General features: G+C 62.1%; 53 protein-coding genes (1 of these 53 running past the window's edge). 24 read left to right on the top strand and 29 right to left on the bottom strand.

Annotated features, from left to right (window positions below):
• From RCH09_RS12015 to RCH09_RS11975, 9 genes are all read left to right on the top strand, one after another.
• Positions 1–1336, top strand: the 3' portion of a protein-coding gene (locus RCH09_RS12015) for a sensor histidine kinase (RefSeq protein ID WP_326941335.1). Its footprint begins 206 nt before the window's first position; 1336 of the gene's 1542 nt are visible here — the last part of the coding sequence; its start codon lies off the left edge, out of view; its stop codon occupies positions 1334–1336.
• Positions 1336–1605 (top strand): DUF4212 domain-containing protein, encoded by a 270-nt coding sequence (locus tag RCH09_RS12010; RefSeq protein ID WP_326941334.1) that lies wholly within the window; start codon positions 1336–1338, stop codon positions 1603–1605. Before RCH09_RS12015 ends, RCH09_RS12010 begins: the two co-directional genes overlap by 1 nt.
• Complete coding sequence (locus tag RCH09_RS12005; protein WP_326941333.1) at positions 1595–3634, top strand: sodium:solute symporter family protein; 2040 nt, start codon at positions 1595–1597, stop codon at positions 3632–3634. Before RCH09_RS12010 ends, RCH09_RS12005 begins: the two co-directional genes overlap by 11 nt.
• A gap of 89 nt (positions 3635–3723) precedes the next feature.
• Complete coding sequence (locus RCH09_RS12000) at positions 3724–5139, top strand: circularly permuted type 2 ATP-grasp protein (protein ID WP_326941332.1); 1416 nt, start codon at positions 3724–3726, stop codon at positions 5137–5139.
• Between the two features lies 1 nt (position 5140).
• A complete protein-coding gene (locus RCH09_RS11995) occupies positions 5141–6091 on the top strand; it encodes an alpha-E domain-containing protein (protein ID WP_326941331.1) in 951 nt (316 codons plus the stop codon).
• A 2-nt stretch (positions 6092–6093) separates the two neighbouring features.
• Positions 6094–6897, top strand: a complete 804-nt coding sequence (locus RCH09_RS11990; RefSeq protein WP_326941330.1) for a transglutaminase family protein — start codon at positions 6094–6096, stop codon at positions 6895–6897.
• A gap of 89 nt (positions 6898–6986) precedes the next feature.
• Positions 6987–7865, top strand: coding sequence for a proteasome-type protease (locus RCH09_RS11985; RefSeq protein ID WP_326941329.1), 879 nt, complete (start codon positions 6987–6989; stop codon positions 7863–7865).
• 175 nt (positions 7866–8040) lie between these two features.
• Entirely contained in the window at positions 8041–9282 is a 1242-nt protein-coding gene (locus RCH09_RS11980; RefSeq protein WP_326941328.1) for a glutamate carboxypeptidase, read from the top strand.
• 5 nt (positions 9283–9287) lie between these two features.
• Positions 9288–9470, top strand: coding sequence for a hypothetical protein (locus tag RCH09_RS11975; RefSeq protein WP_326941327.1), 183 nt, complete (start codon positions 9288–9290; stop codon positions 9468–9470).
• Positions 9471–9614: 144 nt separating this feature from the next.
• Here the strand turns inward: RCH09_RS11975 and RCH09_RS11970 are convergent, their stop codons facing one another.
• From RCH09_RS11970 to RCH09_RS11940, 7 genes are all read right to left on the bottom strand, one after another.
• The gene (locus RCH09_RS11970) at positions 9615–10181 is read right to left on the bottom strand and encodes a GNAT family N-acetyltransferase (protein WP_326941326.1); all 567 of its coding nucleotides are present in this window, start codon (positions 10179–10181) and stop codon (positions 9615–9617) included.
• A 181-nt stretch (positions 10182–10362) separates the two neighbouring features.
• Positions 10363–10737, bottom strand: coding sequence for a hypothetical protein (locus tag RCH09_RS11965; RefSeq protein WP_326941325.1), 375 nt, complete (start codon positions 10735–10737; stop codon positions 10363–10365).
• Positions 10724–11386, bottom strand: a complete 663-nt coding sequence (locus RCH09_RS11960; protein WP_326941324.1) for a nucleotidyltransferase domain-containing protein — start codon at positions 11384–11386, stop codon at positions 10724–10726. The genes RCH09_RS11965 and RCH09_RS11960 overlap by 14 nt, the downstream gene beginning before the upstream one ends.
• 302 nt (positions 11387–11688) lie before the next feature.
• Positions 11689–13137, bottom strand: coding sequence for an NAD(P)(+) transhydrogenase (Re/Si-specific) subunit beta (locus tag RCH09_RS11955; RefSeq protein ID WP_326941323.1), 1449 nt, complete (start codon positions 13135–13137; stop codon positions 11689–11691).
• A complete protein-coding gene (locus RCH09_RS11950; RefSeq protein WP_326941322.1) occupies positions 13134–13460 on the bottom strand; it encodes an NAD(P) transhydrogenase subunit alpha in 327 nt (108 codons plus the stop codon). Before RCH09_RS11950 ends, RCH09_RS11955 begins: the two co-directional genes overlap by 4 nt.
• A gap of 16 nt (positions 13461–13476) precedes the next feature.
• Positions 13477–13839 (bottom strand): aspartate 1-decarboxylase, encoded by a 363-nt coding sequence (gene panD, locus RCH09_RS11945; RefSeq protein ID WP_326941321.1) that lies wholly within the window; start codon positions 13837–13839, stop codon positions 13477–13479.
• 2 nt (positions 13840–13841) lie between these two features.
• Positions 13842–14963 carry a Re/Si-specific NAD(P)(+) transhydrogenase subunit alpha gene (locus RCH09_RS11940; protein WP_326941320.1) on the bottom strand — a complete coding sequence of 374 codons (1122 nt, stop codon included), beginning with the start codon at positions 14961–14963 and terminating at the stop codon, positions 13842–13844.
• A 331-nt stretch (positions 14964–15294) separates the two neighbouring features.
• Between RCH09_RS11940 and RCH09_RS11935 the strand changes: the two genes are divergently transcribed.
• Together RCH09_RS11935 and mnmA are read left to right on the top strand one after the other, a co-directional pair.
• Positions 15295–15780 (top strand): NUDIX hydrolase, encoded by a 486-nt coding sequence (locus RCH09_RS11935; protein ID WP_326941319.1) that lies wholly within the window; start codon positions 15295–15297, stop codon positions 15778–15780.
• Positions 15773–16939 carry a tRNA 2-thiouridine(34) synthase MnmA gene (gene mnmA / locus RCH09_RS11930; RefSeq protein ID WP_326941318.1) on the top strand — a complete coding sequence of 389 codons (1167 nt, stop codon included), beginning with the start codon at positions 15773–15775 and terminating at the stop codon, positions 16937–16939. The genes RCH09_RS11935 and mnmA overlap by 8 nt, the downstream gene beginning before the upstream one ends.
• Here the strand turns inward: mnmA and RCH09_RS11925 are convergent.
• A complete protein-coding gene (locus RCH09_RS11925; protein WP_326941317.1) occupies positions 16917–17525 on the bottom strand; it encodes a glutathione S-transferase N-terminal domain-containing protein in 609 nt (202 codons plus the stop codon). The genes mnmA and RCH09_RS11925 overlap by 23 nt on opposite strands.
• A gap of 177 nt (positions 17526–17702) precedes the next feature.
• Between RCH09_RS11925 and purB the strand changes: the two genes are divergently transcribed.
• Entirely contained in the window at positions 17703–19070 is a 1368-nt protein-coding gene (purB, locus tag RCH09_RS11920; protein ID WP_326941316.1) for an adenylosuccinate lyase, read from the top strand.
• A gap of 16 nt (positions 19071–19086) precedes the next feature.
• Here the strand turns inward: purB and RCH09_RS11915 are convergent, their stop codons facing one another.
• From RCH09_RS11915 to queA, 6 genes are all read right to left on the bottom strand, one after another.
• The gene (locus RCH09_RS11915) at positions 19087–20409 is read right to left on the bottom strand and encodes an HD-GYP domain-containing protein (RefSeq protein WP_326941315.1); all 1323 of its coding nucleotides are present in this window, start codon (positions 20407–20409) and stop codon (positions 19087–19089) included.
• Positions 20410–20681: 272 nt separating this feature from the next.
• Entirely contained in the window at positions 20682–21620 is a 939-nt protein-coding gene (gene secF / locus RCH09_RS11910; protein ID WP_326941314.1) for a protein translocase subunit SecF, read from the bottom strand.
• Complete coding sequence (gene secD, locus RCH09_RS11905) at positions 21620–23518, bottom strand: protein translocase subunit SecD (RefSeq protein WP_326941313.1); 1899 nt, start codon at positions 23516–23518, stop codon at positions 21620–21622. The genes secF and secD overlap by 1 nt, the downstream gene beginning before the upstream one ends.
• Positions 23519–23581: 63 nt before the next feature.
• The gene (gene yajC, locus RCH09_RS11900; RefSeq protein WP_326941312.1) at positions 23582–23911 is read right to left on the bottom strand and encodes a preprotein translocase subunit YajC; all 330 of its coding nucleotides are present in this window, start codon (positions 23909–23911) and stop codon (positions 23582–23584) included.
• A gap of 69 nt (positions 23912–23980) precedes the next feature.
• Positions 23981–25108 carry a tRNA guanosine(34) transglycosylase Tgt gene (tgt, locus tag RCH09_RS11895; protein ID WP_326941311.1) on the bottom strand — a complete coding sequence of 376 codons (1128 nt, stop codon included), beginning with the start codon at positions 25106–25108 and terminating at the stop codon, positions 23981–23983.
• Positions 25101–26126 carry a tRNA preQ1(34) S-adenosylmethionine ribosyltransferase-isomerase QueA gene (gene queA, locus RCH09_RS11890; protein ID WP_326941310.1) on the bottom strand — a complete coding sequence of 342 codons (1026 nt, stop codon included), beginning with the start codon at positions 26124–26126 and terminating at the stop codon, positions 25101–25103. The genes tgt and queA overlap by 8 nt, the downstream gene beginning before the upstream one ends.
• 109 nt (positions 26127–26235) lie before the next feature.
• On the opposite strand from queA, the gene recG reads away from it, so the two are divergent.
• Genes recG through ubiA form a run of 3 tightly spaced genes read left to right on the top strand, consistent with a single transcriptional unit; the run spans position 26236 to position 30171 of the window.
• Positions 26236–28335, top strand: coding sequence for an ATP-dependent DNA helicase RecG (gene recG, locus RCH09_RS11885; RefSeq protein WP_326941309.1), 2100 nt, complete (start codon positions 26236–26238; stop codon positions 28333–28335).
• Positions 28336–28363: 28 nt separating this feature from the next.
• On the top strand, positions 28364–29311 hold the full coding sequence (locus RCH09_RS11880; protein WP_326941308.1) for a LysR substrate-binding domain-containing protein: 948 nt from the start codon (positions 28364–28366) through the stop codon (positions 29309–29311).
• A gap of 5 nt (positions 29312–29316) precedes the next feature.
• The gene (gene ubiA, locus RCH09_RS11875) at positions 29317–30171 is read left to right on the top strand and encodes a 4-hydroxybenzoate octaprenyltransferase (protein WP_326941307.1); all 855 of its coding nucleotides are present in this window, start codon (positions 29317–29319) and stop codon (positions 30169–30171) included.
• A 9-nt stretch (positions 30172–30180) separates the two neighbouring features.
• Here ubiA and proC read toward each other — a convergent pair whose 3' ends face one another.
• Together proC and RCH09_RS11865 are read right to left on the bottom strand one after the other, a co-directional pair.
• A complete protein-coding gene (gene proC / locus RCH09_RS11870) occupies positions 30181–31005 on the bottom strand; it encodes a pyrroline-5-carboxylate reductase (protein ID WP_326941306.1) in 825 nt (274 codons plus the stop codon).
• On the bottom strand, positions 30995–31699 hold the full coding sequence (locus tag RCH09_RS11865) for a YggS family pyridoxal phosphate-dependent enzyme (protein WP_326941305.1): 705 nt from the start codon (positions 31697–31699) through the stop codon (positions 30995–30997). The genes proC and RCH09_RS11865 overlap by 11 nt, the downstream gene beginning before the upstream one ends.
• 124 nt (positions 31700–31823) lie before the next feature.
• Between RCH09_RS11865 and RCH09_RS11860 the strand changes: the two genes are divergently transcribed.
• Together RCH09_RS11860 and RCH09_RS11855 are read left to right on the top strand one after the other, a co-directional pair.
• Positions 31824–32867, top strand: coding sequence for a type IV pilus twitching motility protein PilT (locus RCH09_RS11860; protein ID WP_326941304.1), 1044 nt, complete (start codon positions 31824–31826; stop codon positions 32865–32867).
• A 59-nt stretch (positions 32868–32926) separates the two neighbouring features.
• Entirely contained in the window at positions 32927–34063 is a 1137-nt protein-coding gene (locus tag RCH09_RS11855) for a PilT/PilU family type 4a pilus ATPase (protein ID WP_326941303.1), read from the top strand.
• 702 nt (positions 34064–34765) lie between these two features.
• On the opposite strand, the gene glcF is transcribed toward RCH09_RS11855, so the two are convergent.
• The 5 genes from glcF to RCH09_RS11830 form a co-directional block, all read right to left on the bottom strand.
• Complete coding sequence (gene glcF, locus RCH09_RS11850) at positions 34766–35998, bottom strand: glycolate oxidase subunit GlcF (RefSeq protein WP_326941302.1); 1233 nt, start codon at positions 35996–35998, stop codon at positions 34766–34768.
• Positions 35999–36001: 3 nt separating this feature from the next.
• Positions 36002–37063, bottom strand: coding sequence for a glycolate oxidase subunit GlcE (gene glcE, locus RCH09_RS11845; protein ID WP_326941301.1), 1062 nt, complete (start codon positions 37061–37063; stop codon positions 36002–36004).
• Between the two features lie 8 nt (positions 37064–37071).
• The gene (locus tag RCH09_RS11840; protein ID WP_326941300.1) at positions 37072–38562 is read right to left on the bottom strand and encodes an FAD-linked oxidase C-terminal domain-containing protein; all 1491 of its coding nucleotides are present in this window, start codon (positions 38560–38562) and stop codon (positions 37072–37074) included.
• A gap of 90 nt (positions 38563–38652) precedes the next feature.
• Positions 38653–39573: a LysR substrate-binding domain-containing protein gene (locus RCH09_RS11835; RefSeq protein WP_326941299.1), complete on the bottom strand. Its 921-nt coding sequence runs from the start codon at positions 39571–39573 to the stop codon at positions 38653–38655.
• Positions 39574–39606: 33 nt separating this feature from the next.
• Positions 39607–41016 (bottom strand): FAD-binding oxidoreductase, encoded by a 1410-nt coding sequence (locus tag RCH09_RS11830; RefSeq protein ID WP_326941298.1) that lies wholly within the window; start codon positions 41014–41016, stop codon positions 39607–39609.
• 100 nt (positions 41017–41116) lie between these two features.
• Here RCH09_RS11830 and RCH09_RS11825 point away from each other — a divergent pair, with 100 nt between their 5' ends.
• Positions 41117–41692, top strand: coding sequence for a cob(I)yrinic acid a,c-diamide adenosyltransferase (locus RCH09_RS11825; RefSeq protein ID WP_326941297.1), 576 nt, complete (start codon positions 41117–41119; stop codon positions 41690–41692).
• 31 nt (positions 41693–41723) lie between these two features.
• Here RCH09_RS11825 and dxs read toward each other — a convergent pair whose 3' ends face one another.
• Genes dxs through RCH09_RS11810 form a run of 3 tightly spaced genes read right to left on the bottom strand, consistent with a single transcriptional unit; the run spans position 41724 to position 44738 of the window.
• Entirely contained in the window at positions 41724–43592 is a 1869-nt protein-coding gene (gene dxs / locus RCH09_RS11820) for a 1-deoxy-D-xylulose-5-phosphate synthase (RefSeq protein WP_326941295.1), read from the bottom strand.
• A gap of 1 nt (position 43593) precedes the next feature.
• A complete protein-coding gene (locus RCH09_RS11815) occupies positions 43594–44487 on the bottom strand; it encodes a polyprenyl synthetase family protein (protein ID WP_326941293.1) in 894 nt (297 codons plus the stop codon).
• Complete coding sequence (locus RCH09_RS11810) at positions 44484–44738, bottom strand: exodeoxyribonuclease VII small subunit (RefSeq protein WP_326941291.1); 255 nt, start codon at positions 44736–44738, stop codon at positions 44484–44486. Before RCH09_RS11810 ends, RCH09_RS11815 begins: the two co-directional genes overlap by 4 nt.
• 248 nt (positions 44739–44986) lie before the next feature.
• Between RCH09_RS11810 and RCH09_RS11805 the strand changes: the two genes are divergently transcribed.
• Genes RCH09_RS11805 through RCH09_RS11795 form a run of 3 tightly spaced genes read left to right on the top strand, consistent with a single transcriptional unit; the run spans position 44987 to position 47887 of the window.
• On the top strand, positions 44987–46087 hold the full coding sequence (locus tag RCH09_RS11805; protein WP_326941290.1) for an aromatic ring-hydroxylating oxygenase subunit alpha: 1101 nt from the start codon (positions 44987–44989) through the stop codon (positions 46085–46087).
• 6 nt (positions 46088–46093) lie between these two features.
• On the top strand, positions 46094–47023 hold the full coding sequence (locus tag RCH09_RS11800; protein WP_326941289.1) for a DMT family transporter: 930 nt from the start codon (positions 46094–46096) through the stop codon (positions 47021–47023).
• Between the two features lie 9 nt (positions 47024–47032).
• A complete protein-coding gene (locus RCH09_RS11795; protein ID WP_326941288.1) occupies positions 47033–47887 on the top strand; it encodes a sulfurtransferase in 855 nt (284 codons plus the stop codon).
• Here RCH09_RS11795 and RCH09_RS11790 read toward each other — a convergent pair.
• The 3 genes from RCH09_RS11790 to polA all read right to left on the bottom strand — a co-directional run bounded on the left by RCH09_RS11790 (position 47884) and on the right by polA (position 52473).
• Positions 47884–48630, bottom strand: a complete 747-nt coding sequence (locus tag RCH09_RS11790; protein WP_326941287.1) for a ZIP family metal transporter — start codon at positions 48628–48630, stop codon at positions 47884–47886. The genes RCH09_RS11795 and RCH09_RS11790 overlap by 4 nt on opposite strands.
• Positions 48631–48756: 126 nt before the next feature.
• Entirely contained in the window at positions 48757–49641 is an 885-nt protein-coding gene (locus RCH09_RS11785; RefSeq protein WP_326941286.1) for a dienelactone hydrolase family protein, read from the bottom strand.
• Between the two features lie 87 nt (positions 49642–49728).
• Entirely contained in the window at positions 49729–52473 is a 2745-nt protein-coding gene (gene polA, locus RCH09_RS11780; protein ID WP_326941285.1) for a DNA polymerase I, read from the bottom strand.
• A gap of 133 nt (positions 52474–52606) precedes the next feature.
• On the opposite strand from polA, the gene RCH09_RS11775 reads away from it, so the two are divergent.
• From RCH09_RS11775 to RCH09_RS11765, 3 genes are all read left to right on the top strand, one after another.
• Entirely contained in the window at positions 52607–53056 is a 450-nt protein-coding gene (locus tag RCH09_RS11775; protein ID WP_326941284.1) for a DUF2782 domain-containing protein, read from the top strand.
• A gap of 71 nt (positions 53057–53127) precedes the next feature.
• Positions 53128–54090 (top strand): homoserine kinase, encoded by a 963-nt coding sequence (locus RCH09_RS11770; protein ID WP_326941283.1) that lies wholly within the window; start codon positions 53128–53130, stop codon positions 54088–54090.
• Positions 54087–54875 (top strand): BPSS1780 family membrane protein, encoded by a 789-nt coding sequence (locus RCH09_RS11765; protein ID WP_326941282.1) that lies wholly within the window; start codon positions 54087–54089, stop codon positions 54873–54875. The genes RCH09_RS11770 and RCH09_RS11765 overlap by 4 nt, the downstream gene beginning before the upstream one ends.
• 4 nt (positions 54876–54879) lie before the next feature.
• Here the strand turns inward: RCH09_RS11765 and RCH09_RS11760 are convergent, their stop codons facing one another.
• Together RCH09_RS11760 and RCH09_RS11755 are read right to left on the bottom strand one after the other, a co-directional pair.
• Entirely contained in the window at positions 54880–57162 is a 2283-nt protein-coding gene (locus tag RCH09_RS11760; RefSeq protein ID WP_326941281.1) for a UvrD-helicase domain-containing protein, read from the bottom strand.
• A 154-nt stretch (positions 57163–57316) separates the two neighbouring features.
• Positions 57317–57622 (bottom strand): hypothetical protein, encoded by a 306-nt coding sequence (locus RCH09_RS11755; protein WP_326941280.1) that lies wholly within the window; start codon positions 57620–57622, stop codon positions 57317–57319.
• Positions 57623–57671: the final 49 nt, after the last annotated feature.

Here is a 57671-nt window from a genome sequence, read left to right as displayed (position 1 = left end):
CGACCGCGCCCTCGATGACAGCGTGACCGTGCTGTCGCAGCAGGTGCGCGAGGTCGATGGCAAGGTGGTGGCGCTGCTGCCTGGCGCGGCGCGCGACATCCTGCGCGCCGACGATGTCGACACCGTGTACTACCAGGTGCTCGGCCCGCACGGCGAGTTCGTCGACGGCGAACGCGAATTGTCGGCCCCGGCCGAGGACGACAAGCCGCCCGGCAGCGCGGTCCAGTTCCGTGATGCCAGCATGCACGGCGCCGAGGTGCGGGTGGCCTACGTGCAGGTTGATTTGCGCCGCACCAGCGCCGCGCGCGGCGCCTCAAGCGAACCGCGCATGGCGCTGGTGCAGGTCGGCGAAACCCTCGACAAGCGCGCACAACTGGCCAACGAAATCATCAAGGGCGTGATCCTGCCGCAATTCATCATCCTGCCGGTCGCGCTGGCGCTGGTCTGGTTTGCGCTGGCACGCGGCCTGGCGCCGCTGGTCGAACTGCAGCAGCGCATCCGGGCGCGCCGGCCGGACGACCTGAGCCCGATCGAATCGGGCCAGGTGCCCGAGGAAATCTCGCCGCTGGTGCGCTCGCTCAATGAGATGCTGGAACGACTGTCGCAAACCATCCAGCTGCAAAAGCGCTTCATCGCCGACGCCGCCCATCAGATGAAAACGCCGCTGGCCGGCATGCGCATGCAATCGGAACTGGCGCTGCGCCAGACCTCGCAGGACGAAATCCATCGCTCGCTGGAGCAACTGTCGAAAAGTTCGGAGTCGGCGACCCGGTTGGTCAATCAGTTGCTGACGCTGGCGCGCGCCGAAAACCAGACCCCGCGCGCGACGCCGTTCGTGCCGATCGAACTGGCCGAGCTGGCACGCAAGGTGGTGCAGGACTGGGTGCCGATTGCCTTCGCCAAGGAAATCGATATCGGGTTCGAGCAGCCGGGTCACCCCGTCATCGCGCTGGGCAACGCGGTGATGCTGGGCGAGATGCTGAGCAACCTGATCGACAATGCGCTGCGCTACACACCGTCGCATGGCAGCGTCACGATCCGCGTGCGCACCGATGACGAGCGCCAGCATGCGATGCTGGAAATCGAGGACACCGGCCCCGGCATTCCGCCCAATGAGCGACGCCATGTGTTCGAGCGGTTTTATCGCATCCTCGGCAGCGGCGCGGAGGGCAGCGGACTGGGACTGGCGATCGTGCGCGAGATCGCCCAGCAGCACGGCGCCGAAATCGACATCTTCAACAATCCGCACAGCCAGGACCCGAAAACGCCGGGCAGCCTGTTCCGCATCACATTGCCAATGGAGCGCCCGCCGGCCTCCAGTGAGGAGTTCGACTGATGCCGCAAGCACCCCTCAACCAGGCCCGCCACTGGGAGCGAACCCGCCGGCTGACATGGCAATTGCTGTCGGGCTGGTTCGTGATAACGGTCGGTATCATTTTTTTCGCGCGCGACCTGGATGGCTTGACCCTGCTGGGCTGGCCGCTGTCGTTCTATCTGGCGGCGCAGGGTGCGACGCTGCTGTATGTGGCGATTATCGCCATCTATGCGTGGCGCATGCGCGCACTGGATCGCCGTTACGTTCCCGGGGAAGACCATGGCAGTTAGGCCGTTCGAATTTCGCCTGCAGCGCTATTACGCCTGGTTCGTGCTCGGCTTCCTGCTGTTCCTGGGGGCACTGGCGATCCTTGAAAAGGAAGGTGTGCCGCGCATCTGGATCGGCTACCTGTTCCTGTTCGCGACCATCGTGATGTACGCCGGCATCGGCGTGATGAGCCGCACCTCCGATGTCTCGGAATATTATGTCGCCGGCCGACGCGTGCCGGCGATCTTCAATGGCATGGCCACCGCCGCCGACTGGATGTCGGCGGCCAGCTTTCTGAGCCTGGCCGGCGGCCTGTATTTGCAGGGCTTCGACGGACTGGCCTACATCATGGGCTGGACCGGCGGCTTCGTGCTGGTGGCGCTGCTGGTGGCGCCGTATCTGCGCAAGTTCGGCCAGTACACGATCCCCGATTATCTGGCAGCGCGCTACGGCGGGCGCTATGGCAATGACGTGGTGCGCATGCTGGCAGTGATTGCCACTGTGATCGTGTCGTTCACGTATGTGGTGGCGCAGATTTACGGCGTGGGCCTGATCACCTCGCGCTTTACCGGCGTCGATTTTTCGGTCGGGATCTTTCTTGGCCTGGCCAGCATCCTGGTCTGTTCGTTCATGGGTGGCATGCGGGCGGTGACCTGGACCCAGGTGGCGCAGTACCTGATCATGCTGATCGCCTACATGATTCCGGTGATGTGGCTGTCGGTCAAGCACACCAGCGTGCCGGTGCCGCAGGTCGCCTACGGCACCGCACTGACGACGCTGAGCGCACGCGAAAAAGTGCTCAATGCCGACCCCAGGGAGCAACAGGTGCGCGACGTGTTCCGGCAGCGCGCCGCCGACCTGGAGGTCCGTTTGCGCACCCTGCCGCAATCCTGGACCGACGGCCAGCTCGATGCACAACACAAGCTCGAGGAACAACGGCGCAACAATGCGTCGCTGATCGACATCAAAAGCGCCAGCCGGGCGCTGGCCGCCTATCCGCAAAACCCGGCCGACGCACAACGCAAATGGTCCGAAGCCCGCAACTCGTATCTGGCGCGCGCCGCACCCATCCTGCCGCATGCGCAGCCGTTCCCGGCCGCCGATCGCGCCGCCTCCGATGCCAAGCGCAACAATTTTCTGGCGCTGGTGCTGTGCCTGATGATGGGCACCGCCGCCCTGCCGCATGTGCTGGTGCGTTACTACACCACGCCCTCGGTGCGGGCCACGCGCAAGTCGGTGTTCTGGACGCTGTTTTTCATCATGCTGCTGTACATCACGATTCCGGCGCTGGCGGTGCTGGTCAAGGTCGATATCTACACCTCGCTGGTTGGCTCGGAGTTTTCGCATCTGCCGGGATGGGTCTCCTACTGGAGCAACCTGGACAAGAGCAATCCGCTGGTAAGCATCGTCGACGTCAATCACGATGGCATCGTGCAGCTGGCCGAGATCGTGCTGGATGGCGATATTGTCGTGCTGGCCACGCCGGAAATCGCCGGCTTGCCGTACGTGATCTCGGGACTGATCGCCGCCGGCGGCCTGGCAGCGGCGCTGTCGACCGCCGACGGCTTGCTGCTGACGATTTCAAGCGCCCTGTCGCACGACGTGTATTACAAAAAGATCGACCCGAACGCCTCGACCCAGAAGCGCGTGACGATTTCCAAACTGCTGTTGCTGGTAGTGGCGCTGGTGGCGGCCTATGTGGCCTCGCTGAAACCGGGCAACATCCTGTCGATGGTCGGCGCGGCCTTTTCACTGGCCGCGTCGATGCTGTTTCCAGCACTGGCGCTGGGGATGTTCTGGAAGCGCGCGAATCAGGCCGGCGCGGTGGCCGGCATCCTGGTCGGGTTTTCAGTGTGCGTGCTGTACATGCTGCGCACCCATCCGGCGCTGGGTGGCTCCGTTGCGGGGCAGTGGTTTCAGATTGCACCAATATCGGCCGGAATCTTCGGCGTGCCGGCCGGCTTCCTGGCGCTGATCGTGGTCAGCCTGCTGACGCCACCACCGGATCAACAGACGCTGGCCTTGGTTGATCGCCTGCGGCGACCGGAATAAATTGGCACTGGCATATTTCTTGATACCCTGTCTGCACAAGACGGCAAAGTCTGAGCGCTTCTCCCAAAAAACCGAGACAGGATTACGGCATGACCCATTTTTTTGACGAGATGCACAGCGCTGGTGCAGGCGGTGTGCGCGAGCACTATCGCGAGTTCCAGACCTGGCTGGCCGAACAGCCGGCCAATATCATTGCCCGCAAGCAGGCCGAAGCCGATCTGATCTTTCATCGCGTCGGCATCACCTTCGCGGTCTATGGCAATGATGCCGGCACCGAACGCCTGATTCCGTTCGACATCATCCCGCGCATCATCACCGCCGCCGAATGGATGCAACTGGAGGCCGGGCTGGTGCAACGGGTCCGTGCTTTGAACATGTTCCTGCACGACATTTATCACGACCAGCACATCATCAAGGCCGGCGTGATCCCGGCCGAACAGATTTACCGCAACGCCCAGTACCGGCCCGAGATGCAGGGCATTTCGGTCGCCTCGGATATCTACGCGCACATTGCCGGGGTCGATATCGTGCGCGCCGGCGCGGGCGAATTCTATGTGCTGGAGGACAACCTGCGGGTGCCGTCGGGCGTGTCGTACATGCTGGAAAACCGCAAGATGATGATGCGCCTGTTCCCCGAACTGTTCGCGCGCCACCAGATCGCGCCGGTGGCGCACTACCCTGACATGCTGCTCGATAACCTGCGTTCGGTGGCGCCGGTCGGCGTGACCGACCCGACCGTGGTGGTGATGTCGCCGGGGATGTACAACTCGGCGTATTTCGAGCATGCCTTCCTGGCGCAGCAGATGGGCGTCGAGCTGGTCGAGGGCAAGGACATGTTCGTCGATGACAACGCGGTGTACATGCGCACCACGCGCGGACCGCAGCGCGTCGACGTGATTTACCGACGCATCGATGACGACTACCTCGATCCGCTGGCATTTCGTTCCGACTCATCGCTGGGCGTGCCGGGCTTGCTGTCGGTGTATCGCGATGGCCGCGTCACGCTGGCCAATGCGATCGGCACCGGCGTGGCCGACGACAAGTCGATTTATCCGTTCGTGCCGGACATGATCCGCTTTTACCTGGCCGAAGAGCCGATCCTCAACAACGTGCCAACCTATCAGTGCCGCAAGAAGGAAGACCTGGCGTACACGCTGGCGCACCTGTCCGAGCTGGTGGTCAAGGAAGTGCATGGCGCCGGCGGCTACGGGATGCTGATCGGCCCGGCCGCCAGCAGCGCAGAAATCGAGGATTTCCGGGCCCGCCTGATCGCCCGTCCGGATGGCTATATTTCGCAACCGACGCTGGCGCTGTCGGCCTGTCCGACCTACGTCGACTCGGGCATCGCACCGCGCCATCTCGACTTCCGTCCGTTCGTGTTGTCCGGCAAGACCATCTCGATGGTGCCGGGCGGCCTGACCCGGGTTGCGTTACAAGAAGGCTCGCTGGTGGTCAATTCGTCGCAGGGCGGCGGTACCAAGGACACCTGGATTCTGGAGGCATGACATGCTGAGCCGCACTGCTGATCACTTATTCTGGATGGCGCGCTACACCGAGCGCGCTGAAAACACCGCCCGCATGCTGGACGTCAACACCGAGACCGGCTTGCTGCCGCAATCGCGCCAGGCTGCCGTGCGCGGCTGGCGCGCGATTCTCGACATCTCCGAACTGCAGGAGCTGTTCGATAAAAAGTACGACGGCGTGACACCCAAGGACGTGCTCGACTTCATGGTCAAGGACATGAGCAATCCGTCCTCGATTGCGTCCTGCCTGAAACAGGCACGCGAGAACGCGCGGGCCGTGCGCGGCACCCTGACCACCGAAGTCTGGGAAACCAGCAATGCCACCTGGCTGGGGTTGCAGGCCAAGCTGCGCGCCGGCGAACTGGAACGCGATCCAGGCCAGTTCTTCGAGTGGGTCAAGCACCGCTCGCATCTGTCGCGCGGCGTCACCAGCGGCACCATGCTCAAGGACGAGGCGTTCTACTTCATCCGTATCGGCACTTTTCTGGAACGCGCCGACAATACGGCGCGCATCCTCGACGTCAAATTCCACGGCGCGGGCGACGACCAGGCCTTGGCGCATGAGCAGCAGATCGATTTCTATTACTGGGCCGCCCTGCTGCGTTCGGTATCGGCGTTCGAGATCTATCGCAAGGTGTATCGCGACGTCATCACACCGGCGCGCGTGGCCGAGCTGTTGATCCTGAATCAGAACATGCCGCGCTCACTGCTGGCCTGCATGACCGAACTGGTCGCCAACCTGAAGCAGATCAGCACCGAGACCTCGCGCGATACCGAACGCTTCGCCGGCAAACTCAGTGCCGAGCTGCAGTTCGGCCGCATCGAGGACATCCTCGACGCCGGCCTGGACGATTATCTGACCGATTTCCTGGAAACCGTTGGCGCGCTGGGCGAACGCATCAGCCGCGATTTCCTGGTTCCGCTGGCGGCCTGATCATGCGCCTCTCCATCCGCCACCAGACCCTGTACCGCTACTCCGCGCCGCTGGTCTACACCATCCAGCAGCTGCGCCTGACACCACGCGGCGACGCGCATCAGCATGTCGATCACTGGCACATCACCACGTCCGGTCATCGCCATGCCTTTGCCGACGCCTTTGGCAACGAATGCCACATGCTGACCGTGCGCGGCCGCTTTGCCGAACTGTCGATCGTGGCCGAAGGCATTGTCGATATTGCACCGCTTGACCGCGGTCGGCTGACCGCCTGCGATACCGTCTCGCCGCTGGTGTTCACCATGCCGACCAGCCGCACCGAACCGACCGCCGAAGTACGCGCGTTCGCGGCGCAGTATCTGCCGGTCGGCAGCCGCAGCGAAGACTTGCTGGCGCTGGCCCAGGCAGTGCGTGGCGCGGTGGTCTACCAGAGCGGCGCCACCGATGTCACCTTTACCGCCGCCGAAGCGCTGCAACTCGGCAGCGGCGTCTGCCAGGATCATGCCCACCTGTTCATCGCCTGCTGCCACACGCGCGGCATCGCGGCGCGCTATGTCTCCGGCTACATCGACCCGGGCCGCTCCGACCACGCCGAAACCCATGCCTGGGTCGATGTCTGGATCGAGGAACCTGGCTACACTGGCTGGGTCAGTCTGGATGTCACGCATGGCCGATTTGCCAACGATGCCTTGTGCCGGTTGGCGGTGGGGCGCGATTATGAATCCTCGGCGCCGGTGCGCGGGGTGCGACGCGGCGGCGGGACTGAATCGCTGCAGGTGCGTGTGACGATCCAGAACCTCAAATGAGCTGAATGTTGCCGCGTGGCTGCATTGGCCGCACTGCATCGCGCCAGCCACTGTAGAATCAGAACCTTGTTTTGTTTTAGGTTTCAGTCATGACTTATTGTGTTGCCATGCGCGTTGATGCGGGACTGGTGTTCCTGTCGGATTCGCGTACCAATGCCGGTGTCGATCACATCGGCACGTTCCGCAAAATGAGCGTGTTCGAAAATCCCGGCGACCGCATGATGGTGCTGCTCACCGCCGGCAATCTGTCGATCTCGCAATCGATTCGCCAACTGCTGGTCAACCACGTCAACCAGGACGGCCACAGTCTCTGGACCGCGACGACGATGTACGAAGCCGCGCAAATTCTGGGCGACGCGATTCGCACCGTGCATGAACGCGATGGCGAGGCGCTCACCAAATTCGGCATCGACTTCAACGCCAGCATGATTTTCGGCGGACAGATCAAGGGCGAACGCTGCCGCCTGTTCCAGATTTACAGTGCCGGCAATTTCATTGAATCGCAAAACGAAAGCGTGTACTTCCAGATCGGCGAGTCCAAGTACGGCAAGCCGATCATCGACCGTGTACTGGGTCTGGACACCACGCTCGACGAGGCCGCCAAGTGCGCGCTGATTTCGATGGACTCGACCCTGCGCTCGAATATTTCGGTCGGCTTGCCGCTCGATCTGCTGGTCTATGAGGCCGACCAGCTGGCGGTGACGCGCTTCGTCACGGTCGACGACAAGAACCAGTATTTCCGCATGATTCGCGATACCTGGGGCCAGCAGCTCAAGACCGTGTTCGACGGTATCGACGATCCGGTCTGGGACGCCGCGCCGGAAGCCATTGGCAATGTGCTCAGCAATACCAACATGCACAGCAAACCAGTGCGGGTGCCGACGCCGCCGGAACTGACGCTGGGCGCCGGCGACCCGGTGCTGGTGCAGTCGCTGGCCGGGCAGGACACCGGCAAGCCGCAGCCTTAGGCCGGATTGCTTGCTCAGGTGCGGATCGGAGCGGACTGAGTGCGCGAGATCACCGAGATCCGCATCCCCCGTTTGCCGCACAAAAAATACCGCTGCCTCGCATTCTGGTGAGGTCGCCATCGCCCCACCACCGCTTCAATCGACAATTTCAATCGACCATTCCACGAAAGACCCCATGAAGAAGAAATACCTGCTGTTGCTGGTTGCCGCCCTGGGTTGCACCACGTGCGCCGCATCCTTCGCCCAGGCCACGCAGGCCGACAGCTCCCTGCTGGAGGCCGCACAAAGGCGCAAGGAAGTCCTGATCAAGGACCTCGCCGCGCTGGTCAATATCGATTCCGGCACCGATGACGCGAAGGGACTGACCCAGGTCGAAACCTTGCTGGCGCAGCGCCTCAAGGAAGTCGGCGCCAGCGTCGAGATCGTCGCCGCGCCGCCGGCTGCCGGCAAGATGGTAATCGGCAAGCTGCAAGGGACGGGCGCCAGAAACATCATGCTGATAATCCATTACGACACCGTGTTCGGCACCGGCGAAGCTGCGAAGCGCCCCTTCACGATCAGCGGCAACAAGGCCTTTGGCCCAGGCATCGCCGATGCCAAGGGCGGCGCGCTGCTGATCGTGTATGCACTGGATATCGCGCGCGAGCGGGGCTTCAAGGATTACAAGACGCTGACCGTGCTGTTCAATCCGGACGAAGAAAAGAGCTCGCTCGGTTCGCGCGACATGATCAGCAAACTGTCGTCCGAGCAGGACTACGTGCTGGTGTTCGAGCCGCCTGAAGCCGATGTGGTGACGGTCGCCACCAACGGCATCGCTTACGTCCACCTCGACGTCAAGGGCCGCGCATCGCACGCCGGCTCGGCGCCGGAAGCGGGCCGCAATGCCGCGGTCGAATTGTCGAACCAGATCATCCAGCTCAAGGACCTGGGCAGCGCCGAGAAGGGCACGACCGTCAACTGGACCGTGATCAAGGCCGGTGAACGCGTCAATATCATTCCTGACAAAGCCAGTGCCACGGCAGATATGCGCATGTCCGACGTGAGTGAGCTCCAGCGTGTGCAGGCCGATGCCGACAAGATCGTTCGCAACAAGCTGATCGCCGACACCGAAGTCAGCGTCAAGGTCGAAAACCGTCGTCCGCCATTCTCCAGGAACGCCGGCAGCGATCAACTGGCAGCCACCGCCGACAGCATCTACAAGGAACTCGGCAAGTCGATCACACCGGTCTCGATGCGCTACGGCACCGACGCAGGCTTTGCCTACAATCCCAAGACCGGCAAGCCGGTAGTGCTAGATGGCATGGGCATCGTCGGCGACCGCATCCACTCGTCGGACGAATGGGCCGACCTCGACAGCGTGGTGCCGCGCCTGTACCTGACGGTGCGCATGATGGAAACGATGGGCAAAACGAAATAGCCGCCTTGCGGCATGGCATCATCAAAAAACGGACCATTCAGGTCCGTTTTTTTGGCGGCGACAACGCCGAAGACAGCCGCACGCGCGAGGCCGCGTTGTTTGACGATATCTTCCAGCCGATCCATGGTGTCTTTCGCGCCGTACGCGCTTGGGCGGTAACGAGCAGGGCAAGGGAAGTCAGGATATGAGCAAGTTTCATTGGAACTCCGCTGTGGCAGATGGTTTGGGTGCGGGATACCCCTGCCACGATGGATCGCCGTGCCTCCGTTCATACCGTTACCGCTTCAAATGGATTGCCAAAAAATCGTGGCATGCGTGGCACGCACTGGCGATCAATCCGTGTTCTGGCGGGCACGCCATTCCTTCAACAGCAATCCATACAGCGCCGAGTCTGAGACTTCGCCGCCCACGATCCATCGCTCGCGCAGCACGCCTTCCTGCAGGAACCCCAGCTTTTCGAGGCTCCTGCCCGAGGCGGTATTGCGCGGGTCGATGTCGGCTTCGACACGATTGAGATTCAGCGTCGAGAAGCCGAAGGCGAGCAGTGCAGAAACCGCCTCCGACATGAAACCACTGCGCCAGTACGGCTGAGCGATGCCATACCCGAGCTCCGCGCGGCGGCATTGCCGATCGATCTTGAACAGGCTGCAAGTGCCGATCAGCCGGGCCGTTTCGCGCAGAAAAATGCCGAGCCGAATGTGCTCGTCGCGCGCCATTTCGGCTTGATCTTTCTCGATGAAGGCGACGGCTTGCTCAATGGCGGTCCATGGGGGCGAACTCCAGTAGCGCATGAATTCCGGATTGGCGAGAATCTCGAACAGCGCAGGCGCATCCCCGCTTGCCAGTGGACGCAGGTCGAGACGCGCTGTACTGAGTTGAATTCCGGAATAGGATTGCATTGGTCGGTGCTCGATGGATTATTCGTTAAATGCACATATCAAAACATGCATGGCAGGCTGCTATTGATAGCAACGGATTCTCAGGTCGGACGTACGCAAGGCTGCGGACTGCCCTGACTGCGTACGATCAACATTGGCCGGGCAAAACACCACATGCCGCCTGAGATGATGCGCTTCTCCTTCATGGCGCTGTCTCAAGCGCCTGCGCTGCAGCAATCAACGACGCGACCTGCTCAATGAGCTCGGTGACGAAACCCACGGTAACATCGAGGTCTCCTTCATATTCAGCCAGATTGCGTTTGGTGTGCGCCTGATTGAGCAACAGCCATTGCTGCGGTGTGAACCCCAGCGTGTGCTCCAGGCACTGAAAGACCAGATAGCGGTTTTCGCTGCGATAACCGTGGCTTCGCAGCGCCGACAACGCCGCCGCGTGCGCGGCATTGTAGGTCAGGTCGAAGCGGCTCTCCAATGAGAGGCCAGTTTGCCGGGCATCCTGCAGGCGCACACTGGCCGAACGCAACAAGCCCGCCCGCTCGCGCGCATCAGGTGCTTCCAACTTGAGTTTTCCAATGCGCGCCAGATTCGCCAGCGGCGCCGAGCCGCGCGATGTCATGCTCTGATCCTTTGACAAATATTTTGGGATTCTCGAGTACCCGCAGGATGAACGATTTGCCATCGCGCAAACGCTGCGCAAACTCATCTGGCGAATACAACGTTGGATTGACCTCCCGACCCAGCTGTTTCTGTGCCGGCAGCAATGCGTTCAGCAGCTCGGCGTTGGACGGCAGCGATCCAATGACCATCAGGTCCACATCACTACCGGCACGCTCGGTGCCTTTGGCCAGTGAACCGTAGACAAACGCCAGATCCAACTGCGGCCATAGCGGCTGCAGCGCAACGCGCAGCACATCGGCCACACCGAATGTCTTCAAGACGATCGCGCGCAACTCGCTAAAAATCGGCGCATCGTGGTTGGCCTGATAATGCTTCTGATTGCCTATCCGGTGCACCGTCACCAGCCCTGACGACTCCAGACGTGCCAATTCCCGCTGCACGCCCCCAGAGCCGGAACCTGCCAGACCGATGATTTCATTGGCGTAAAACGAGCGCTGCGACTGACCAAACAGCACTGCCAGCACCCGCTGCTGCGTTTTTGTGAAAAGTGCGTCTGAATAAATACCCATAATGGGAATTATGGTACCCAATCTGGGTACCGTCAATAACTCTGGAAAATTTAATACCCATAAAGGGAATTTTGATACCCGAAACAGGTATTGTCAGGCGGCGCGAGACTCTGTTTCGGCGCGCCGGAATTTGCGACTGAACGATCGTGATGAAGGGTTTATCGTCAAACGGTTTCGTCGGAACGCGGCGGTCGCACCGGGTCTCGGAAAAGATATTCATTCCCCGCCGACTCGGCTCGAACGAACCGCCCTCCTCGCGCATGCGAGCGAGACAGCCACGTGTGTCGTGGCCATCAACGTGCCAGGTCCGGCTACCCGAAAAATTACTCTACCGCCTTCACCATATCCTCAATGACCTTCTTGGCATCGCCAAACACCATCATCGTCTTGTCCATGTAGAACAACTCGTTGTCCAGCCCGGCATAACCGGCTGCCATCGAACGCTTGTTGACGATGACTGTCTTGGCCTTGTAGGCCTCCAGGATCGGCATGCCGGCAATCGACGATTTCGGATCCTTTGCGGCCGGGTTGACCACGTCGTTGGCGCCGAGCACCAGCACCACGTCGGCCTGGCTGAAGTCGTTGTTGATGTCTTCCATCTCGAACACCTGGTCATACGGCACTTCTGCTTCGGCCAGCAGCACGTTCATGTGGCCCGGCATGCGCCCGGCCACCGGATGAATCGCGTACTTGACGTTGACACCCTTGTGGATCAGCTTTTCGGTCAGCTCTTTCAGGGCATGCTGGGCGCGCGCCACGGCCAGGCCGTAGCCCGGCACGATGATGACGGTCTCGGCATTGCTCATCAGAAAAGCGGCATCGTCCGCCGAGCCGGATTTGACCGGACGCGCAGCCTGGCCGCCAACCGCCGCCGCGGCAGCCGGATCGCCACCGAAGCCGCCCAGAATCACGTTGAAGAACGACCGGTTCATCGCCTTGCACATGATGTAGGACAGGATCGCGCCACTCGAACCGACCAGCGAACCGGCGATGATCAGCATCGAGTTGTTGAGCGAGAAGCCGATGCCGGCCGCAGCCCAGCCGGAGTAACTGTTCAGCATCGAGACCACCACCGGCATGTCGGCGCCACCGATCGGGATGATGATCAGCACGCCCAGCACGAAGGCAATGGCCGCCATCAGGACAAACGGCAGCCAGACCGGATCAACGCCCGGCGCAAAACAGAAGATCAGGCCGAAGCCCAGCATCAGGATGGCCAGCGCCAGATTCAGCAGATGCTGTCCGTTGAAGCTGACCGGCGCACCCTGGAACAGGCGGAACTTGTACTTGCCCGACAACTTGCCGAAGGCGATCACCGAACCCGAGAACGTGATCGCACCAACAAAGGTGCCGATGAACAGTTCGAGTCGATTGCCGAACGGCAGCGCCTCGCCGTGTGCCGCAATGCCAAAGGCCCACGGCTCCGATACAGCGGCCACGGCGATACAGACTGCCGCCAGGCCAATCAGCGAATGCATTGCGGCGACCAGCTCGGGCATCTTGGTCATCTCGACCGTGCGCGCCAGGAAGGCGCCGATGCCGCCACCGATGATCACCGCAATGATCACCAGGCCGTAACCCAGCGGCGAACCCTGCGCCTCCGACTTGAGCTTGACGATCAGGGCGATGGTGGTGACCACCGCAATGGCCATGCCGCTCATGCCGAACGCATTGCCGCGCCGCGCCGTCGATGGATGGGATAGTCCCTTCAGGGCCTGGATGAAGCAGACCGAGGCAATCAGGTACATCAGGGTGACCAGATTCATGCTCATTGCGCGGCTCCCTTCTCACTGGCCTTGATCGCCTTCGGCTCTTTTTTCTTGAACATTTCGAGCATGCGTTGCGTGACCAGAAAGCCGCCGAACACATTGACTGCCGCCAGCGCTACCGCCAGCGTGCCCATGACCTGTCCGAGCGGACCTTCGGTGAGGCCGGCGGCGAGCATGGCGCCAACGATGATGATGGCCGAGATCGCATTGGTCACCGCCATCAGCGGCGTGTGCAGCGCCGGCGTGACGGTCCAGACGACGTGATAACCGACGTAAATCGCCAGCACGAAAATGATGAGGTTGATGATGGTGTGACTGACTTCCATGTTGTCCTCCTGGACGCTAGATTTTTTTCAGGCTGGTGATGTGGTTGGCGGCATCGACGAAGACGACTTTGGGCACGTACTGCTGCACCTCGGTGTCATTCATCGGCGCGTAGGTGCAGATGATCAGCAGGTCACCCAGATGGGCCAGCCTGGCCGCCGCACCGTTGAGCGAGATCTTGCCGCTGCCACGCTGGCCGACGATGGCATAGGTCGAGAACCGCGCGCCGTTGTTGACGTTGTACAGCTCGATTTTTTCAAACGGCCGGATGTCGGCGGCGTCCAGCAAATCCGCATCGATGCCGCAGGAACCTTCGTAATTCAGATCGCACTGGGTGACGGTGACGCGGTGCAGCTTGGCCCGCAACATGATGCGCTGCATCGTCACGCCTGCTTGCGCAAGATATCGCCGCCGGAACACAACAGCGTCGCGGCAACGATCTCGTCGTCGCGATTGATCGCCAGCGCGCCGTCCTTGTCGATGATCAGCTTCAGGAAATCGAGTACGTTGCGCGCATACAGCGCCGAGGCATCGGCCGCCAGCAGCGTGGCCAGGTTCGGTTCGCCGATGATGTGCACGCCGTATTTGGTGACGGTCTTGCCGAGTTCCGACAGTGGGCAATTGCCGCCCTGCTCCACCGCCATGTCGACGATCACGGAGCCCGGCTTCATCGCCTTGACGGTCTCTTCGCTGATCAGGATCGGCGCCTTGCGGCCCGGGATCAGCGCGGTGGTGATGATGATGTCGGCCAGCTTGGCACGCTCATGCACCAGCTCGGCCTGCCGCCGCATCCAGTCGGCCGGCATCGAGCGCGCATAGCCGCCGCTGCCTTGCGCGATTTCTTTTTCTTCGTCAGTCAGGAATGGCACATCGAGGAACTTGGCGCCGAGCGACTCGACCTGTTCCTTGACTGGTGGCCGCACGTCGGAGGCTTCGATCACTGCACCGAGCCGCTTGGCGGTGGCGATCGCCTGCAGTCCTGCCACGCCCACGCCCATGATCAGCATGCGCGCGGCCTTGACGGTGCCGGCAGCGGTCATCAGCATTGGCATGAAGCGCTGATAGGTATTGGCAGCCAGCAGCACGGCCTTGTAGCCGGCGATGTTGGCTTGCGATGACAGCACGTCCATCGACTGCGCGCGCGTGATGCGTGGCGCGGCTTCGAGCGCGAAGGCAACCAGCCCTTGCGCCGCCATCGCAGCGATGTTGTCGCCGTCGAACGGATTCAACATGCCGATGACGACGGTGCCCGGTTTGAGCAACGGCAATTCGTCGGGGCCGGGCGCGCGCACTTTCAGTACCATCTCGGCGGCAAATGCCTCGGCGGCGGAACCGATGGTCGCACCAGCGGCAAGGTAGGCGTCGTCGGTGACGCTGGCGGCCACGCCTGCACCACTCTGAACGATGACCGCGTGCTTGGCGGCGACCAGTTTCTTGACGGTTTCGGGAGTCGCGGCAACGCGCGTTTCGCCCGGCCGTGTCTCGGCGGGAATGCCGATTTTCATGAGTTTCTCCAAGAGGAATAGCTGATCATTTTGATATTACACGGAAATTCCACCGCAGCAAGTTGATCACGGTAGGGATTTCCCACTAAAAGATGCTGTGCCGCGGCAACAGGGATCGTCATATTCGCCGCGTGGTTGCGACAGTGGTGGCCGGCGGTAACCGACACATGGTTTTGAAAAGGTTGTTGATTTTGCCCTCCTTTTCGCAATTCGCCAAATGCTTCCGGCCGGACTTGTGTGGCGGATTAAACCAGGACCCGCCCCGACAATTGCGCGGCGCACCAACGCGACGCTGCCACACGGTAAAATGGCGCCTCTTTCAGGGGAATCTATGACTGACATTTGGAAACCATCCGTGACGGTAGCGGCCATTGTCGAGCGCGACGGCAAATTTCTGATGGTAGAGGAAGAGACCAGCGACGGCATTCGCTTCAATCAACCGGCCGGCCATCTCGATCCGCTCGAATCGCTGGAGCAGGCCGTGGTGCGCGAAACCCTGGAAGAAACCGCGCATGAATTCACGCCCACCGCATTGATCGGCTTTTACATGGCGCGCTATCTGTCGGTGCGCACCGGCAAGGCCACCACGTTCCTGCGCTTTGCGTTTTGCGGCGATGCCGGTCAGGTGTATGACCAGCCTCTCGATCACGGCATCCTGCGCGCGCTGTGGATGTCGTACGATGAACTGATGGCCTGCCGCAGCAAGCACCGCAGCGAACTGGTCATGCGTTGCATCGATGACTACCTCGCCGGCCAGCGCACGCCGCTGTCGGTGCTGTTCAGCGATCCATCCATTTACGGGGACATGCATGAGTAAGAAGAAGGTCGTGATCGGCTTGTCCGGTGGGGTTGATTCATCGGTCTCGGCGGCACTGCTCAAGCAACAGGGGTATGAAGTCATCGGCCTGTTCATGAAGAACTGGGAAGACGATGACGATGACGAATACTGCTCGACCCGGCAGGACTGGATCGATGCCGTCAGCGTAGCCGACGTGCTCGGCATCGACATCGAAGCGGTGAACTTCGCCGCCGAGTACAAGGACCGCGTGTTCGCCGAGTTCCTGCGCGAATACCAGGCCGGCCGCACGCCCAATCCGGATGTGCTGTGCAATGCCGAAATCAAGTTCAAGGCGTTTCTCGATCATGCAATGCATCTGGGTGCCGACCTGATCGCCACCGGCCACTACGCAAGGGTGCGCGAGTCAGCCAGCGAGGCGGGTCGCTTTGAATTGCTCAAGGCGGTCGACCACACCAAGGATCAAAGTTATTTCCTGCACCGCCTGAACCAGGCGCAATTGTCGAAGACGCTGTTTCCGCTTGGTGAAATCCGCAAGACCGAAGTCCGGACGATGGCCGAGCAACTGGGCCTGCCGAACGCAAGGAAGAAGGACTCCACCGGCATCTGCTTCATTGGCGAGCGGCCCTTCCGTGATTTCCTCAACCGCTATCTGTCGTATCAGCCCGGCCCCATGAAGACGCCCGACGGCGATACGATTGGCGAGCACGTCGGCTTGAGTTTCTATACGCTGGGCCAGCGCAAGGGGATCGGGATTGGCGGCAACAAGGCCCATCAGAATGCCGACGGCAGCAGTGACGCCTGGTATGTCGCACGCAAGGACATCGCACAAAACATCCTGTATGTGGTGCAGGGCCACGATCATCCGTGGTTGCTGGCAGACGGACTGGAAGCGACGCAGAACAGCTGGATTGCGGGAGTACCGCCGGCGCCCGGCGTGATGTCGGCCAAGACGCGCTATCGGCAGGCTGATGTCGGCTGCCGCTTCAGCATGATGGACGCGGTGCGCATGCGGGTGGATTTTGACGTGGCACAGTGGGCGGTCACGCCCGGCCAGTCTGCGGTGCTGTATCAGGGCGACGTGTGTCTCGGCGGCGGCATCATCGACACCCCGCTGAGCGCAGTCACGCCGGAAACGCCGGCGGACCTGGCAGCGCTTACTGCGGCGCCGTTTCCTTGAACGAGGGACGTTCGATCACCTTGTCGTACAGCTTGGCCAGATTGGCGTAGTCGGCACGCCAGTCAATCTCGGCAAACCGGAAACTGATCCAGCCCAGTGCGCAGCACACCGCGACATCGGCCAGCGTGTACTGATTGCCGGCACAGAATGCCGTGTCGGACAGGCCGGTCGACATCGCCTTGATACCTGCGTGGACTTTCGACAACTGGCGCTCGGTCCAGGCGGTATTTTGCTGCGCTTCCGGACGCTGGGTCTTTTCCAGACGGACCAGCAACGCGGCATCGCAGACGCCGTCGGCCAGCGCTTCCCAGCATTTGACTTCGGCGCGTTCGCGGCCATGTGCGGGAATCAGCTTGCCCACCGGGGTGAGTGTGTCGAGATACTCGACGATGACGCGCGAATCAAACATTGCGCCGCCATCTTCCATGATCAGGCATGGCACCTTGCCCAGCGGATTGGATTGCTGAATGGTGCTGGTGGCAAGCCAGACATCTTCGAGTGCGAACTCGTAATCGAGCTTTTTTTCTGCCATGACAACACGCACTTTGCGTACGAAGGGACTGGCGAGCGATCCGATGAGTTTCATAGGCACTTAGAGGGAGAATTTGGCCGGATTATAGCATCGGCAACCCTGCTCCCGGCTCGCAACTTGTCGTTACTGTGGCATTGCGTAACCATTCCCGGCGCTTGACAAAACCGGATTTCTGCAGCGTCAGCGGTGGTAAAATCCGCCCTCCACATTCACCGTTGCCGCGCGCCCATCATGCCCTTGTCCCCTCTTTCCGCCCTCTCCCCGCTGGATGGCCGTTACGCCAGCCGCACCGACGCGTTGCGTCCGATCCTGTCGGAAGCCGGCTTCATGCATCACCGCGTCAAGGTCGAAATCGCGTGGCTGCAGGCGCTCGCCGCCGCCGGCTTCAGCGAGATCAAGCCGTTCAGCCCGACTGCCGCGGCGTTGCTCGACCAGCTCGCCAGCGACTTCACCGAGACCGACGCCGAACGCATCAAGGCCATCGAAGCCGTCACCAACCATGACGTGAAGGCCGTCGAATACTGGCTCAAGGAACAGGTTGCCGACGTACCGGAACTGGTCGCGGCGTCCGAATTCATTCACTTTGCCTGCACCTCCGAAGACATCAACAACACCTCGCACGGGATGATGCTGATGGCGGCCCGCAACGACGTGCTGTTGCCCGGCCTGCAGGCGGTGATCGACCGCCTCGCCGCGCTGGCGCGCGAGCACGCCGCCCTGCCGATGCTGTCGCGCACGCATGGCCAGCCGGCCAGCCCGACCACGCTGGGCAAGGAAATTGCCAATGTGGTGGCGCGTCTGCGGCGCGCTGCCGAACGCATTGCCGGCGTCGAGATTCTCGGAAAAATGAATGGCGCGGTCGGCAATTACAATGCCCACCTGTCGGCGTACCCCGAGTTCGACTGGGAGACGTTCTCCCGCAATGTGATCGAACAGCGGCTTGGCCTGGTGTTCAATCCGTACACGATCCAGATCGAACCGCACGACTACATGGCGGAACTGTTCGACGCGGTCACCCGCGCCAACACCATCCTGCTGGATTTGAACCGCGATCTGTGGGGCTACATCTCGGTCGGCTATTTCAAACAGCGCCTGAAAGCCGGCGAGATCGGTTCCTCGACCATGCCGCACAAGGTCAATCCGATCGACTTTGAAAACTCCGAAGGCAATCTGGGCCTGGCCAATGCGATGCTCAAGCATATGTCGGACAAGCTGCCGATCTCGCGCTGGCAGCGTGACCTGACCGACTCGACCGTGCTGCGCAATATCGGCGTCGCCTTCGGCTACACGATCCTGGCGTATGACAGTTGCCTGCGCGGCCTGAACAAGCTGGAAGTCAATCCAGAGCGGCTGGCTGCCGACCTCGATGCGACGTGGGAAGTGCTGGCCGAACCGGTGCAGACGGTGATGCGCCGCTACGGCATCGCCAATCCGTACGAGCAACTGAAAGAACTCACCCGCGGCAAGGGCATTTCAAAAGACGCCCTGCGCGAGTTCATCCTCGGCCTTGCCATCCCGCAGGAGGCCAGGGACTTGTTGCTGGCCATGACCCCGTCGAACTATATCGGCATTGCCGAAAAACTGGCGCGGTCGATCTGAAGCACGGCAGCGCCTGTCAATGGACGGGCGCTGCCGGATGCGCATCCGGGCTGGCATCAAGCATGGCAATGAGGGGCGCGAGCGCCGCGCTTTCGACGGCGGCAAACGACGACGAATTCAATGCCAGGTCGCGCGCCACGTCACGCAGTCGCCACTGAATTTCCTTGGTCGCGACAATCAGTTCAAACAGGATTTCGCCGCTGTGCACCTGCCCGTCACGGGCATACATTTCCAGCCCGGTACTGGAAAATGCGCGCTCGATCTTTGCGATGCGGTAGATCGTCTGCGCCAGCAAATGTTTGGCCTCTGTCGATGCCAGTTCGGGCAGTTCGGCCATCTGGCCGGCGGTTTTGATGATGACGGGAATATAGTCCAGCAGGGTGCGGATACGCTCACTGGCTTCCGGCGACGACATCATGTTGATCGCATCGGTTGGCGTTGTTTGCGACAGTCGCAGCGCCTTCGACACCACCGAAATCAGCGGATGGGCGTGCTCGGACGGAATGATTTTCAGCGCCAATTCGGCGCGCCGCAATGGGTTTTCCTTTTGCATCAGCAAACCACCAATCATTTCCGCGACCGCCAGGATCTGGCCAACCGGACTGATGCGCGCACCACTCAGGCGGCGCGGGTAGCCGGCGCCGTCGAAACGTTCATGATGCTCGGACACGGCGATGCCGACGGCCGCCGGATAGGTCTCGAGTTCACTGATGAGCAACTGGCCGATGCGCGGATGCACCACGACATGCCGCCACTCATGCGGCAGCAGGCGTTTTCCGGAACGCAGATACTCCGGCTCGATATACAGTTCGCCAATGTCATGCAACAAGCCGCCGATGGCAGCGACCATCTGCTCCTTTTGCGCCATGCCGGATTTTCTGGCCAGCGCAATGGCGATCATGCTGACCATCACGCAGTGACTGAATGCCGCCGGTCCGACCCGATCGGTAATGGTCAGCATCATCCGCATTACGCTGCCAATCGGAATCGATTCCAGCAACTCGAACGGCGACATGCCGGCGCCGTCGCTGGCCTTGAGGATGTAGCCCAGCGGTTCATTGGTGTCGAGCAGGCGGCGCGCTTCGGACACGACGGCATTGACGTTCATGCCACCGGTAATCGTCATGCAGGATTCCAGTGGCTTGCGCAGTTTGTGCAGGATCAGCCTTTCCTGCATGTTGCGCGAGATGCGGGCACCCCGCGCGATCAGCTTGTTGCCGCGCGCATCAAGGATGTCCTCGCTCGCCTCCACGTCCATGTTCTCGGACAGCTCCATGACCTTGCTCAGGTAATGGGGATTCACCGAGGCCTGGCTGGTGGCGGATTGTTGTTCTGGCATGTTCGTGAGCTCGACAATCGCGATCGTGAGGGTGACAGAGTGTTGGTCGATGGGACTGGCAAACCTGTGCCAGCTCCCGGAAAGATTGGTTGCAGCGGTAAATTACACGTTCGATCCGCTCGTGTCGCCGCTGCGAACGTTACAGCCAGTCCGCAAAAACCAGCCTTGAACTTGCATCATAGCAACTAAAACAAAACCCCCGGGACTTTTCAGTCCAGAGGGTTGAGAAATATCAATGCCAGCCGCGTCAACGCGACTGCGGCGCCAACAACTTACACGACCGCGCCACCCGTTTCGTCCTTTTCCTTGATCGGTTTGATCAGGTCTTCGCGCTTGACGCCAAGCCACATGGCGACTGCGGCAGCGACAAATACCGACGAATAAATCCCGAAACAGATCCCGATCGTCAAGGCGATCGCAAAGAAGTGCAGCGACGGGCCGCCAAACAACAGCATCGACAACACCATCATCTGGGTGCAGCCGTGGGTGATCACGGTGCGCGAAATGGTGCTGGTAATCGCGCTGTCGATGACTTCGGTGACCGACGACTTGCGCTGGGTGCGGAAGTTTTCGCGAATCCGGTCGAAGATCACGACCGATTCGTTGACCGAGTATCCCAGCACCGCCAGCACGGCGGCCAGCACGGTCAGCGAGAACTCCCACTGGAAGAAGGCAAAGAAGCCAAGAATGATGATCACGTCATGCATGTTGGCGATGATGGCGGCGACCGCGAACTTCCATTCGAACCGGACCGCCAGATAGATCATGATGCCGATGATCACCATCGCCAGCGCGGTCAGGCCGTTTTGCGCCAGTTCTTCACCCACCTGCGGGCCAACGTACTCGACCCGCCGCAATTCGACATCGGCATCCTTCTGCTTGAGCGCTTCGAGCACCTTGCCGCTTTGCTGGGCAGTGTTGACGCCCAGCTGTGCCGGCAGGCGAATCATGACGTCATGCGCCGTGCCAAAATTCTGCACCTGGTTGTCGGTATAGCCGAGGCTCTCGACGGTCTTGCGGACTTCTTCGATGTTGGCGACGTTCTTGTACGCTACTTCGATCAGCGTACCGCCCTTGAACTCGATGGAGAAGTGCAGGCCGTTGGTGAACAGGAAAAATACCGCGGCGACAAACGTCAGCGCCGAAATCGCGTTGAACACCAACGCATGCCGCATGAACGGAATGGTTTTTTTGATGCGAAATAATTCCATTACAGTTCCTTGGTGGTGACAGCCGACTTGGTGGCCGAATCAACGGGCGGCTTCCAGATCTGGCCGATCGAAATACTGGTGAGTTTCTTGCGGCGGCCGTACCAAAGATTGGCAATACCGCGCGAGACGAACACCGCCGAGAAGATCGAGGTCAGGATGCCCAGACAATGGACCACGGCAAAACCGCGGATCGGACCGGAGCCGAAAATCAGCAATGCCAGACCGGCAATCAGCGTCGTTACGTTGGAATCCAGAATGGTGGCCCAGGCACGGTCGAAGCCGACAGCAATCGCCGCCTGCGGCGAATTGCCCGCACGTAGTTCTTCACGGATGCGTTCGTTGATCAGCACGTTGGCGTCGATCGCCATACCGAGCGTGAGCGCGATGGCGGCAATCCCCGGCAAGGTCAGCGTCGCTTGCAGTGTCGACAGCATCGCCACCAGCAGCAACAGGTTGACCGACAGCGCGATGACGCTGAACAGGCCGAACATCAGGTAGTAAATCGCCATGAAGACGGCAATCGCAGCAAACCCGTACTGGGTCGAGTGGAAGCCCTTGGCGATATTGTCGGCGCCGAGTTGTGGGCCGATGGTGCGTTCTTCGACAAAGTCCATCGGTGCGGCCAGCGAGCCGGCACGCAGCAGCAGCGACAGGTCGCCGGCGGCGGTAGGTGAACCCATGCCGGTAATCTGGAAGCGCGACCCGAGTTCGTCGCGAATCGTCGCCACCGTCAGGACTTCGCCCTTGCCTTTTTCAAACAGCACGATGGCCATCGATTTGCCGACCCGGTCACGGGTGGCTTCGCGCATTTTTCGTCCGCCATCGCCGTTGAGGTCGATGCCCACCGCCGGTTGCTGGTTCTGGTCGAAGCTGGCGGTGGCGCTGGAAATATAGTCGCCGGTGATGACCGGGTCCTTGTACAGCACGACCGGCACGCCCTTGCCGACCTTGAACAATTCGGAATTGAACGGGATGTCGGCGGTGGTCTCGGAACCGCGCGTGACGGTCTCGTCGACCATGCGCACTTCCAGCGTGGCTTGGCGGCCGATGATGTCCTTGGCGCGGCTGACGTCCTGCACACCGGGCAACTGCACCACGATGCGGTCGGCGCCCTGGCGCTGGATGATCGGTTCGGCCACGCCGAGTTCATTGACGCGGCGGCCGAGCGTGGCGATGTTCTGGTTGACGGCGTCATCCTGCGCCGACTTCAGCGCGGTCGGTTTCAAGGTGATCACCAGTTTCGGATCGGTGCCTTCCAGGCCATCGGCCATCTGAATGTCAGCCAGTTGCGAGGCCAGCACTTCACGCGATTTTTCGCGCGTTTCGACATCGCGGTACAACACTTCGATCGCATTGCCACTGCGGCTGATGCCGGCGTGACGAATATTCTTGTCACGCAGCAGCGTGCGCACCCCACCCTGCAAGCCTTGCAGCCGCTTGGCCAGCACCGCCTTGGTATCGACCTGCAACAGGAAGTACACACCGCCGCGCAAGTCGAGTCCGAGATACATCGGGAACGCATGCAGGCTTTGCAGCCATTGCGGCGTGTTGTGCAACAGGTTGAAGGCGACCAGATAGGTCGGATCGGACGGATCGGCGTTCAATTCCTTTTCCAGCAGGGCCTTGGCCTTGAACTGGGTATCCGGATCCTTGAAGCGGGCGCGCACGGAGCCTTGCGCGCCGTTGAGTTCGTAGTACAGGCCGGTGGACGGCAGACCGCCCTTGTCGAGCACTTCCTGCACGCGCGACAGCACCGAGGCTTCGAGCTTGACGGTGGCCTTGCCACTGCTGACCTGGACGGCCGGCGATTCACCGAAGAAGTTCGGGACCGTGTAGATCACGCCGAAGATCAGCGCGATCACGATAACAATGTATTTCCAGAGCGGGTAGCGATTCATGTGTATGCGTTCAAGAGTGAGCGGCGCCCTCATGGGCGCCGCCGTGGAGCGCTGTGGAATTGCTTACAGCGACTTGATCGTGCCCTTTGGCAGCAGCGTGGTGACGGCGGCTTTCTGCACAAGGACTTCGGTGCCAGTGGCGATGTCAATCGTGATGTAGCCGTCGGTGACCTTGGTCACGCGGCCGAGCACGCCGCCGCTGGTGACGACTTCGTCGCCCTTGGCCAGCGCGTCCATCATCGCCTTCTGTTCTTTCTGGCGTTTCATCTGGGGACGAATCATCAGGAAGTACAGCACCACGAACATCAGAATGATCGGCAAGAAGCTGGTCAGATTGCTGCTCAGGCCGAGACCGTCAAGCGGACTTTGTGCGTAAGCGTTGGAAATGAACACGTGAAACTCCAGTGGGTTGAATGAATGACCCGGCATTCTACATCGGCGTTGTGCCGCTTTGGTGCGCGCTTAAGTGCCGCGCGCCCGGTTGGCGTGAAATAGCGCCCGAAAAGCGTCAAAGGCGCCGGCGTCGATCGCCTCGCGCATGTCCTGCATTAATTGCTGGTAATAGTGCAAATTGTGCACGGTGTTCATGCGCGCCCCGAGGATTTCACCGGTGCGCTGCAAATGATGCAGGTAGGCACGCGAAAAATTCTTGCAGGCGTAGCAGGTACAGCTGTCGTCGAGCGGGCGGGTGTCGTCCTTGTGCTTGGCATTGCGAATCTTGATATCGCCAAAGCGGGTGAACAGCCAGCCGTTACGCGCATTGCGGGTTGGCATCACGCAGTCGAACATGTCGATGCCGTTGGCCACCCCGGCCACCAGATCCTCCGGCGTGCCGACGCCCATTAGGTAGTGCGGCTTGTCCGCCGGCAGGCGCGGCCCGATATGGGCCAGCACGCGCAGCATGTCCTCTTTCGGCTCACCGACCGACAGCCCGCCGATGGCGATGCCGTCAAAACCGATCTCTTCGAGACCGGCCAGCGATTCGTCGCGCAAATGCTCGAACATGCCGCCCTGCACGATGCCGAACAGCGCATTCGGGTTGCCGCCGCCGGTAAATTCATTCTTGGAACGCTGGCCCCAGCGCAACGACATGCGCATTGAGGTGGCGGCCTCGGCATCGGTGGCGGGACGGCCGTCGATTTCATACGGCGTACATTCGTCGAACTGCATGACGATGTCGGAATTGAGCACCTGCTGGATCTGCATCGAAATTTCCGGCGACAGAAACAGCTTGTCGCCATTGATCGGCGAGGCAAACTTGACACCCTCCTCGCTGATCTTGCGCATCGCCCCCAGCGAGAACACCTGGAAGCCGCCAGAGTCGGTCAGGATCGGCTTGTCCCAGCCCATGAACTTGTGCAGCCCGCCGAATTTGGCAATCACCTCGGTGCCGGGGCGCAGCCACAAATGGAAGGTATTGCCGAGCACGATCTGCGCGTTGATCTCGGTCAGTTCGAGCGGCGACATCGCCTTCACCGAGCCATAGGTGCCGACCGGCATGAAGACCGGGGTGTCGATCACGCCGTGATTGAGGGTCAGGCGACCGCGTCGTGCGTGGCCGTCGGTGTTGAGGAGTTTGAAATCAAGCATGGTCGGCACAGGTGAGGAACATCGCATCGCCGTAACTGAAAAACCGGTACTGCTGCGCAATCGCATGGGCATACGCGGCGCGAATCGGCGCGTATCCGGCGAAGGCAGACACCAGCATCAGCAGGGTCGACTTGGGTAAATGGAAATTGGTGATCAGGCGCGTCACCGTCTTGAACTGGTAGCCGGGGGTGATGAACAGGCGCGTATCGGCGCTGCCGGCCGTCAGCGTGCCACTTTGCGAAGCCGACTCCAGCGCGCGCAGGCTGGTGGTGCCGACTGCGATCACGTCGCGACCGGCCGCGCGGGTAGCGGCGACTGCATCGACGGTGGCCTGCGGCAGCGTGTACCACTCGCTATGCATCGCATGTTCGGCCAGGACTTCGGTGCGGACCGGCTGGAAGGTGCCGGCGCCGACGTGCAGCGTGACATATGCGAAGCCGATGCCGCGCGCCGTCAGCTGATCGAGCAGCGCCTGATCGAAATGCAGGCCGGCGGTCGGCGCAGCCACTGCCCCAGGCGCGCGGGCATAGACGGTCTGGTAACGGGTCTCGTCGAAGGCGTCGGCGGCATGATCGATGTAGGGCGGCAGCGGCAGGCGGCCATGCTGCTCGATCAAGGCATATACGTCGTCCGGAAAGGTCAGCGTGAAAAACTCGCCGGCGCGCGCGCCGACCACCACATCGAAGGCATCGGCCAGGCGCAGGCTGCTGCCCGCGACCGGCGACTTCGAGGAGCGTATCTGGGCATGCACGGTGCGATTGTCGAGCACGCGTTCGATCAGCACCTCGATCTTGCCGCCGCTGTGCTTGTGGCCAAAGAAGCGCGCCTTGAGCACGCGGGTGTCATTGAAGACCAGCAGGTCGCCGGGTTGCAGCAACCCGAGAATATCGGCAAAAGCGCGATCGATCAGGCGCTCGCCATCGAGCTGCAACAGGCGCGATGCGCTGCGCTCGGGCAGCGGATGCTGGGCAATCAGCGCTTGCGGCAAATCAAAGTCAAAATCGGAAAGTGAATACATGCGTCGGGATGGTATCGAATCGGGTCGGGAACTGCTAAGGTTGCAGGGTTTGCCATGACTGGCAAGCAACCCGCCATTTTACGCTGTCGCGCTCCTTTCCTTGTTCACCATGTCTGCACCAAACCGAAAGTCCGCCTCCACCGCCGCCAACAAACCCGCTGCCGTCAACAAGACCGAAGACAAGCTGGCCCGGCTTGGCCTGCGCAGCGACATGGATCTGGTGCTGCATTTGCCGCTGCGCTACGAAGACGAAACGCAGGTCGTGCCGATGCGCGAAGCCGCTTTCATGGGCGGCCAAACAGTGCAGGTCGAAGGCGTGGTCAGCGCCTGCGACGTGCAGTTCCGGCCGCGTCGCCAGCTGGTCGTGACCATCAGCGATGACACCGGCGTGGTGGTGCTGCGTTTCCTGAATTTTTACGGCAGCCAGACCAGGCAGATGGCCGAAGGCAATCGGGTGCGTGCGCGCGGCGAGCTGCGGCACGGCTTCCTCGGCGCCGAGATGGTCCACCCGACTTACAAGATGGTGCTGGAAGGTGCGCCGCTGCCGGACGTACTGACGCCGGTCTATCCGAGCGGCGAAGGCCTGCCGCAATCCTATTTGCGCAAAGCCATCGCCAGCGCGCTGGCGCGGGTCGACTGGCGCGACACGCTCGCGCCGGCGCTGCTGGCCGGGCTGGACTTGATGCCGTTCGAGGCCGCTGTGCGACTGCTGCACAATCCACCGCCCGAGACCGACGAAAGCGCGTTGGCGGACCGCTCGCATCCGGCCTGGGTGCGCATGAAGTTCGATGAATTGCTGGCGCAGCAGCTCTCGCTCAAGCGCGCGCAGGTGGCGCGGCGTGCCAAGGGCGCCGCGCCGCTGCCGCTGATCGGTGCGCTGTCGCAGGCCTTCCAGCGCCAGTTGCCGTTCCAGCTGACCACGGCGCAGCAGCGCGTGCTGCAGGAAATTCGCACCGACCTGCTGGCCAATTTTCCGATGCAGCGTCTGCTGCAGGGCGATGTCGGCAGCGGTAAAACCGTGGTCGCGGCGCTGGCTGCGGCGCAGGCCATCGACAGCGGCTTTCAGGCGGTACTGATGGCGCCGACCGAGATCCTGGCCGACCAGCATTTCCGCAAGATCGCCGGCTGGATGGAGCCGCTTGGCGTGCGCGTGGCGTGGCTGACCGGCAGCCTGAAAAAGAAAGACAAGAGCGAGGCGCAGGCACGCATCGAATCCGGCGCGGCGCAACTGGTGATCGGCACCCACGCGCTGATTCAGGATGCCGTGCAGTTCGCCCGGCTCGGGCTGGTGATCGTCGACGAGCAGCACCGCTTCGGCGTCGGCCAGCGCCTGACGCTGCGCAACAAGGGCCTGGCAACGGCCTCGGCGCTGGACCCGACCGTGATCGTGCCGCACCAGCTGATGATGTCGGCCACGCCGATCCCGCGCACGCTGGCGATGACGTATTACGCCGATCTGGAAGTCTCGGTGATCGACCAACTGCCGCCGGGCCGCACCCCGATCGTCACCCGCGTGATCGACCAGAGCCGGCGCGACGAGGTGGTCGAACGCGTGCACGCCGCCGCGCTCGAAGGCCGGCAGGTGTACTGGGTCTGTCCGCTGATCGAAGAATCCGAAACGCTGCAGCTGCAGACCGCCACCGATACCCATGCCGCGCTGTCGGCGGCCTTGCCCGACCTGCGCGTCGGACTGGTGCACGGACGCCTGAAGCAGCTCGACAAACAGGCCGTCATGGATGCCTTCACCCGTGCCGAGGTGGATGTGCTGGTCGCCACCACCGTCATCGAAGTCGGCGTCGATGTGCCGAACGCATCGCTGATGGTGATCGAGCATGCGGAACGCTTCGGCCTGTCGCAACTGCACCAGCTGCGCGGCCGGGTCGGGCGCGGCAGCGCGGCCAGCGTCTGCCTGCTGCTGTACCAGAGTCCGCTGGGGCAGATTGCGCGGGAGCGCCTGCGCACCATGCGCGAAACCACCGACGGTTTTGAAATTGCCCGGCGCGACTTGCAGATTCGCGGACCCGGCGAGTTCCTGGGCGCGCGCCAGTCGGGCCAGGCCATGCTGCGTTTCGCCGATCTGGAAACCGACCAATGGCTGGTCGAGCGGGCCCGCAGCGTGGCGCTGGACTTGCTGCGCGACGATCCGGCCACGGTGGAGCTGCATCTGGCGCGCTGGCTCGGCGCGCGCGAAGAGTTCCTGAAAGTCTGAGCGCAGGGATTGTGCGAAACTAGCGCGCATGACTCTGACCGAACTCAAATACATCGTTGCGGTGTCGCGCGAAAAGCACTTCGGCCACGCCGCCGAATCCTGCTTCGTGGCCCAACCGACACTTTCCGTCGCCATCAAGAAGCTCGAAGATGAACTCGGCGTGATCATCTTCGAACGCGGCGGCACCGAAATTTCCATGACCCCGCTGGGTGCGCAAATCGTGGCGCAAGCCGCTCGCGTGCTGGAGCAAACCGCCGCCATCAAGGAAATTGCCAAGCAGAACAAGGACCCGCTGGCCGGTCCGTTCCGGCTCGGCATCATCTACACGATTGCCCCCTACCTGCTGCCGACGCTGGTCAAGACCATGATCGAAACGGTGCCGCAGATGCCGTTGATCCTGCAGGAGCAATTTACCGTGCGGCTGCTGGAAATGGTGCGCCAGGGCGAGCTCGACGCCGCCATCGTGGCGCTGCCGTTTGCCGACCAGGGCCTGCTGACCCAGCCGCTGTATGACGAACCGTTCGTTGTCGCGGTGCCAAAGCAACATGCCTGGGCACGGCGCAAGGAAATTTCCGCCGAAGAGCTGAAGTCCGAAACCATGCTGTTGCTCGGCAATGGCCATTGCTTCCGCGATCAGGTGCTGGAAGTCTGTCCGGAGATGTCGCGCTTCTCGACCTCCGGCGATGGCATTGCGCGCACCTTCGAAGGTTCGTCGCTGGAAACCATTCGCCACATGGTCGCCTCCGGCATCGGCATCACGGTGCTGCCGCAGGCTTCGATTCCCGACATGCAGGCCAAGGACGGCATGCTGCGCTACGTACCGCTGGCGGCGCCGGTGCCGTCGCGCCAGGTGGTGATTGTCTGGCGCAAGAGCTTCACGCGGCGCGCGGCAATCGATGCGATCCGCGCAGCAGTCTTGCAATGCGGCCTGCATGGCGTGACGATGCTGCCCGACGCCCGCATCATCGAGGGTTGAGCCGCATGCATCGACTGACGCTGTATTTCAGGTTGATCCGCCTCGACAAGCCGATCGGCATCGTGCTGCTGCTGTGGCCAACGCTGTCGGCGCTGTGGCTGGCCTCGAACGGCGTGCCGGACTGGCACGTTCTGCTCATCTTCACCATCGGCACGGTGCTGATGCGCTCGGCCGGTTGCGCCATCAACGATCTTGCCGACCGCGATTTCGACCGGCACGTGCAGCGCACCGCGCAGCGCCCGCTGACCTCCGGCCAGATCGCACCGTGGGAAGCGCTGGCAGTGGCGCTGGTGCTGGCGGCAGCGGCGTTCGTGCTGATCCTGCCGCTCAACGGACTGACCAAAGAACTCTCGGTCGCCGCCGTTCTGATCGCCGGCAGCTATCCGTATTTCAAGCGCTTCTTTGCGATTCCACAGGCGTATCTCGGCATCGCGTTCGGATTTGGCATCCCGATGGCCTATGCCGCGGTGCAAAACACCGTTCCGCCAGAGGCCTGGATTCTGTTGCTCGGCAACGTGTTCTGGGCGGTGGCGTATGACACCGAGTACGCCATGGTGGACCGCGAGGATGATCTGAAAATCGGCATCCGCACCTCGGCGATCACCTTTGGCCGTTTCGATGTGGCGGCGGTGATGCTGTGCTACGCGCTGAGCCTCGGCCTGTTTTTCATGGTGGGTTGGCAGCACGGCCTGCGCGGCTGGTTTGTCGCGGGGGTGCTACTGGCGACCGCGTGCGCGCTCTACCATTTCACGCTGATTCGTCAGCGCGACAGGATGCGCTGCTTCGCCGCCTTCCGTCACAACAACTGGCTCGGTGCAGCACTGTTCGGCGGCGTGGCGCTGGCCTATCTGGCCGCCTGAGCGGCGCCGTCAGGAAGCGCCGAACTCCTCGCCCAGTTCGCGGCTGCGTGCGGCCGCTGCCTTGATGGCGTCGACGATGGCCTGCTTGACTTCACTCTCTTCCATGCTGGTGATGGCCGCGTGCGTGGTGCCGCCGGCTGAGGTGACGCGCTGGCGCAGGGTCGCGATCGGTTCGGTCGCTTTTGCCGCCAGCTGCGCCGCACCGCAGAAGGTCGACACCGCCAGCGCATTACCCTGCTCGGCGGTCAGGCCCAGTTCCAGCGCCGCCTGCTGCATGGCTTCGATGAAATAGAACACGTAGGCCGGACCACTGCCGGACACCGCGGTGACGGAATCGATCAGCGCTTCCCGCTCGACCCAGACGGTGGCGCCCACCGCACGCAGGATTTCATCGGCGGTCAACTGCTGCGCCGCCGAGACGCCGGCACTGGCCACCATGCCGGTGATGCCCTGAGCAATCAGCGCTGGCGTATTCGGCATGCACCGCACGATCGCGGCATGCCCGCCAAGCCATTCGGCCAAATCCGCCATGCGGATGCCGGCGGCAATCGAAATCACCAGTTGACGGTTCAGGTGCGGCGCCAGCATCACGGCAACCTCGCGCATTTGTTGCGGCTTGACCGCCAGCACGATGACGTCGCTGTCGACCAGCGCGGCATCGATCTGCGCGGCGGTTGCCACGCCAAACTGCTGCGCCAGCTTTTGCAGCGCTTCCGGATTCGGATCGATGACGCTGATGCGCGCATCCGCGCCAGGCTGGCTGAGCAGGCCGCCGATCAAGGCATTGGCCATGTTGCCGCCGCCGATGAAACTCAACTTCAACTCATTTTGCATAGGTTCTTGCTCCAAAAATTGCCGTTCCGACCCGCACGATGGTCGCGCCTTCCGCAATTGCGGCATCCATGTCGGCCGACATCCCCATTGACAGCGTATCCATGTCCAGTCCGGCGGCATGGCACTGCGCCATCAATAACTGTACCCGATGAAAGGCCGCGCGCTGCACGACCGGATCAGTGCTCGGCTCGGGAATCGCCATCAATCCACGCAATTTGAGACGCGGCAACAGCGCCACGGCCCGGGCCAGCTCCACCACCTCAGCCGCCGCAACGCCGCTCTTGCTGGCTTCGCCGCTGATATTGACTTGCAGGCAGACGTTCAGCGCCGGCATGCTGGCGGGTCGTTGTTCCGACAGGCGTTGGGCAATCTTCAGGCGCTCGACCGAATGCACCCAGTCAAACGATTCGGCAATCGGCCGCGTCTTGTTGCTCTGGATCGGTCCGATGAAATGCCATTCCAGCATCAGTTCGGGACGCAATTGCCGCACCAGTGCAATTTTTTCCAGCGCTTCCTGCAGATAGTTCTCGCCAAACGCACGTTGGCCGGCGTCGGCCGCGAGCAACACCTGCTCGACGCCAAAGGTCTTCGAGACCGCCAGCAGGGTGATTTCGTCGGCACGGCACGACGTACTGCGTGCTACCGTCGCGATCTCATGCTGCACGGCTTGCAAGTTGCTGGATATTAAGGACATAATCAATTTTGTAAAAACAATGCTTTAAAGGAACATATAAAGCATTGTCGTCGACGCCGCCAACACGCCAGATTTCGCTCGAATTGCCTGCTCGCTCATCAATCGCAAGCCCCAAGGATCAACAATGGATATTTCCGAACTTCTCGCGTTCTCCGTCAAGAACAATGCCTCCGACTTGCACCTGTCCGCAGGCCTGCCGCCGATGATACGCGTGCATGGCGATGTGCGGCGGATTAACCTGCCGCCGCTGGAGCACAAGGACGTGCACGGCATGATCTATGACATCATGAATGATGGCCAGCGCAAGGCTTACGAAGACAAGCTGGAAGTCGACTTTTCGTTCGCGATTCCGGGCCTGGCGCGGTTTCGCGTCAATGCCTTCAATCAGGATCGTGGCGCCGCCGCCGTGTTGCGGACCATTCCGTCCAAGATTCTCAGCCTCGAACAACTCAATGCGCCGCGCATCTTTGCAGAGCTGTCATTGAAGCCGCGCGGCCTGGTGCTGGTCACCGGCCCGACCGGTTCCGGCAAGTCAACCACGCTGGCGGCGATGGTCAACCACGTCAACGAAAACGAGTACGCCCATATCCTGACGATCGAAGACCCGATCGAGTTCGTCCACGAATCGAAGAAATGCCTGATCAACCAGCGCGAAGTCGGCCCCCACACGCACAGCTTCAGCGCCGCCCTGCGCTCGGCATTGCGGGAAGATCCTGACGTGGTGCTGGTCGGTGAGTTGCGCGATCTGGAAACCATCCGGCTGGCACTGTCGGCGGCGGAAACCGGCCATCTGGTGTTCGGTACGCTGCATACGTCGTCCGCCGCCAAGACCATTGACCGGATCGTCGACGTGTTCCCCGGCGACGAGAAGGAAATGGTGCGGGCCATGTTGTCGGAGTCGCTGCAGGCGGTGATCTCGCAGACGCTGCTGAAGACCAAGGATGGCTCCGGCCGGGTCGCGGCGCATGAAATCATGCTGGGCACGCCGGCCATTCGCAACCTGATCCGCGAAGCGAAGATCGCGCAGATGTATTCGGCGATCCAGACCGGCATGAACCTCGGCATGCAAACGCTCGATCACAACCTGACCGACCTGGTGCGGCGCAGCGTGATCTCGCCGCAGACCGCCCGCTCGGCCGCCAAGACGCCGGACAATTTCCCCGGCTGATGACGCACCCACATCGCGCCCGTACGGCGCGATCTTTTTTACCGCATTGAGGAACCACGATGGAACGCGATCAAGCCACCAAATTCATGCACGACCTGCTGCGCCTGATGGTCAGCAAGAACGGGTCCGACCTGTTCATCACCACCGATTTCCCGCCTGCCTTCAAGATCGACGGCAAGGTCACGCCGGTGTCGAACCAGCTGCTCACCGCCATGCACACGACCGAACTGGCGCGCGCCATCATGAGCGACAAGCAGGCCGCCGAATTTGAAGCGCGCAAGGAATGCAACTTCGCGATCAGCCCGAGCGGCCTCGGTCGCTTCCGCGTCTCGGCCTTCGTGCAGCAGCAGAAGGTCGGCATGGTGCTGCGGACCATCACCACCGAAATCCCGACCATCGAACAACTCGGATTGCCGCCGCAGCTCAAGGATATTGCGATGACCAAGCGCGGCCTGGTGATCATGGTCGGCGCGACCGGCTCCGGCAAGTCGACCACGCTGGCGGCCATGCTCGGCTACCGCAATGAAAACAGTCACGGCCACATCATCACCATCGAAGATCCGGTCGAATACATTCACCCGCACCGCAACTGCATCGTCACGCAGCGCGATGTCGGGCTCGATACCGAAGACTGGGGCACGGCACTGAAGAACGCCTTGCGGCAGGCGCCGGACGTGATCCAGATCGGCGAGATCCGCGACCGCGAGACCATGGATCACGCGATTGCCTTTGCCGAAACCGGCCATTTATGTCTGGCCACGCTGCACGCCAACAGTTCGAACCAGGCGCTCGACCGGATCATCAACTTCTTCCCCGAGGAGCGCCGCCAGCAATTGCTGATGGATTTGTCACTGAATCTGAAAGGCATGATCTCGCAGCGCCTGATTCCGCTGCGCGACACCAAGGGTCGCGCGGTGGCGATTGAAATCATGCTGAACTCGCCGCTGATCTCGGACCTGATTTTCAAGGGCGACGTGCACGAGATCAAGGAGATCATGAAGAAGTCGCGCGAGCTTGGCATGCAGACGTTCGACCAGGCGCTGTTCGATTTGTACGAAGCCGACAAGATCTCTTACGAGAACGCGCTGCGCAATGCGGACTCGGTCAATGACTTGCGGCTGGCCATCAAGCTGCGCGGCAAGGATGCCAAGGATCGGGATTTGTCGAAGGGTACCGAGCATCTCGGGATTGTTTGATCGGTCACGTTGCTGTTGGTTGGTGTGGACCGGGTTGCATGTCGCGCAATGCGATGCCCGATGATCGACCGCACGTATTCCATGGTCCGTCATCGGGGTCAGAGTAATTTTCGCGATGACCCGCTGCGAAAAAAAACTCTGGCCCCGATGACTCTGGTTGTCCTGATTTGAGCCTCCGTAAAAGCTCGGCGCGGTCATTTATGTAGTCGCGCACTGTCCCGGCAGCAAACGGGGTCGGAGTTTTTGTTCGCGACGCCTTTCCGCGAAAATTACTCTGACCCCGGTTGCGGGCTACGGAGTGCAAAGCCCGGCGATCAACCGCAGGTATTCCATGGTCCGTCATCGGGGTCAGAGTAATTTTCGCGATGACCCGCTGCGAAAAAAAACTCTGACCCCGATGACTCTGGTTGCCCTGATTTGAGCCTCCGTAAGAGCTCGGCGCGGTCATTTATGTAGTCGCGCACTGCCCCGGCAGCAAACGGGGTCGGAGTTTTTTTTCGCGACGCCTTTCCGCGAAAATTACTCTGACCCCGGTTGCGGGCTACGGAGTGCAATGCTCCGCCATCAACCGCACGTATTCCATGGCCCGTCATCGGGGTCAGCGTAATTTTCGCGATGACCCGCTGCGAAAAAAAACACTGACCCCGACAACTCGGCTGGCCTGACGTCGAACCGCAGCAAGAGCACCACGCTCGACCTTGGTCAGGCCGTTCCCGCCAACGCGCTGTCGATCAGTTCAATCCAGTGCCGCACCGGCGTCTCGGTACCCGATTGCAAATGCGTCAGGCAACCGATATTGGCCGAGACAATCTGGTCCGGCCTGGTCGCCTGCAGATTGGCCAGCTTGTTGTCGCGCAACTGGAATGACAGCACCGGCTGCGTAACCGAATAGGTGCCGGCCGAGCCGCAGCACAGATGGCTGTCGGCGCACAACTGCACGTCGACGCCGACCGCGCGCAGCACGCTTTCCACCTTGCCGCGAATCTGTTGGCCGTGTTGCAGTGTGCACGGCGGGTGATAGGCCACACGCTGGCCGATGCGGCCCTTGAGCTTGCCGGCCAGCTCTGCTTCGAATGCCGGCAGGATCTCGCTCAGGTCCTTGGTCATTGCGGCAACGCGCCCGGCCTTGGCGGCGTACGCGGGATCGTCGCGCAGCAAGTGGCCGTATTCCTTGACCATGCTGCCGCAGCCCGAGGCCGTCATCACGATGGCTTCAGCGCCGGCTTCGAGCAGTGGCCACCACGCATCGATGTTGGCGCGCGCGTCGTGCAGGGCGCCGTCATGATCGTTCAAGTGATGCCGGATCGCGCCGCAGCAGCCGGCGCGCGGTGCGATCACCAGCTGTACGCCGAGCGCATCCAGCACACGGGCGGTGGCGGCGTTGATGTTCGGCGCCATGGCCGGCTGCACGCAACCATCCAGCAGCAGCATCTTGCGGGCATGCACCCGGGTCGGCAGCACGCCGGCGGGTTGCGCTGCCGGCACCTTGTTGCGCAAGCCCTTCGGCAGCAGCGGCCGAAACAGCTGGCCGGTTTTCATGGCCGGGGTGAACAGCCATTGCCGCGGCAAAGCTTCGCGCAAGGCGCCGCGCAACAGGCGTTGTCCCAGTGGGCGCGGCACCATGTCATCGACCACCTTGCGGCCAATGTCGAGCAGACGGCCGTACTGGACGCCCGACGGACAGGTCGTTTCGCAGTTGCGGCAGGTCAGGCAGCGATCCAGGTGCAATTGGGTTTTGGCGGTCGGGGCCTGCCCTTCGAGCACCTGCTTGATCAGATAAATCCGGCCGCGCGGGCCGTCGAGCTCATCACCCAGCAGCTGATAGGTCGGGCAGGTGGCGGTGCAGAATCCGCAATGCACGCAGGCGCGCAGAATGGCTTCGGCTTCATCGCCATCCGGCGTGTTCTTGATGAAATCGGCGAGATTGGTTTGCATGTGTCAGAGCTCCGGATACAGCCGACCCGGATTGAAGATACCGGCAGGATCGAACGACTTTTTCAGACGTTGGTGGATGGCGGCGACGGCCGGCTGGAGCGGATGGAACACGCCAACCGCCTTGTCATCGCCGACATACAGCGTGGCGTGTCCGCCGACGGCTGCGGCGGCGGCGCGCACTTCGAGCGCGCTGGCGCGGGTTTGCAGCCAGCGCTGCGCGCCGCCCCATTCGATCAGTTGCTGGCCCGGCAAGGCCAGCGGCGCCGTGGTCGATGGCACCGACAGCCGCCACAACGCCAGCCCTTCGCGCGAAAAGAAATCGGCGCTTTGCTCGCGCATGCTGCGCCAGAAATCGTCGGCGTCAGGCAGCGCCGCGCCGCCGATTTTCTGTTCCGCCGCGGCCACTGCGGCACGCGCACCCGACAGCCGGATGGTCAATTGCCCGTCGCACCAGGCACTGGCCGAGATCGGCAATGGCTGGCCACCCCAGCGATTCAATTGCGCGATCGCAGCGGCCTGATCCAGTACGAGACGGCGGGTGGTCTCGGCGAACGGTTTCGGCAATACCTTGATCGACACTTCCAGCAGCAGACCGAGCGTGCCGAGCGACCCGGCCAGCAGGCGCGAGACATCGTAGCCGGCGACGTTCTTCATGACCTGTCCGCCGAAATGCAGCACCTCGCCATGGCCGTCCAGCAGCACGGCGCCGAGCATGAAATCGCGCACCGCACCGGCAGCGGCACGGCGCGGTCCGGACAGGCCGCTGGCGACCACGCCGCCGATGGTGGCGCCGTCGCCAAAGTAGGGCGGCTCGAAGGCCAGCATCTGGTTTTTTTCCGCCAGCGCGGCGTCGATCTCGGCCAGCGGCGTGCCGCAGCGGGCGGTAACGACCAGCTCGGTCGGATCGTAATCGACGATGCCGCAGTAGACGCGGGTATCGACGATCTTGCCGTGCGGGGCCTGGCCGTACCATTCCTTGGTACCGCCGCCGCGCAGCTGCAATGGGGTGCCATTGGCGCTGGCGTCCAGCACCTGCTGGCGCAGTTGTTCAAGTTCAGCGTGCATCATCGCTTTCAAAACCGCGGCAGGTCCGCGAACTTCAGTTGACCGCGCTGCACGTGCATCTTGCCGTACTCGGCACAGCGGTGCAGCGAGGGAATCGCCTTGTCCGGATTGAGCAGGAAGGCGGTGTCGAAGGCACGCTTGACGGCGAAGAACGCTTCGCGCTCGGCGGCCGAATACTGCACGCACATCGAGTTGATTTTTTCGATGCCGACGCCGTGTTCGCCGGTGATGGTGCCGCCGACTTCGACGCACAGCTCAAGGATCTCGGCGCCGAACAATTCGGCCCGGTGAAATTCACCCGGCTGGTTGGCATCGAACAGGATCAGCGGATGCAGGTTGCCGTCGCCGGCATGAAACACGTTGGCGCAGCGCAGGTTGTATTTGGTTTCCATGGCCTCGATGCGCAGCAGTACATCGGCCAGTCGCTTGCGCGGAATGGTGCCATCCATGCAGTAGTAATCGGGTGAGATCCGGCCCGCCGCCGGGAACGCGTTCTTGCGCCCGGACCAGAACCGCAGCCGCTCCGCTTCCGTGTTCGAGACCGCAATCCGGGTAGCGCCGCTGGCGGTCAGGATCGCGGTCATGGCGGCAATCTCTTCGCTGACTTCTTCGATGGTGCCGTCGGATTCGCACAGCAGGATGGCGGCTGCATCGACGTCGTAGCCGGCCTTGACGAACGGCTCGACCATGCGTGAACTGGTGCGATCCATCATCTCCAGCCCGGCCGGAATGATGCCCGCGCCAATTACGTCGGCCACCGCATTGCCGCCTTTGACCACGTCGTCGAACGACGCCATGATCACGCGCGCCTGCTGTGGCTTGGGAATCAGCTTGACGGTGACTTCGGTGACGATGCCGAGCATGCCTTCGGAGCCGATGAACACCGCCAGCAAATCCAGCCCGGGCGCGTCGAGCGCGGCGTTGCCGAGTTCGATCACGTCGCCGTCGATGGTGACGACGCGCACGCGCATCACGTTGTGCACGGTCAGGCCGTACTTGAGGCAATGTACGCCGCCGGAGTTTTCGGCGACGTTGCCGCCAATGGTGCAGGCGATCTGCGAGGAGGGATCGGGCGCGTAATACAGCGCGTGCGGCGCAGCCGCATCCGAGATCGCCAGATTGCGCACGCCTGGCTGGACCACTGCCGTACGCGCCACCGGATCGACTGCGAGGATGCGGTTCAGGCGGGCCGTCGAGACCACCAGTCCGTCGGCGATCGGCATGGCGCCGCCCGACAATCCGGTGCCGGCGCCGCGCGGCACGATCGGCAGCTTCAGGTCGCGACACAATCGCAGGATCTGCACCAGCTGGGCTTCCGATTCCGGCAACGCGACCACCATCGGCATCTGCCGGTAGGCGGCCAGCCCGTCGCATTCGTACGGCCGCACATCTTCGTCGTTGAACAGCACGCAATGCTCGGGCAACAAGGCGCGCAGCGCGGCAACCACGGCGCGCTGTCGCTCGGCGGTATAGGGTCGGTCTTCGGTGACGGCTTGCATCATGGTTTCCAGTTCAATGGCAGTGAATCATCTTACGGGACGACGCCGGAGCCGACCCTGAAATGATCACGGTGGCAAGGTGAAAGTTTTTCAAGCGGGTGCGACGCGATCCGACTCGCGCCGTTCCTCGCCCTCGAAAGCGCCCAGCAGCCAGTCGACGAACAAGGCGACCTCGGGACGCTCGATCGCGCTTTTTTCGTGCACGCAGTAATACGCATGCGGCGGCGTGGCCAGTTCGATGTCGAACATCCGGACGATCTCGCCGCGTGCCAGCATCTCCAGCGAAAAATGTTTGCGCGTCAAGCCGATGCCGTGGCCGTACTTGATCGCCTCGAGCAGCAAGCCGAGATCATCGACCCGAAACCCGGTGGCCGGCTCCGGCCAGTCCAGCCCGGCCGCTTCGAACCATGGCTGCCAGGGTTCCAGCGCCGAGCGCAGCAGCGTGGCCTTTTTCAGATCCGCCGGCGTCGCCACGCCGCCGATCTTGTGCAGATACGCCGGGCTGGCCACGGCAAACGCCGGCTCCTCGAACAGCTTGCGGGTGACGATGTTGGGATATTTTCCGGCGCCGAAGCGAATCTCGACATCGCTTTCCGACAGGCTCAGATCGTACAGCGGCACCGACAGGAACAGCTCGACCACGATCTCCGGATGCCGTCCGGTGAACTGCGCCAGGCGCGGGATCAGCATGTGCCGGGCAAAGGTCGGCGGCACCGTGACCTTCACGCGCGGCTGCACGCTGGCGTCGCGGTGCGGCATCGGGAAGTCGTTCAGCGCCTGCAGCGCGACGCGCACCACGCTGAGATAGCGCCGGCCGAATTCGGAGACGGTGACGCTGCGGCTGTCGCGAATGAACAGGCGTTCACCGACGAATTCTTCCAGCAGGCGAATCCGGTGCGACAGCGCCGACGGCGTGATGCACAGTTCGTCGGCGGCGAGCGCAAAGGAACCGAAGCGTGCGGCGGCTTCAAAGGCGGACAGGGCATGAACGGGCGGAAGTCGTGAGGCCATGGGTTCTCTTGAAAGAGTGAAACGCGGTGAACATCACCAGCGCAGGATCTTGCCCGGATTCATGATGTTCTTCGGGTCCAGCGCATGCTTGATCGCGCGCATGGCGTCGATCGCATCGACGCCATGTTCCTCGATCAGAAAATCCATTTTGTGCATCCCCACGCCGTGCTCGCCGGTGCAGGTGCCCTCCATGCCGAGCGCGCGCGTGACCATGCGGGCATTGATGCCGTCGGCCTTGGCGACATCGGCGGCGTCGTCCGGATCAACCATCATCAGCACATGGAAATTGCCGTCGCCGACGTGGCCGATGATCGAATAAATCATGGCGTGCTGTTCGCAGTCGTCGCGCGTGTGCAGGATGCATTCGGCCAGGCGCGAGATCGGCACGCAGCAGTCGGTCGTGATGGCGCGGCAGCCCGGGCGCATCTGCAGCAGCGCGAAGTAGGCATTGTGGCGCGCGGCCCATAGGCGCGAGCGGTCTTCGGGACGGGTGGCCCAGTCGAAACCGGTGGCATGGTGCTCGGCCACGATGTCCTTGACCTGCGTCGCCTGCTCCGCCACCGAGGCGGTGCTGCCATGGAATTCGAACAGCAGCAGCGGCTGTTCCGGCAGCGCGAGATGGTCGTGGGCATTGATGGCGCGCACGCTGTTGGCATCGAGGAACTCGACCCGCGCCACCGGCACGCCGAGCTGGATGGTCTGGATCACCGCGTTGACGGCGTCGGCCGTGCTGTCAAACGAGCACACCGCCGCCGAGATCGCCTCGGGTTGCGGATACAGCCGCACGGTGACTTCGGTGATGATGCCCAGCGTGCCTTCGCTGCCAACCAGCACGCGGGTCAGATCGTAGCCGGCCGAGGACTTGCGCGCCCGGGTGCCGGTCTTGATGACGCGGCCATCGGCCATCACCACGGTCAGCGCCAGGGTATTTTCGCGCATGGTGCCGTAGCGCACGGCATTGGTGCCGGAGGCGCGGGTGGCGGCCATGCCGCCCAGCGAGGCATCGGCGCCCGGATCAATCGGGAAGAACAGGCCGCTGGTGCGGATCGCGTCGTTGAGCTGCTTGCGGGTGACGCCAGCCTGAACGGTGACGGTCAGGTCTTCGGCGTGCAGCGCAATGATGTCCCGCATTTGTGACAGATCAATCGAGACGCCGCCATGCAGCGCCAGAATGTGTCCTTCCAGCGAGGTGCCGCAACCAAAGGCGATTACCGGGATGGCGTGATCGCTGCAGGCGCGCACGATGGCGGCCACTTCCTCGGTGCTGTGCGCGAACGCCACCGCATCGGGCGGCATCGGGTCATACGGCGATTCGTCGCGACCGTGATGGGCGCGCATGGCATCGGTGGTGGTCAGGCGCGCACCGAGCAGGTGGCGCAGCCGGTCGAGCAGGTCTGGCGGCAGCGGTTTTCTGAGGGCCGCGGGATCGACTGCGTGATTCATGCGGGTCTCCATTTTTGTCTGATTTTACTCCGGCGGCGGCATGCCCGCCGGGCTTTTGACGTATCCTCGACAGCTCTGAAATCTCACATGGCGAACCATCATGGGCAACCGGCTTTCCAAAATAGCGACGCGCACCGGCGACAAGGGCACCACCGGGCTGGGCGACGGCACGCGGGTCGACAAGGACGCGCTGCGGGTGCATGCGATGGGCGATGTCGATGAACTCAATTCGCACATCGGCCTGTTGCTGTGCGAACCGTTGCCGCCCGACCTGCGCGAAGAACTGATTTCGATCCAGCATGACCTGTTCGACATGGGCGGCGAGCTGTGCATCCCCGGCTTCACGATGATCACCGTCGCCCAGGTGGCGCGGCTGGATATGCTGCTGGAAAAATACAATGCCGATCTGCCGGCGCTGAAGGATTTCATCCTGCCGGCCGGCTCGCGCGCAGCGGCGCAGGCGCATGTGTGCCGCACCGTTTGTCGGCGCGCCGAGCGGATGATTGTCAGCCTCGGCAAGATCGATCAGGTCAATGACACGCCGCGGCAGTACATGAACCGCCTGTCGGACTTGCTGTTCGTGCTGTCGCGCGTGCTCAACCGCTTCGGCGGCGGCAGCGATGTGCTGTGGCAGAAGGATCGCGTGCGCGACCTGCCAGACAGCCAGTCAAGCTGACCTGACTGGCTGGCGGCTGATTAGCGGCTGACTAGCGACTAACTACCAGACGCGGCTCGCCCGCGCCGAAGCGGGCGTTGATCGAGGCGGTGATGCCGGCGGCATCCAGCCCGCACTCGGCCAGCAACTGGGCGACGTCGCCATGGTCGATGAAGCGATCCGGCAAGCCCAGATGCAGGACCGGCTTGACGATGCCCAATTCGGCCAGCGCCTCGGCCACTGCCGAACCGGCACCACCCATGATGGCGCCCTCTTCGACCGTGACGATGGCGTCGTGCGACAGCGCCAGTTGCTTGACCAGCGCCACATCCAGCGGTTTGACAAAGCGCATGTTGGCGACCGTGGCATTGGGCCCCTCGGCGGCCTTCAAGGCCGGTGCGAGCATCGTGCCGAAAGCCAGGATGGCGATCCGCTCGCCCTGCCGGCGCAGCTCGCCCTTGCCCATTGGCAGCGGCGTCAATGCCGCAGTCGTGGCGACACCGGTACCGGCGCCGCGCGGATAACGCACCGCCGCCGGCCCGACATGCTGGTAGGCAGTGGTCAGCATCTGGCGGCACTCGTTTTCGTCCGAGGCGGCCATGACGACCATGTTCGGAATGCAGCGCAGGAACGCCATGTCGTAATTGCCGGCGTGGGTGGCGCCGTCGGCGCCGACCAGACCGGCGCGATCCAGCGCAAACGTCACGTCCAGATTTTGCAGCGCGACATCGTGGATCAACTGGTCGTAACCACGCTGCAGAAAGGTCGAATAAATCGCCAGCACCGGCTTCAGACCCTCGGTCGCCATGCCGGCGGCAAACGTCACCGCATGTTGCTCGGCAATCCCGACATCGTAATAGCGTTCGGGAAAGCGGCGCTCGAATTCAACCATGCCGGAGCCTTCGCGCATGGCGGGCGTGATGCCGACCAGGCGCTTGTCCTGCGCCGCCATGTCGCACAGCCAGTCGCCAAAGACCTGCGTGTAGGTGCGCTTGCCTGCCACCGCAGCCGGCTTGATGCCCTCGACCGGATTGAATTTTCCCGGACCGTGATACAGCACCGGATCGGCCTCGGCCAGCTTGTAGCCCTGGCCTTTCTTGGTGACCACATGCAGGAACTGCGGGCCTTTCAGATGCTTCAGGTTCTGCAGCGTCGGAATCAGCGACTCCAGGTCGTGACCGTCGATCGGACCGATGTAGTTGAAGCCGAACTCCTCGAACATGGTGGCCGGCACCACCATTCCCTTGGCGTGTTCCTCGAAGCGCTTGGCCAGTTCCAGCACCGGACCCGGCAGCACCGACTTGCCGACATGCTTGGCCGCGGCATAGAACTTTCCCGACATCAGGCGCGCCAGATAACGATTGAGCGCACCGACCGGCGGCGAGATCGACATGTCGTTGTCGTTGAGTACGACCAGCAGGTTGATGTCGTCATACACACCGGCATTGTTCATGGCTTCGAACACCATGCCGGCCGTCATCGCGCCATCGCCGATGACGGCGACCGCGTGCCGGCTTTCGCCCTTGGTGCGCGCTGCCAGTGCCATCCCGAGCGCGGCCGAGATCGAGGTCGACGAATGGGCCGTGCCAAAGGTGTCGTACTCGCTTTCGACGCGGCGCGGAAAGCCGGAAATGCCATCCTTCTGGCGCAGCGTGTGCATCTGGTCGCGCCGCCCGGTCAGGATCTTGTGCGGATAGGTTTGGTGTCCGACGTCCCAGACGATGCGGTCTTCCGGCGTGTTGAAGACATAGTGCAGCGCGATGGTCAGTTCGACCGTGCCGAGGTTGGAGGACAAATGACCGCCGGTCTTCGACACCGAATCGATCACGTATTCGCGCAACTCGTCGGCCAGCACATGCAATTGCTGGCGCGGCAGGCGCCGCAGATCGGACGGTTGATTGATTTTCTTAAGCAAATCCATACTAGGCTTTCCGTTGCACGATCAATGCGGCGAGTGCGCGCAAATGTCGTGCTTTGTCACCGAAGGGCAGAATGGCCCGTTGGGCATCACTGCATAATTTTTCTGCCAGCGCGCGCGATTCGTCAAGCCCGAGGATCGACACATAGGTCGGCTTGTTGTCGGCCGCATCCTTGCCGGCGGTCTTGCCCAGCGTGGCCGAATCGGCCGTCGCATCGAGCACGTCATCGACCACCTGAAATGCCAGTCCGATCGCGGCCGCGTAGGTATTGAGCGCCTGCGCCTGTTGCTCCGTCGGTGCGGTGCCACACCAGGCACCGAGCAGCACCGAGGCGCGCAGCAATGCCCCGGTTTTCAGATGATGCATCTGTTCCAGCTCGGCCAGCGACAGGCGCATGCCGACGCTGCCGAGATCGATCGCCTGGCCGCCGCACATGCCGTCCGAACCGGAGGCCTGCGCCAGCAACGCAATCATTGCCACCACGCGCGCCGGATCGATCGGCAGCCCTGCCAGCACGCCGAACGCGCGCGCCTGCAAGGCATCGCCCACCAGCAAGGCGGTGGCCTCGTCGTACTGGACATGCACGGTCGGCTTGCCTCGCCGCAGCGCGTCGTCGTCCATGCATGGCATGTCGTCGTGCACCAGCGAATACGCATGCATCATTTCAACCGCCGCAGCAGCGCGCAGCGTGCTGGCAATGTCGGCATCGAACAATTCGCCGGCAGCCTGCACCAGCAACGGCCGCATACGTTTGCCACCGTCGAGCACGGCGTAGCGCATCGCGGCATGCAGGCGCTGCGGCGTGTCGCCGGGCGCGGGCAGAAACTGCGCCAACGCGGTCTCGGTGGCCGCCTGCGCCGCCTGCATCCAGTCGTCAAACGCGCTGCGCACGGTCATGCGTCGGACTCACTGATCATGTCGGCAGCAAACGGTTTGAGCATCTCGCCTTCGAGCACCTTGACCTGGCTGTCGACCTTGTCGAGCTGCGCAGCGCAAAAGCGGACCAGCTCGGAGCCGCGCGCGTAGGCGGCCACCGAGGCCTCCAGCGGCAGTTCACCGGCTTCCATTTGCGCGACCAGCCGGGTCAGTTCGGCCATGGCATCTTCAAATGACAGCGGTGCGGCGGTATCAGGATTTTTTTTGGGCATGGCAAAGGGGTGTCACGGATAACTCGTCATTTTAGAGCAATCCATCGCAATCGGACGAAAAGAACCGGCCAAGCCTTGTGAAAGCGGGTATTCGGCACGATCTGCACTACAAGCCGCGGGACGGCGCGCAGTTGCTTCGCGTATAATCTTCGGTTCTGTCCAAAAATTCCCTTTTCAAAACACTTTGAACACAGGTTTTTGCGGATTCTTTCTCTCTTGGGTTGGTGCAAATTAATTTGGGGGTGGGGATGTCCGAACTGGCTTCTATTGCCAAACTCGCGCGATCCAACGCGCAACTTCCGGTTAACGTCTATTTCGACGAACAGTTGTTGCAGCAGGAAATTCAGCAGTTATTCCGTCAAGGCCCGCGCTACGCCGGCCATCAACTCATGGTGCCCGGCGTCGGCGACTTTGCCACGCTGCCGTGGGAAAACGAAGGCCGCATGCTGGTGCGCAATGCCAATGGCATCGAGTTGCTGTCGAACGTCTGCCGGCACCGCCAGGCCAAGATGTTCAATGGCCGCGGCCATGCCGACAACATTGTTTGTCCGCTGCATCGCTGGACCTACGATCTCAAGGGTGAACTGCTGGGGGCGCCGCACTTTGCCGAAACCCCGTGCCTGAACCTGTCGAAAACACCGCTGCAAAACTGGAACGGCCTGCTGTTCGAGCAGAACGGCTACGACGTGCCCGGCAAACTGGCCGGGCTCGACGTGACGCCGGCATTGAACTTCGACGGCTATCTGCTCGACCACGTCGAGACCCACGAATGCGATTACAACTGGAAGACCTTCATTGAAGTCTATCTGGAGGATTATCACGTCGAGCCGTTCCATCCGGGCCTGGGCAGCTTTGTCAGTTGCGATGACCTGAAATGGCAGTTCGGCCAGGATTTCAGCGTACAGACCGTCGGCGTCAATCGCGGCCTGACCAAATCCGGCTCGCCGGTCTATCGCAAGTGGCAGGATCAGGTACTCAAATTCCGCAACGGCAGCGCGCCCGACTACGGTGCGATCTGGCTCACGCTGTATCCGAACGTGATGGTCGAGTGGTATCCGCATGTGCTGGTGGTGTCGACGCTGTGGCCGCGCGGTCCGCAGAAAACCACCAATGTGGTCGAGTTCTACTACCCCGAGGAAATCGTTCTGTTCGAACGTGAATTCATCGAAGCCGAGCGCGCCGCCTACATGGAGACCTGCGTCGAGGATGATGAAATCGCCCTGCGCATGGATGCCGGCCGCAAGATCCTGCTTGATCGCGGCGTCAACGAAGTCGGCCCGTACCAGTCGCCGATGGAAGATGGCATGCAGCATTTTCACGAGTGGTATCGCGCGCAGATCGCGCTCTGATCCGGGATGCAATCGCTCTGGATGCTGCTGGCAACCCTGGTCTTTTCGGTCATGGGTGTCTGCGTCAAGCTGGCCTCGGCCTATTACAGCACTGCTGAAATCGTCATGTACCGCGGCCTCGTCGGCATGCTGGCGATCGGCGCGCTGGTGCTGCTGCGCGGCGATTCGCTGGCGACCCGCTTTCCCGGTCATCACTTGTGGCGCGGCGCGGTCGGCGTGACCTCGCTGTGGCTGTGGTTCTATGCGATTGCCCACCTGCCGCTGTCGATGGCCATGACCCTCAACTACATGTCGCCGATCTGGATCGCCGCGATCCTGTTCGTCGGCGGCTGGACGCGCGGCGCGTTGCGCTTCGAGTGGGGTTTGCTGGCGGCCATCCTGACCAGTTTTCTGGGTGTCACATTGCTGTTGCAGCCGGCCATGCAGGCCAGCCAGTGGGCCAGTGCCCTGATCGCACTGGGCTCGGGCATGCTGTCGGCGCTGGCCTACCTGCAGGTGCGCGCGCTGGGCAAGCTCGGCGAGCCCGAGTTTCGGGTGGTGTTCTATTTTTCGGTGGTCGGCATGCTGGCCGGTTTCGGCGGCACCCTGCTCGCCCCAGGCGCGGTGCAACATGGCACGGTCTGGCACACGCATACCTCGACCGGCTTTCTGCTGCTGCTGGGCGTTGGCCTGACGGCCACCATCGCGCAAATGGCGATGACGCGCGCGTACCGGCTCGGCAAGATGCTGGTCACTGCGAATCTGCAATACACCGGCATCGTGTTCTCCAGTTTCTGGGGCGTGCTGCTGTGGCAGGATGTGCTGGGACTGGAAGGTTGGCTGGGCATCGCCGTGATTCTGTTGAGCGGTCTGGTTGCGACCTGGTACAACACGCGTAATATCCAGACTACCGGTGCAGCGCGGCCGGTGTCCGATCCGATCGCAACCGAAATTTAGGAGCACGTGATGCCTTTTCGCACGTTGATTTCCGCAGCCAATCTCACACTGCATCTGAATGAACCCAACTGGGTCGTGATTGATTGCCGGCACGACCTCGCCGACCCCGACGCCGGTCGCAACGCCTTCGCCGCAGGCCATATTCCCGGCGCCCGTTTTGCCCATCTCGATACCGACCTGTCCGGCGCCAAGACCGCGCCGGACGGCAGTTTTCGCGGCCGCCATCCGCTGCCCGAGCCTACCGATTTCGTACAGACCTTGCGCCGGCTCGGCGTCAATCAGGATTCCCAGTTGATTGCCTATGACGCGCATGGCGGCATGTTTGCCGCGCGCTTGTGGTGGATGTTGCGCTGGCTCGGGCACGCCCGTGTCGCCTTGCTGGATGGCGGACTGGCGACCTGGACGGCAGCCGGCAATCCGTTGTCACGCGAAACCGCAGCCGTCTCGCCGGGCAACTTCAGCCCTGCCGAATCGCTGACCACCCAGGTCGATGTCGCGCAAATGCAGGCCAATCTGCACGAAGCGCAATGGACCGTGATCGATGCGCGCGCTGCCGACCGCTTCCGCGGCGAAAACGAGACGCTCGACCGGGTCGGGGGACACATCCCCGGTGCGAAGAACCGCTTCTTCAAGGACAATCTGCAAGCCGATGGCCGCTTCAAGCCGGGCGAACAGTTGCGGGAAGAATTTCATGCCTTGATCGCGTCGCCGGCAAACAGCGTGATGCAATGCGGCTCCGGCGTGACGGCCTGCCACAATTTGCTTGCACTGGAAGTAGCCGGCATGCACGGCGCAGCATTGTATCCGGGCTCGTGGAGCGAGTGGAGCAGCGATCCCGCCTACCCCATCGCAACGGGAAACTAGTGGTGCGTCAGAAACAGCACGATGCCGACCCCGACCGCTATCAGGATCACCTGCGGGATGGTTTCGCGCAAGGTTGAGCGCCGCTGCATTTGCGGCATCAGGTCCGATAACGCGATGTAGATGAAGCCCGATGAGGCGAACACCAGCACATACGGAATCAGCGCCTGCCCGTGGGCCAGCGTGAAGTAGCCCAGCAGGCCGCCCAGCACCGCCATCAGGCTGCACAACAGATTGAAGAAATACGCCCGCCGCCGCGAAAATCCGGCGTTGAGCAAGACGATGAAATCGCCGATTTCCTGCGGGATTTCATGCGCGATGATGGCCAGCCCGGTCACCAGTCCCAGGTTCGGGTCGGCCAGAAATGCCGCTGCGATCAGAATCCCGTCGGTGAAATTGTGCAGCCCGTCGCCCACCAGAATCATCCAGCCCGCGCGCCCCGCCTCGTTCGCATCGTGCCCGTGCGCATGCGCATGGCCGTCGCCCTCGTGATGATGCGAGTGGCGCAGGATCGCGGTTTTTTCGAGCAGGAAGAACGCCAGCAAACCGGCCAGCAAGGTGGCAAACAGGGTGCGTGGATCGGCGCCGGATTCAAAGGCTTCCGGCAACGCGTGCAGCAGCGAGGTCGACAACATGATCCCGACCGACAGACTGACCATGCGCTCGACCATTTTCGACAGCAGCGCGAACGAAAACACCGCCGCAGCGGAAATGCTGAAGACGCCCGCGATGGTGGTTGCGAGCAAAATGGAAATCAGGGTGGAATTGATGTCGATCCTCGGTGGTGCTGCAAATGCGCCGCAAATTAGAACACAGCGGTGGTGCTTTCGGCAAACAGGTGCAGGCCGACGCGCCTGCACCACCTCACAGCGTCAGGCTACGCCGTGCGCCTTGAACCAGGCCAGGCAGTCGGCCCAGCCGGCCTTGGCATCGGCTTCCACATAACTGGCGCGATAGTCGGCATTGAACGCATGCCCCGAATTCGGAAACACGATGATCTCGGATTTGCTCTTGCCCTTCCTCAGCGCGCCGCGCATCGCCTCGACCTGCTCCTGCGTGATGCCGGTGTCCTTGCCGCCGTACAGGCCCAGAACCGGTACCGTCAACGCCGGCGCCAGTTCCGTCGACGAGAAGGGATTCAGGACCGATTTCGTACCGGCCAGCTGGCCGTACCACGCCACGCCGGCCTTGACGCCCGGGTTGTGCGCGCTGTACAGCCAGGTGATGCGGCCGCCCCAGCAAAATCCGGTAATGCCCAGTTTGTCGGTGTTGCCGCCGTTCGCCTTGGCATAGGCGACGACCGCATCAAGGTCGGTCAGGACTTGCTGATCGGGGACTTTCGACACCACTTCCTTGATCAGATCCGGAATCGAGGTGTAGGCCTTGGCGTCGCCCTGGCGCACGAACAGGTCCGGCGCCAGCGCCAGATAGCCGAGCTTGGCAAAACGGCGCGCGATGTCGGCGATGTGTTCATGCACGCCGAAGATTTCGGAGATCACCAGCACCACCGGCAGATTGCTCTTGCCAGCCGGCTGGGCCCGGTAGACCGGGACTTCCTTGCCGGCCACGGTGATGTTGATGGTGCCGGCGGTAAGACCCTCGGTGTCGGTCTTGATCATGGTCTGTGCCGCAACCGGCAGCACTGCGGCGGCGAAGCCGGTGCCGATCGAGACCTTCAGGAAAGTGCGGCGGTCGAAGCCGTCAGGAAATGCGCTGCTGCCAACCAGACTGCCAGTGTGCTGAATCAGATCGTCCATGGATATCCTTTTTGTTGGTTGAAGGTAAGCCGGTCGCCGGGTGCAGCGGCAATCATAACCAAAAAATAATCCGGCAGTGGGCGCGCCTTAATGCGCTTCGTCCCAATTCTTTCCGATCCCCACTTCAGCGGTCAGCGGCACCTTCAACTCGGCCACGCCGGCCATCAGCGCCGGCAGTTTCACGCGCACCAGGTCGAGCTCGTCCTGCGGCACTTCCAGCACCAGTTCATCGTGCACCTGCATCACCATCAGCGACTTCAGCTGATCGGTTTCCAGCCAGTTCTGCACCGCCACCATCGACAGCTTGATCAGGTCGGCGGCGGTGCCCTGCATCGGCGCATTGATCGCAGCGCGCTCGGCGCCCTGGCGGCGCGGACCGTTGGGTGAATTGATTTCGGGCAGCCACAAGCGCCGTCCAAATACGGTTTCGACATAGCCGGTGGCCTTGGCGCTGGCGCGTGTGTCGTCCATGAATTGCTTGACGCCGGAAAAGCGGAAAAAATACTTTTCGATGTAGCTTTGCGCCGCCGCCCGGTCGATGCCGAGATTGCCCGCCAGTCCGAACGCGCTCATGCCATAGATCAAGCCGAAATTAATCACCTTGGCGTAGCGGCGCTGCTCCGAGGTCACGTCGGCGGCCGACACCGAAAAGATCTCGGCGGCGGTGGCGCGGTGAATGTCGACGCCCTCGGCGAACGCGCGCAGCATGTTGGCGTCGCCCGACAGATGCGCCATGATGCGCAGCTCGATTTGCGAATAGTCGGCCGAGACGATCACCCGGCCCGGCGGCGCAATGAAGGCTTCGCGGATGCGCCGGCCTTCGGCGGTACGGATCGGGATGTTCTGCAGGTTCGGTTCGTTCGATGCCAGCCGGCCGGTCACCGCCACCGCCTGCGCATAATTGGTGTGCACCCGGCCGGTGGTCGGATCGATCATTTTCGGCAGCTTGTCGGTGTAGGTCGACTTCAGCTTCGACAGGCTGCGGTATTCCAGCAGCACCTTTGGCAGCGGATAGTCTTCGGCCAGTTTTTGCAGCACTTCTTCATCCGTCGACGGCGAGCCCGACGGGGTTTTCTTCACCACGGGCAATTTCAGCTTGTCGAAGAAGATTTCGCCGATCTGCTTCGGCGAATTCAGGTTGAACGGCTGCCCGGCCAATTCGTAGGCGCTGGTCTCGATCTCCAGCATGCGCTTGCCCAGTTCGTGCGACTGGATGCCGAGCAAGCCCGGATCGATCATCACGCCGTTGCGTTCGATCTTCTGCAGCACCACCGCCGTCGGCAGCTCGATCTTCTCGTAAATGAAGGTCAGCGTCGGCTCGGCCGCGACCTGCGGCCACATGGCGTGATGCAATTGCAGCGTGATGTCGGCGTCTTCGGCGGCATACTCGGTGGCAGGGCTGATCTCGACCTGATCAAAACAGATCTGCGATGCGCCCTTGCCGCAAACTTCTTCGAAGCTGATGGTCTTGCGGCCCAGATGGCGCAGCGCGAGGCTGTCCATGTCGTGGCTGCGGTGCGATTCGAACACGTACGATTCGAGCAGCGTGTCATGCACGATGCCGCGTAACTGCACGCCCTGGTTGGCAAAGATGTGGCTGTCGTATTTCAGGTTCTGCCCGACTTTCGGCTTGGCCGGGTCTTCCAGCCAGGATTTCATCTGCGCCAGCACCAATTCGCGCGACAACTGTGGCGGCGCATCCTGATAACTGTGCGCCACCGGAATGTAGGCGGCGACGCCCGGCTCGCAGCACAACGAAATGCCGACCAGTTGCGCCTGCATCGGAATCAGCGAAGTGGTTTCGGTATCGATCGAGGTCAACGCTGCGCGGTCGATGATCGCCAGCCAGCGCTCCAGGTCGGCTTCGGTCAGGACTGTCTCGTAGCGTTGCTGCGGCGGCGCGGGCGGCGGGTCGAACAAGCCGCCCTGGTCGGGCGCGGCCGCAGGCGCCGGCTTGCGCGCCGCGCTATCGTCGCCGGTCGCTTCGCGCAGCCAGGTCTTGAAACCGAAGCGCGTGTACAGGTCAATCATGCGGGCCGGGTCCTGCTCCTTGGCCACCAGCGATTCCGGAATCGACACCATGTGCCCGGCCAGGTCGCAGTCGGTCTTCACGGTGATCAGGACCTTGGCTTTCGGCAGCCAATCCAGCGCCGTGCGCAGGTTTTCCCCGACCGCGCCGCCGATGTCGGCGGCGTGCTCGACGATGCCATCGAGGGTGCCGTACTGGGTCAGCCACTTGACGGCGGTTTTCGGACCGACCTTGGCCACGCCCGGCACGTTGTCGACGGTGTCGCCAATGAGCGTCAGATAGTCGACGATGCGTTCCGGCGGCACGCCGAATTTCGCAATCACACCGGCACGGTCGAGACGCTCATTGCTCATCGTATTGATCAGCATCACATCATCATTCACCAATTGCGCCAGATCCTTGTCGCCGGTCGAGACGACCGTCTTCATGCCGTGCTTGACTGCTTCAACGGCCAGCGTACCGATCACATCATCGGCCTCGACGCCATCGACCATGATCAGCGGCCAGCCCATCGCGCGCACGGCCTCGTGGATCGGTTCGATCTGGCGTACCAGATCCTCCGGCATCGAGGCGCGCTGCGCCTTGTACTGGTCGTACAGGTCGTCGCGGAAGGTCTTGCCCTTGGCATCGAACACGCAGGCGATGTAGGCCGCCGGAAAGTCGCTGCGCAGCCGCCGCAGCATGTTGATCATGCCGTACAGCGCACCGGTGGGCGCGCCTTCCTTGTTGCGCAGGTCGGGCAGCGCATGAAAGGCGCGATACAGATAACTGGAACCATCGACTAACAACAGGGTATTTTGCATGGGAACAGGGGGGTGAAATGGCACACTGGTGGCACGCGCGCGTGGCGCGCCTCGGAGTCTGTCGGATTATCGCAGACTTCATCACGTCATCGGTGGCACGAATCCTCCTGCGCGGCGACATCTGTTTGCTACAATGAAGTCCAACTTTCGCAAGGCACCGACCATCATGCGCAGCTCAACACTCTGGCAACTCCTCCTCGTCGGCACCGCGCTGGTGGCAGCGCCCCTGGCCGCGCTGGCACAAACGGCAAAAGATGCGCCACCACCGACCTTGCAAAAGCTCGACGAGGGCGAAGCCCCGGCGATCACGATTCGCAAGCCGGAGCCCGGCAACAAGACCACCGAGACGCGCGAGCAAGGCGTGGTCACCGACGTCAAGGTCCAAACCGGCAAGAGCAGCTACCACCTGATCCAGAATCCCGGCCCTGGCAATGCCGCGCCGGGCGATGCGCAAAGCAGTCGGGTGCGGGCGGCACAGTTCAACGTGCACGAGTTCGACCTGGGACGCAAGAAAAAGGGCGACAAGCAGGCCGAAGACTTGAATGCCGGCGATTTGCCGCCGCCGCCGCCCGAGAAAAAATAAACGCGGGCGGCAACCACTTTTTTGAACCGGCGCTGCGCCACCCCGCGCAGCCCTCCTCCCTCATCACGCTCATGGCAGTATTTACTCCGGTCACCCAAGACGATCTCACGCTCTGGATCAAGCAGTTCCCGCTCGGCGCCGCCAAGTCCGTTCGCGGCATCGCTTCCGGTATCGAGAACAGCAATTTTTTCATTGATACCGATGCCGGCGAATTCGTCCTGACGATTTTCGAAAAGCTCAGCTTTGCCCAGCTACCGTTCTATCTGCAGCTGATGCGGCATCTGGCGCAGCACGGCGTGGCGGTGCCGGCGCCGGTGGCCACCCATGACGGCGCATTGATGGTGCCGCTGCACGGCAAGCCGGCCGCCATCGTCAGCAAACTAGCGGGCAGCTGCCAGATGCATCCGGGTCCGGTGCATTGCGCCGCAGTCGGCGGCATGCTGGCGAAGATGCATCTGGCGGCGCGCGATTTCCCGCTGCAGCAGCCGAATCTGCGCGGACTGGACTGGTGGCGCGAGACCGCGCCGGCGCTGTTGCCGCACCTGTCATCCGGGCTGGCGCAGCTGCTGCGCGATGAACTGGTGTTTCAGGAGGCGTTCGCCGCCGCGCCGGGCCATGCCAACTTGCCGTCGGGGCCGATCCACGGCGACCTGTTCCGCAATAACGTGATGTTCGAGGGCGAGCGCCTGACCGGATTCTTCGATTTTTATTTCGCCGGCTGCGATACCTGGCTATTCGACGTGGCCGTCACCGTCAACGACTGGTGCATTGATCTGGCCACCGGCGTGCTGGACCCGCAACGCACGCGCGCCCTGCTCGACGCCTACCATGCGGTGCGTCCGTTCAATGCCGACGAACAGGCTGGCTGGCAACCGATGTTGCGCGCCGCGGCGCTGCGGTTCTGGCTGTCGCGCCTGTACGATTTTCATCTGCCGCGCGACGCCGAAATGCTGACGCCGCATGATCCGATCCATTTTCAACGCATTCTGCAAGAACGCCTTGCCGTATCTGCTCCACCCCTTTTTCTGACATGAACCGACTCCCTGCAATGACCGGCTGGCTGTGGCTCAAAGATGGTTTTGCCATCTTTCGCAAGCAGCCATTCGAACTTTCTTCCCTGTTTGTCAGCTATCTGTTCCTGATGATCCTGATTGGCATCGTGCCGCTGCTGGGCCAGATCCTGCCGGTGATTTTGCTGCCGACGTTTTCGCTGGCGTTCCTGCAAGCCAGCAAGCAGGTGCGTGCCGGCGAAAAAGTCCATCCGCGCATCCTGTTCGCCGCCTTTCGCTCACCGGCGCTCAAGCGGTTGCTGTGGCTCGGCGTGCTGCAAATGGCAGCGGCGTTGCTGGCCATTGGCCTGTCGGTGCTGGTCGATGACGGGCTGTTCTGGAAAATCATGAGCGGCCAGATCGCGCTCGATCCGAAGGTGGTGGCCGATTCCAACATGGGCTTTGCCATGCTGGTTGCGGCGCTGGTGTATCTGCCGACCACGATGGCGTTCTGGTTTGCGCCGCCGCTGATCGCCTGGCAGGACATGGGCGTGGGCAAGGCGGTGTTCTACAGCTTCTTTGCGGTGCGGCGTGAAGCCCGTGCGTTCGCCGTGTACGGCGTGGCATGGGCGCTGGTCGGCATCCTAGTGCCGATGCTGGCCAGCCTGGTGCTGGCGCTGCTGTTCAACAGCGCCAACCTGATCGTCATGCTGATGGTGCCGCTGTCATTGCTGCTGACGGTGGTGCTGTACTGCTCGTTCTACAGCAGCTGGTTCGACGTGTTCGGCGTGCCGGACCCGATGCCGCCAGCGCTGGACATTGAGGCCTGACCGCTCAGGCGACCTTGTCGAGCTTGGCAATGCTCAGGTCGAGCAGCTTCATGCCATGCCGGCCAAAGTTGATATGGGCGCGCGCATTGTCGCCGCCGCCTTCGATATTGACGATCACGCCCTCGCCAAACTTGGCATGCGCCACCGATTCGCCGATGCGCCAGCCCAGGCTCTTCTGACTGATCTTGTTGGCAATCGCATTCGCGCCATTGGACGGCGCGTCGTCCCACGCCGCTTTCGGATGCGCGAACCAGGTGCGCACCACCGGCGCCTTGACCGACAGCCACTTCAACGCATCTTCCGGCAGCTCGGCAAAGAAGCGGGATTTCAGGTTGTAGCGGGTTTGTCCGTGCAACATGCGCGTCTGCGAAAAACTCATGTACAGCCGCCGCCGTGCGCGCGTGATGGCGACATACATCAGGCGCCGTTCTTCCTCGACGCCGCCCTCTTCCTGCTGTGAATTCTCGTGTGGAAACAGCCCCTCTTCGAGGCCGGTGATGAACACCGCATCGAACTCCAGCCCCTTGGACGAATGCACGGTCATCAGTTGCATCGCATCCTGGCCGGCACTAGCCTGGTTGTCGCCGGCCTCCAGCGACGCATGCGACAGGAAGGCCGACAGCGGCGACATCACCGCCGGCAGCGGTGCATCGGCGTCGATCAGCTCCATGCCGCCGTCGATCGGAATCGCCGGCACCGCCATGGCGTCGGCATTCGGCCCCAGAAAAGCCGGGGCGTCATGGCCGAAACCCTCTTCGGCGACGAACTGGGTTGCCGCACTGACCAGTTGCTCCAGATTCTCGACGCGGTCCGCGCCTTCCTTTTCATTCCGGTAATGGGCAATCAGGCCGCTGGCCTTGATCACCACGTCGACCAGTTCCGGCAACGGCAACTGGGCCGCTTCAAAGCGCGTGCTTTCGATCAGCTGGATGAACGCCGCCAGCGAGTTGCCGGCCTTGCCGCCCACATGCGGCACCGCCGCGTACAGCGACAGATTGCGCGCGCGCGCCGCATCCTGTAATTGCTCCAGCGCGCGGGCGCCAATGCCGCGGGTCGGAAAATTCACCACGCGCAGGAATGCCGAGTCATTGTGCAGGTTGTCCATCAGCTGCAGATAGGCGATGGCGCTCTTGACTTCGGCGCGTTCGAAATAGCGCTGCCCGCCGTACACCTTGTACGGAATCCCGGCCGAGAACAGCGCGTGTTCGATCACCCGCGATTGCGCATTGGAGCGGTACAGCACCGCGATTTCGCTGCGCAGCGCGCCTTCCGCAATCAGGCTCTTGGCCTCCTCGATGATCCACTGCGCTTCCAGCAGATCGGTGCTGGATTCGTAAATCCGCACCGGCTCGCCATGCCCGGCATCGGTGCGCAGGTTCTTGCCGAGGCGCTTGGTGTTGTTGGCAATGAGCGTGTTGGCGGCGTCCAGGATATGCCCGTGCGAGCGGTAGTTCTGCTCCAGCTTGATCAGGTTCTGCACATTGAATTCGTGCTCGAACGAAGCCATGTTGCCGACGTTCGCGCCACGGAAGGCATAGATGCTCTGGTCATCGTCACCGACGGCAAACACCACGCCGTTCTGGCCGGCCATCAGCTTGAGCCAGTTGTATTGCAGGTTGTTGGTGTCCTGGAATTCGTCGACCAGGATGTGCTTGAAGCGCGCCTGATAATGCTCGCGCAGCGGCTGGTTGCGCTGCATCAGCTCATAGGTGCGCAGCAGCAGTTCGGCAAAATCGACCACGCCCTCGCGCTGGCACTGGTTGTCGTAGTAGTCGTACAGCTCGACCAGCTTGCGGTTGTAATCGTCATCGGCGATCACATCCTTGGCACGCAGGCCCTGGTCCTTGGCGCCATTGATGAAATACATCAAATTGCGTGGCGGGTATTTTTCATCGTCGACATTGAGCGCCTTGAGCATGCGCTTGATCATCGACAGCTGGTCCGACGAATCGAGAATCTGGAACGTCTGTGGCAAGCCGGCATCACGATGGTGCGCGCGCAACAGCCGGTTGCACAAGCCATGGAAGGTGCCGATCCACATGCCGCGCGTGCTGATCGGCATCATCGCCGACAGCCGCAGCGTCATTTCCTTGGCGGCCTTGTTGGTGAACGTGACGGCCAGGATGCCGTTCGGTGCGACCTGCCCGGTCTGGATCAGCCAGGCGATGCGGGTCGTCAGGACGCGGGTTTTGCCGGAACCGGCGCCGGCCAGGATCAGCGCGGATTGGGCGGGTAACGTAACGGCGGCGAGTTGTTCGGGATTGAGATTGTGAAGTAGATTTTGCATCGGCTGATTATACCGGTGGGCCGGATGGCCCAACGGACCAATCGGCCGGTTGCTGCGCGGCAGTCAGGAGCGCCTGCATGCTGGCGCTCCTGGCGCAGGAATGTCGACCCGGGCTCCGGACCAGGTCGACACAAGCGGTAGCGCGATTCGTGCTTTATTCGCCCGCCGCCGAGTCGTTCGTCAAAGCCGCCATATCCGCTGTCGAGAAACCATCATTTTTTCCATCCAGTTTCTTCATGACGTCCGCATTTGTAAGAAGCATTTGCGCTGCGGCGATTTCCTGAGGAAGCGGTTTGCCGCCATTATTCGAGATGCCGTTGGCCAGATTTTCAAGCTCGGTGCGGGTCGCTTGGCCATCATTGCCCCACAGTGCCGAGCACTTAGCCTGAATTTTGCATAAAAAAGGGCAAGAACGCCGTAAGTGATTGATAAAATGTGAGTTATCGAGAAACACACTCATCAACACAAACGCCACCTTGCCGACATGAATTCTACTTCAGAGCAGCTCC

This window comes from Actimicrobium sp. GrIS 1.19 (assembly GCF_035984655.1).
Lineage (GTDB): Bacteria > Pseudomonadota > Gammaproteobacteria > Burkholderiales > Burkholderiaceae_D > Actimicrobium.
Note: the sequence above shows the minus strand (reverse complement) of the source record. Positions and strands in the feature narration are given on the sequence as shown.

Coding starts and splice junctions, on each gene's coding strand:
- RCH09_RS12010 (WP_326941334.1), top strand. CDS start 1,336: ATGCCGCAAGCACCCCTCAACCAGGCCCGCCACTGGGAGCGAACCCGC.
- RCH09_RS12005 (WP_326941333.1), top strand. CDS start 1,595: ATGGCAGTTAGGCCGTTCGAATTTCGCCTGCAGCGCTATTACGCCTGG.
- RCH09_RS12000 (WP_326941332.1), top strand. CDS start 3,724: ATGACCCATTTTTTTGACGAGATGCACAGCGCTGGTGCAGGCGGTGTG.
- RCH09_RS11995 (WP_326941331.1), top strand. CDS start 5,141: ATGCTGAGCCGCACTGCTGATCACTTATTCTGGATGGCGCGCTACACC.
- RCH09_RS11990 (WP_326941330.1), top strand. CDS start 6,094: ATGCGCCTCTCCATCCGCCACCAGACCCTGTACCGCTACTCCGCGCCG.
- RCH09_RS11985 (WP_326941329.1), top strand. CDS start 6,987: ATGACTTATTGTGTTGCCATGCGCGTTGATGCGGGACTGGTGTTCCTG.
- RCH09_RS11980 (WP_326941328.1), top strand. CDS start 8,041: ATGAAGAAGAAATACCTGCTGTTGCTGGTTGCCGCCCTGGGTTGCACC.
- RCH09_RS11970 (WP_326941326.1), bottom strand. CDS start 10,181: ATGCAATCCTATTCCGGAATTCAACTCAGTACAGCGCGTCTCGACCTG.
- RCH09_RS11955 (WP_326941323.1), bottom strand. CDS start 13,137: ATGAGCATGAATCTGGTCACCCTGATGTACCTGATTGCCTCGGTCTGC.
- RCH09_RS11950 (WP_326941322.1), bottom strand. CDS start 13,460: ATGGAAGTCAGTCACACCATCATCAACCTCATCATTTTCGTGCTGGCG.
- panD (WP_326941321.1), bottom strand. CDS start 13,839: ATGCAGCGCATCATGTTGCGGGCCAAGCTGCACCGCGTCACCGTCACC.
- RCH09_RS11940 (WP_326941320.1), bottom strand. CDS start 14,963: ATGAAAATCGGCATTCCCGCCGAGACACGGCCGGGCGAAACGCGCGTT.
- RCH09_RS11935 (WP_326941319.1), top strand. CDS start 15,295: ATGACTGACATTTGGAAACCATCCGTGACGGTAGCGGCCATTGTCGAG.
- mnmA (WP_326941318.1), top strand. CDS start 15,773: ATGAGTAAGAAGAAGGTCGTGATCGGCTTGTCCGGTGGGGTTGATTCA.
- RCH09_RS11925 (WP_326941317.1), bottom strand. CDS start 17,525: ATGAAACTCATCGGATCGCTCGCCAGTCCCTTCGTACGCAAAGTGCGT.
- purB (WP_326941316.1), top strand. CDS start 17,703: ATGCCCTTGTCCCCTCTTTCCGCCCTCTCCCCGCTGGATGGCCGTTAC.
- RCH09_RS11915 (WP_326941315.1), bottom strand. CDS start 20,409: ATGCCAGAACAACAATCCGCCACCAGCCAGGCCTCGGTGAATCCCCAT.
- secF (WP_326941314.1), bottom strand. CDS start 21,620: ATGGAATTATTTCGCATCAAAAAAACCATTCCGTTCATGCGGCATGCG.
- secD (WP_326941313.1), bottom strand. CDS start 23,518: ATGAATCGCTACCCGCTCTGGAAATACATTGTTATCGTGATCGCGCTG.
- tgt (WP_326941311.1), bottom strand. CDS start 25,108: ATGCTTGATTTCAAACTCCTCAACACCGACGGCCACGCACGACGCGGT.
- queA (WP_326941310.1), bottom strand. CDS start 26,126: ATGTATTCACTTTCCGATTTTGACTTTGATTTGCCGCAAGCGCTGATT.
- recG (WP_326941309.1), top strand. CDS start 26,236: ATGTCTGCACCAAACCGAAAGTCCGCCTCCACCGCCGCCAACAAACCC.
- RCH09_RS11880 (WP_326941308.1), top strand. CDS start 28,364: ATGACTCTGACCGAACTCAAATACATCGTTGCGGTGTCGCGCGAAAAG.
- ubiA (WP_326941307.1), top strand. CDS start 29,317: ATGCATCGACTGACGCTGTATTTCAGGTTGATCCGCCTCGACAAGCCG.
- proC (WP_326941306.1), bottom strand. CDS start 31,005: ATGCAAAATGAGTTGAAGTTGAGTTTCATCGGCGGCGGCAACATGGCC.
- RCH09_RS11865 (WP_326941305.1), bottom strand. CDS start 31,699: ATGTCCTTAATATCCAGCAACTTGCAAGCCGTGCAGCATGAGATCGCG.
- RCH09_RS11860 (WP_326941304.1), top strand. CDS start 31,824: ATGGATATTTCCGAACTTCTCGCGTTCTCCGTCAAGAACAATGCCTCC.
- RCH09_RS11855 (WP_326941303.1), top strand. CDS start 32,927: ATGGAACGCGATCAAGCCACCAAATTCATGCACGACCTGCTGCGCCTG.
- glcF (WP_326941302.1), bottom strand. CDS start 35,998: ATGCAAACCAATCTCGCCGATTTCATCAAGAACACGCCGGATGGCGAT.
- glcE (WP_326941301.1), bottom strand. CDS start 37,063: ATGCACGCTGAACTTGAACAACTGCGCCAGCAGGTGCTGGACGCCAGC.
- RCH09_RS11840 (WP_326941300.1), bottom strand. CDS start 38,562: ATGCAAGCCGTCACCGAAGACCGACCCTATACCGCCGAGCGACAGCGC.
- RCH09_RS11835 (WP_326941299.1), bottom strand. CDS start 39,573: ATGGCCTCACGACTTCCGCCCGTTCATGCCCTGTCCGCCTTTGAAGCC.
- RCH09_RS11830 (WP_326941298.1), bottom strand. CDS start 41,016: ATGAATCACGCAGTCGATCCCGCGGCCCTCAGAAAACCGCTGCCGCCA.
- RCH09_RS11825 (WP_326941297.1), top strand. CDS start 41,117: ATGGGCAACCGGCTTTCCAAAATAGCGACGCGCACCGGCGACAAGGGC.
- dxs (WP_326941295.1), bottom strand. CDS start 43,592: ATGGATTTGCTTAAGAAAATCAATCAACCGTCCGATCTGCGGCGCCTG.
- RCH09_RS11815 (WP_326941293.1), bottom strand. CDS start 44,487: ATGACCGTGCGCAGCGCGTTTGACGACTGGATGCAGGCGGCGCAGGCG.
- RCH09_RS11810 (WP_326941291.1), bottom strand. CDS start 44,738: ATGCCCAAAAAAAATCCTGATACCGCCGCACCGCTGTCATTTGAAGAT.
- RCH09_RS11805 (WP_326941290.1), top strand. CDS start 44,987: ATGTCCGAACTGGCTTCTATTGCCAAACTCGCGCGATCCAACGCGCAA.
- RCH09_RS11800 (WP_326941289.1), top strand. CDS start 46,094: ATGCAATCGCTCTGGATGCTGCTGGCAACCCTGGTCTTTTCGGTCATG.
- RCH09_RS11795 (WP_326941288.1), top strand. CDS start 47,033: ATGCCTTTTCGCACGTTGATTTCCGCAGCCAATCTCACACTGCATCTG.
- RCH09_RS11785 (WP_326941286.1), bottom strand. CDS start 49,641: ATGGACGATCTGATTCAGCACACTGGCAGTCTGGTTGGCAGCAGCGCA.
- polA (WP_326941285.1), bottom strand. CDS start 52,473: ATGCAAAATACCCTGTTGTTAGTCGATGGTTCCAGTTATCTGTATCGC.
- RCH09_RS11775 (WP_326941284.1), top strand. CDS start 52,607: ATGAAGTCCAACTTTCGCAAGGCACCGACCATCATGCGCAGCTCAACA.
- RCH09_RS11770 (WP_326941283.1), top strand. CDS start 53,128: ATGGCAGTATTTACTCCGGTCACCCAAGACGATCTCACGCTCTGGATC.
- RCH09_RS11765 (WP_326941282.1), top strand. CDS start 54,087: ATGAACCGACTCCCTGCAATGACCGGCTGGCTGTGGCTCAAAGATGGT.
- RCH09_RS11760 (WP_326941281.1), bottom strand. CDS start 57,162: ATGCAAAATCTACTTCACAATCTCAATCCCGAACAACTCGCCGCCGTT.
- RCH09_RS11755 (WP_326941280.1), bottom strand. CDS start 57,622: ATGAGTGTGTTTCTCGATAACTCACATTTTATCAATCACTTACGGCGT.